Annotated in this window: 54 protein-coding genes (2 of these 54 cut by a window edge); 24 read left to right on the top strand and 30 right to left on the bottom strand. The window is 36.6% G+C overall.

Annotation, left to right across the window (positions count from 1 at the left end; genetic code table 11):
* Positions 1-809, bottom strand: the 5' portion of a protein-coding gene (locus WH267_RS06145) for a helix-turn-helix domain-containing protein (RefSeq protein ID WP_340006560.1). It extends 76 nt beyond the left edge of the window; the window shows 809 of its 885 coding nt (coding positions 1-809); its start codon is at positions 807-809; its stop codon lies beyond the left edge, outside the window.
* Between the two features lie 278 nt (positions 810-1087).
* Here WH267_RS06145 and WH267_RS06140 point away from each other — a divergent pair, with 278 nt between their 5' ends.
* The 7 genes from WH267_RS06140 (at position 1088) to WH267_RS06110 (ending at position 12086) form a co-directional block, all read left to right on the top strand.
* Complete coding sequence (locus WH267_RS06140; RefSeq protein ID WP_340006559.1) at positions 1088-1663, top strand: DUF4840 domain-containing protein; 576 nt, start codon at positions 1088-1090, stop codon at positions 1661-1663.
* Between the two features lie 92 nt (positions 1664-1755).
* A complete protein-coding gene (locus WH267_RS06135) occupies positions 1756-2322 on the top strand; it encodes an RNA polymerase sigma factor (RefSeq protein ID WP_115968439.1) in 567 nt (188 codons plus the stop codon).
* A complete protein-coding gene (locus WH267_RS06130; RefSeq protein WP_340006556.1) occupies positions 2315-3706 on the top strand; it encodes an outer membrane beta-barrel protein in 1392 nt (463 codons plus the stop codon). The genes WH267_RS06135 and WH267_RS06130 overlap by 8 nt, the downstream gene beginning before the upstream one ends.
* A gap of 46 nt (positions 3707-3752) precedes the next feature.
* The gene (locus tag WH267_RS06125; RefSeq protein WP_340006554.1) at positions 3753-4715 is read left to right on the top strand and encodes a T9SS type A sorting domain-containing protein; all 963 of its coding nucleotides are present in this window, start codon (positions 3753-3755) and stop codon (positions 4713-4715) included.
* A gap of 970 nt (positions 4716-5685) precedes the next feature.
* The gene (locus WH267_RS06120; RefSeq protein ID WP_340006553.1) at positions 5686-6603 is read left to right on the top strand and encodes a hypothetical protein; all 918 of its coding nucleotides are present in this window, start codon (positions 5686-5688) and stop codon (positions 6601-6603) included.
* 132 nt (positions 6604-6735) lie between these two features.
* Complete coding sequence (locus WH267_RS06115) at positions 6736-8271, top strand: YifB family Mg chelatase-like AAA ATPase (protein ID WP_340006551.1); 1536 nt, start codon at positions 6736-6738, stop codon at positions 8269-8271.
* Between the two features lie 707 nt (positions 8272-8978).
* The gene (locus WH267_RS06110) at positions 8979-12086 is read left to right on the top strand and encodes a non-ribosomal peptide synthetase family protein (RefSeq protein WP_340006549.1); all 3108 of its coding nucleotides are present in this window, start codon (positions 8979-8981) and stop codon (positions 12084-12086) included.
* A gap of 67 nt (positions 12087-12153) precedes the next feature.
* Here the strand turns inward: WH267_RS06110 and WH267_RS06105 are convergent, their stop codons facing one another.
* On the bottom strand, positions 12154-13377 hold the full coding sequence (locus WH267_RS06105; RefSeq protein ID WP_340006547.1) for a spondin domain-containing protein: 1224 nt from the start codon (positions 13375-13377) through the stop codon (positions 12154-12156).
* 196 nt (positions 13378-13573) lie between these two features.
* Here WH267_RS06105 and WH267_RS06100 point away from each other — a divergent pair, with 196 nt between their 5' ends.
* Positions 13574-13855 carry a hypothetical protein gene (locus WH267_RS06100; protein WP_340006545.1) on the top strand — a complete coding sequence of 94 codons (282 nt, stop codon included), beginning with the start codon at positions 13574-13576 and terminating at the stop codon, positions 13853-13855.
* Between the two features lie 18 nt (positions 13856-13873).
* Here the strand turns inward: WH267_RS06100 and WH267_RS06095 are convergent, their stop codons facing one another.
* Both WH267_RS06095 and WH267_RS06090 read right to left on the bottom strand, forming a co-directional pair.
* Positions 13874-14350 carry a YdeI/OmpD-associated family protein gene (locus tag WH267_RS06095; RefSeq protein WP_340006543.1) on the bottom strand — a complete coding sequence of 159 codons (477 nt, stop codon included), beginning with the start codon at positions 14348-14350 and terminating at the stop codon, positions 13874-13876.
* A 76-nt stretch (positions 14351-14426) separates the two neighbouring features.
* Positions 14427-16634, bottom strand: coding sequence for a S46 family peptidase (locus WH267_RS06090; RefSeq protein WP_340006542.1), 2208 nt, complete (start codon positions 16632-16634; stop codon positions 14427-14429).
* 86 nt (positions 16635-16720) lie between these two features.
* Between WH267_RS06090 and WH267_RS06085 the strand changes: the two genes are divergently transcribed.
* Entirely contained in the window at positions 16721-17155 is a 435-nt protein-coding gene (locus WH267_RS06085) for an META domain-containing protein (protein ID WP_340006539.1), read from the top strand.
* A 109-nt stretch (positions 17156-17264) separates the two neighbouring features.
* Here WH267_RS06085 and WH267_RS06080 read toward each other — a convergent pair whose 3' ends face one another.
* From WH267_RS06080 to WH267_RS06065, 4 genes are all read right to left on the bottom strand, one after another.
* Positions 17265-17675: a hypothetical protein gene (locus WH267_RS06080; protein WP_340006537.1), complete on the bottom strand. Its 411-nt coding sequence runs from the start codon at positions 17673-17675 to the stop codon at positions 17265-17267.
* Positions 17676-17681: 6 nt separating this feature from the next.
* Positions 17682-20231: a beta strand repeat-containing protein gene (locus WH267_RS06075; RefSeq protein WP_340006534.1), complete on the bottom strand. Its 2550-nt coding sequence runs from the start codon at positions 20229-20231 to the stop codon at positions 17682-17684.
* A gap of 5 nt (positions 20232-20236) precedes the next feature.
* Positions 20237-20716: a T9SS type A sorting domain-containing protein gene (locus WH267_RS06070; protein WP_340006532.1), complete on the bottom strand. Its 480-nt coding sequence runs from the start codon at positions 20714-20716 to the stop codon at positions 20237-20239.
* A 159-nt stretch (positions 20717-20875) separates the two neighbouring features.
* Positions 20876-21583, bottom strand: a complete 708-nt coding sequence (locus tag WH267_RS06065; protein WP_340006530.1) for a LytR/AlgR family response regulator transcription factor — start codon at positions 21581-21583, stop codon at positions 20876-20878.
* 195 nt (positions 21584-21778) lie between these two features.
* On the opposite strand from WH267_RS06065, the gene hflX reads away from it, so the two are divergent.
* The 9 genes from hflX (at position 21779) to WH267_RS06020 (ending at position 31223) form a co-directional block, all read left to right on the top strand.
* A complete protein-coding gene (gene hflX / locus WH267_RS06060) occupies positions 21779-23002 on the top strand; it encodes a GTPase HflX (protein ID WP_340006528.1) in 1224 nt (407 codons plus the stop codon).
* Positions 23002-23631, top strand: a complete 630-nt coding sequence (locus tag WH267_RS06055) for a DUF4919 domain-containing protein (RefSeq protein ID WP_123320353.1) — start codon at positions 23002-23004, stop codon at positions 23629-23631. Before hflX ends, WH267_RS06055 begins: the two co-directional genes overlap by 1 nt.
* A gap of 23 nt (positions 23632-23654) precedes the next feature.
* Entirely contained in the window at positions 23655-24941 is a 1287-nt protein-coding gene (locus tag WH267_RS06050) for a cation:proton antiporter (RefSeq protein WP_115968380.1), read from the top strand.
* Positions 24942-24962: 21 nt separating this feature from the next.
* Positions 24963-25685 (top strand): DNA alkylation repair protein, encoded by a 723-nt coding sequence (locus tag WH267_RS06045; RefSeq protein ID WP_115968379.1) that lies wholly within the window; start codon positions 24963-24965, stop codon positions 25683-25685.
* Between the two features lie 108 nt (positions 25686-25793).
* The gene (locus WH267_RS06040; RefSeq protein ID WP_340006522.1) at positions 25794-26462 is read left to right on the top strand and encodes a hypothetical protein; all 669 of its coding nucleotides are present in this window, start codon (positions 25794-25796) and stop codon (positions 26460-26462) included.
* A gap of 95 nt (positions 26463-26557) precedes the next feature.
* Positions 26558-28489: a hypothetical protein gene (locus WH267_RS06035; RefSeq protein ID WP_340006520.1), complete on the top strand. Its 1932-nt coding sequence runs from the start codon at positions 26558-26560 to the stop codon at positions 28487-28489.
* The gene (locus WH267_RS06030) at positions 28490-29728 is read left to right on the top strand and encodes a hypothetical protein (protein WP_340006519.1); all 1239 of its coding nucleotides are present in this window, start codon (positions 28490-28492) and stop codon (positions 29726-29728) included.
* A gap of 19 nt (positions 29729-29747) precedes the next feature.
* Complete coding sequence (locus WH267_RS06025) at positions 29748-30086, top strand: DUF6122 family protein (protein ID WP_340006517.1); 339 nt, start codon at positions 29748-29750, stop codon at positions 30084-30086.
* Between the two features lie 66 nt (positions 30087-30152).
* Complete coding sequence (locus WH267_RS06020) at positions 30153-31223, top strand: calcium:proton antiporter (RefSeq protein WP_068940846.1); 1071 nt, start codon at positions 30153-30155, stop codon at positions 31221-31223.
* Positions 31224-31286: 63 nt separating this feature from the next.
* Here WH267_RS06020 and WH267_RS06015 read toward each other — a convergent pair whose 3' ends face one another.
* Complete coding sequence (locus WH267_RS06015) at positions 31287-31667, bottom strand: group III truncated hemoglobin (protein ID WP_340006514.1); 381 nt, start codon at positions 31665-31667, stop codon at positions 31287-31289.
* Between the two features lie 142 nt (positions 31668-31809).
* On the opposite strand from WH267_RS06015, the gene WH267_RS06010 reads away from it, so the two are divergent.
* The 3 genes from WH267_RS06010 to WH267_RS06000 all read left to right on the top strand — a co-directional run bounded on the left by WH267_RS06010 (position 31810) and on the right by WH267_RS06000 (position 33826).
* The gene (locus WH267_RS06010) at positions 31810-32781 is read left to right on the top strand and encodes an ion channel (protein WP_340006512.1); all 972 of its coding nucleotides are present in this window, start codon (positions 31810-31812) and stop codon (positions 32779-32781) included.
* Positions 32782-33270, top strand: a complete 489-nt coding sequence (locus WH267_RS06005; protein WP_340006509.1) for a YkgJ family cysteine cluster protein — start codon at positions 32782-32784, stop codon at positions 33268-33270.
* A 238-nt stretch (positions 33271-33508) separates the two neighbouring features.
* On the top strand, positions 33509-33826 hold the full coding sequence (locus tag WH267_RS06000; protein WP_115968366.1) for a hypothetical protein: 318 nt from the start codon (positions 33509-33511) through the stop codon (positions 33824-33826).
* A 44-nt stretch (positions 33827-33870) separates the two neighbouring features.
* On the opposite strand, the gene WH267_RS05995 is transcribed toward WH267_RS06000, so the two are convergent.
* From WH267_RS05995 to WH267_RS05980, 4 genes are all read right to left on the bottom strand, one after another.
* A complete protein-coding gene (locus WH267_RS05995) occupies positions 33871-34239 on the bottom strand; it encodes an iron chaperone (RefSeq protein WP_340006507.1) in 369 nt (122 codons plus the stop codon).
* 131 nt (positions 34240-34370) lie between these two features.
* Complete coding sequence (gene gdhA, locus WH267_RS05990) at positions 34371-35729, bottom strand: NADP-specific glutamate dehydrogenase (protein ID WP_115968363.1); 1359 nt, start codon at positions 35727-35729, stop codon at positions 34371-34373.
* A gap of 190 nt (positions 35730-35919) precedes the next feature.
* Complete coding sequence (gene dprA / locus WH267_RS05985) at positions 35920-37029, bottom strand: DNA-processing protein DprA (protein ID WP_340006503.1); 1110 nt, start codon at positions 37027-37029, stop codon at positions 35920-35922.
* Between the two features lie 33 nt (positions 37030-37062).
* Entirely contained in the window at positions 37063-37830 is a 768-nt protein-coding gene (locus WH267_RS05980) for a rhomboid family intramembrane serine protease (protein ID WP_340006501.1), read from the bottom strand.
* A gap of 249 nt (positions 37831-38079) precedes the next feature.
* Between WH267_RS05980 and WH267_RS05975 the strand changes: the two genes are divergently transcribed.
* Together WH267_RS05975 and WH267_RS05970 are read left to right on the top strand one after the other, a co-directional pair.
* Complete coding sequence (locus tag WH267_RS05975) at positions 38080-39006, top strand: DUF3078 domain-containing protein (protein ID WP_115968357.1); 927 nt, start codon at positions 38080-38082, stop codon at positions 39004-39006.
* Between the two features lie 225 nt (positions 39007-39231).
* Complete coding sequence (locus WH267_RS05970) at positions 39232-40155, top strand: DUF3078 domain-containing protein (protein ID WP_340006498.1); 924 nt, start codon at positions 39232-39234, stop codon at positions 40153-40155.
* Positions 40156-40230: 75 nt separating this feature from the next.
* Here the strand turns inward: WH267_RS05970 and sufD are convergent, their stop codons facing one another.
* From sufD to WH267_RS05945, 5 genes are all read right to left on the bottom strand, one after another.
* Complete coding sequence (gene sufD / locus WH267_RS05965) at positions 40231-41538, bottom strand: Fe-S cluster assembly protein SufD (protein WP_340006496.1); 1308 nt, start codon at positions 41536-41538, stop codon at positions 40231-40233.
* A gap of 163 nt (positions 41539-41701) precedes the next feature.
* Positions 41702-42445 (bottom strand): Fe-S cluster assembly ATPase SufC, encoded by a 744-nt coding sequence (gene sufC / locus WH267_RS05960; protein ID WP_340006494.1) that lies wholly within the window; start codon positions 42443-42445, stop codon positions 41702-41704.
* An 18-nt stretch (positions 42446-42463) separates the two neighbouring features.
* Positions 42464-42970 carry a GNAT family N-acetyltransferase gene (locus WH267_RS05955; protein WP_340006493.1) on the bottom strand — a complete coding sequence of 169 codons (507 nt, stop codon included), beginning with the start codon at positions 42968-42970 and terminating at the stop codon, positions 42464-42466.
* A 6-nt stretch (positions 42971-42976) separates the two neighbouring features.
* Positions 42977-44425 carry a Fe-S cluster assembly protein SufB gene (gene sufB / locus WH267_RS05950; protein ID WP_340006491.1) on the bottom strand — a complete coding sequence of 483 codons (1449 nt, stop codon included), beginning with the start codon at positions 44423-44425 and terminating at the stop codon, positions 42977-42979.
* 67 nt (positions 44426-44492) lie between these two features.
* On the bottom strand, positions 44493-44822 hold the full coding sequence (locus WH267_RS05945; RefSeq protein WP_027372006.1) for a HesB/IscA family protein: 330 nt from the start codon (positions 44820-44822) through the stop codon (positions 44493-44495).
* 145 nt (positions 44823-44967) lie between these two features.
* Between WH267_RS05945 and WH267_RS05940 the strand changes: the two genes are divergently transcribed.
* Complete coding sequence (locus tag WH267_RS05940; protein ID WP_115968349.1) at positions 44968-45822, top strand: GLPGLI family protein; 855 nt, start codon at positions 44968-44970, stop codon at positions 45820-45822.
* Between the two features lie 56 nt (positions 45823-45878).
* Here the strand turns inward: WH267_RS05940 and ypfJ are convergent, their stop codons facing one another.
* The 12 genes from ypfJ to WH267_RS05880 all read right to left on the bottom strand — a co-directional run.
* Positions 45879-46742, bottom strand: coding sequence for a KPN_02809 family neutral zinc metallopeptidase (gene ypfJ / locus WH267_RS05935; protein WP_115968347.1), 864 nt, complete (start codon positions 46740-46742; stop codon positions 45879-45881).
* A gap of 81 nt (positions 46743-46823) precedes the next feature.
* Positions 46824-48902, bottom strand: a complete 2079-nt coding sequence (locus WH267_RS05930; protein ID WP_340006487.1) for an LTA synthase family protein — start codon at positions 48900-48902, stop codon at positions 46824-46826.
* 214 nt (positions 48903-49116) lie between these two features.
* Positions 49117-49635, bottom strand: coding sequence for a 6,7-dimethyl-8-ribityllumazine synthase (gene ribH, locus WH267_RS05925; protein WP_065395674.1), 519 nt, complete (start codon positions 49633-49635; stop codon positions 49117-49119).
* A gap of 4 nt (positions 49636-49639) precedes the next feature.
* Positions 49640-50347: a tetratricopeptide repeat protein gene (locus tag WH267_RS05920; protein ID WP_123320372.1), complete on the bottom strand. Its 708-nt coding sequence runs from the start codon at positions 50345-50347 to the stop codon at positions 49640-49642.
* Between the two features lie 158 nt (positions 50348-50505).
* Complete coding sequence (locus WH267_RS05915) at positions 50506-51042, bottom strand: adenine phosphoribosyltransferase (RefSeq protein WP_115968340.1); 537 nt, start codon at positions 51040-51042, stop codon at positions 50506-50508.
* Positions 51043-52248 carry a hypothetical protein gene (locus WH267_RS05910; RefSeq protein WP_340006482.1) on the bottom strand — a complete coding sequence of 402 codons (1206 nt, stop codon included), beginning with the start codon at positions 52246-52248 and terminating at the stop codon, positions 51043-51045.
* A 50-nt stretch (positions 52249-52298) separates the two neighbouring features.
* Positions 52299-53315: a hypothetical protein gene (locus WH267_RS05905; protein ID WP_340006480.1), complete on the bottom strand. Its 1017-nt coding sequence runs from the start codon at positions 53313-53315 to the stop codon at positions 52299-52301.
* A gap of 121 nt (positions 53316-53436) precedes the next feature.
* Positions 53437-54768, bottom strand: a complete 1332-nt coding sequence (locus tag WH267_RS05900) for a quinol:cytochrome C oxidoreductase (protein ID WP_115968335.1) — start codon at positions 54766-54768, stop codon at positions 53437-53439.
* Positions 54769-54776: 8 nt separating this feature from the next.
* Positions 54777-55454 carry a c-type cytochrome gene (locus WH267_RS05895; RefSeq protein WP_123320374.1) on the bottom strand — a complete coding sequence of 226 codons (678 nt, stop codon included), beginning with the start codon at positions 55452-55454 and terminating at the stop codon, positions 54777-54779.
* A 1-nt stretch (position 55455) separates the two neighbouring features.
* Positions 55456-55977 carry a DUF3341 domain-containing protein gene (locus WH267_RS05890; RefSeq protein ID WP_047376185.1) on the bottom strand — a complete coding sequence of 174 codons (522 nt, stop codon included), beginning with the start codon at positions 55975-55977 and terminating at the stop codon, positions 55456-55458.
* On the bottom strand, positions 55964-57361 hold the full coding sequence (nrfD, locus tag WH267_RS05885; RefSeq protein ID WP_089735129.1) for an NrfD/PsrC family molybdoenzyme membrane anchor subunit: 1398 nt from the start codon (positions 57359-57361) through the stop codon (positions 55964-55966). Before nrfD ends, WH267_RS05890 begins: the two co-directional genes overlap by 14 nt.
* A gap of 25 nt (positions 57362-57386) precedes the next feature.
* Positions 57387-57671 carry the 3' portion of a TAT-variant-translocated molybdopterin oxidoreductase gene (locus WH267_RS05880; protein WP_340006476.1) on the bottom strand. 2775 nt of this gene lie beyond the right edge of the window, so only the last 285 of its 3060 coding nucleotides appear in the window; the start codon falls outside the window, past its right edge — the gene reads right to left on this strand; it ends in the stop codon at positions 57387-57389.

The raw sequence follows: 57671 nt of genomic DNA, 5'->3' as shown, positions 1-57671 counted from the left end.
TTTCCAAATGTACTCGGGTCAGGAAAATTTAAATGTTCGGCAATGGTTCCGATACTCATTTCTTCCTTTTGAAGCAGGATTTTGGCTTCCAAGATAATTTGGTGTTGTATCCATTTCCCTGGGGTACGTCCGGTTTCTTTACGGATAATCTGGCTGAGATATTTAGGATGAATATTCAGGAGATCTGCATAGAACTGCAATTCTCTTTGCTGGGTCGCATACTCGGTTACTGCTTTTCTGAATTGCATACTAAGGCTGTTTGTAGATGGAGTGATATCTCCCTGTTCAGTACGGATGCTAGCCGTAATATTAACCAGAGAATACACAGCACCATGTACAATCTCTTTATGGAAAACAGATCTGGGTGGCGTATAGGAGCTTATTATTTTGAATATAGATTTGATATGCCCAGCCTCTTTTTTCCTGAGTTGAACAATAAAAGTTCCGTTTCCAGACAGATCCGAAAATCCCTTAAGAATATTATTTTCGATGATCTTTTCCTGTAAGAAGTCTTCAGAAATCAGAATACTTTCCGCTTTGTAGGGAAGTTCCGGCGTTTCCCAGTTTTTGATGGAAACCGGGTCCGCAAACACTATTGCAGGGGCTTTTACCTCATGACGGATGAGGTTGCTGTGAATCACAAGTTCTCCCTCTTTTAAAAATCCTATACAATAATAATTGGAACGGTAGGGCTCAGTAAGACTTTCTGAAATTCTGAAATCCGGGACATGTATATACCCTTCCTGAAGAGTAAGGTCTTTGAAATTATCGGTTAAATTCTGTAGAGAAATCTGTTTAATACTTTCCATAAACTAAACATCTTAGAAGAAAGATCTGATGATATTAAAGATACAAATTTTAGGTTAAAAATGATTGTTATTTGAACGACTTAAAAATATGAATTTCCGAACAATCATCATTTTTTTATAGAAAAAACATTTATTTGAATTGAATTTTTAAATCACTAAATCAGTTAGTTATGAAAAATGTTTGTTTTTTTTGAAAAAAGCATGCAAGATTTCCGGAAAAGGAGATTTATATCAATGAGTACTCAAAATAATTAATGTTTAATGAAAAAAATAATGCAATGAAAAAATTTACAGTATCTCAATTTTTAACAGCTATCTTAATTGTATTGACAGGTTTCACTTTGTATTCATGCACCGTTGATGGTCCGGAAATTCGTCCGGTAAAACAGGAGGATGTGATAGGAAACTACAAAGGGAGACTCATTACTGTACAGGGAGAGAGCAAAACAGAAAAAATAAAGAATTTTAAAGTCAAAAAAGATACGGTCATGTTTGCAGAATTTCCAGTAGATGAAATTGTGAAAACAGTAGTAAAAGACCCGGTAAAAGCAGAGATGGCCATCAAGGCACTGGGAAAGGTGAAATATGATATACAATATACCTCTTCGGTAAATGTAGCCAGTAATGTGATAGAATTGTCTTTGGTTCCAAAACCGATGGAAATCAGAATACCAGTAGATGGAACAACAAAAAAAACAGAAGTGGTATTAACGGCTAAGCAGAAAGGATTTTATGTAGGGATGGATGGCTCTATGCGATTTGTTTTGAATGCAGAGAAAATTACCGTAGACGGTACAGTACTTGCCCCTTATGAAGCGATTAATTATAATTTTCCATTCTGTGTAAAATATTAATTAATGGTTATTACTATAAATAGATTGTATTTATACGATGCAATCTATTTTTGCTTTGAAATTTAAATCAATATCGTATACTGGAGCAGTACATGGGAGAAAGTAAAGAACAGATTTTGATAGGCCGCCTTCTGCAGAAGGAGGAAGCCGCCTGGAAAGAGCTTTTTGGAGCTTATTCAGGTAATCTGACCTATGTATGCTCACGGTATATTTCTGAAAAGGAAGATGTGCATGATGTACTTCAGAACAGCTTTATCAAGATGTTCCATTCAATAGAGTCGTTCGAATATAGGGGAGAAGGTTCTCTTAGGGCATGGATCACCAGGATTACAGTGAATGAGTCACTTAAGCATATCAGACAAAACGGAGATTTTAAATCTTCTGTTGAGGTGGAAGATCTTCCCGATCTTCCTGATGATGATGAACCGGATTTTGAAGAAATTCCGAAAGATGATATTATGGGATTGATCAGATCTCTTCCTGACGGATACAGAACCGTTTTCAACCTTTATGTGTTTGAACAGAAAAGCCATAAAGAAATTGCATCCCTGCTGGGAATCGCCGAAAATTCTTCTGCATCACAGTTTCACCGTGCAAAAGGGTTGCTGGTTCAGAAAATAAAGGAATTTAAAATGTCAAAAAAAGCACAATATGAATAACGAGTGGCTCAATACCCTGCGAAGCAGAATGGAGAACCATGAAGAAGAGGTTCCGGAAGGATTGTGGGATGACATCAGCGATGAACTGTTCTCGGGAGAAGAGGAGAATAAATTGATGCCAGGCTTTATTCCTGCAACAGATGCTGAAAATAAAGGAGAAAAGATAGCTAAAACGAAACCGGATATAAAGAGCTCATGGTTGTATCGTATCGGAGGTATTGCAGCAGCAGTTCTGATCTTTATGATGATGAAAATGCTGCCGGAGGAGAATCAGAAGAAAATCTTGCAGAATCCATCAGATTCGAACAAAAAAACAGGGGCTGGTCTGTCTTTGAATAATGCAGGGAATCAGGAGAATATAGAGGTTGGAGAGAAATCAAAGACGGAGAAGGCTTTAACTCAGAATAATGTTAATACAAGACATGCTTCTGTTCAAAAGATTACATCTAAAGAATCTGGAAAAAAAGAAGAAGGATATTATGAAAATACTCAGGACATCATAAAAATACCTGAGGTGATGAAGCCAATAGTTTCTAAGGAAGAGAATAAAATGACGGAAATGCCTTTAGCTGATAATAAAGTAAAAGATGAAGGTGTCGAAAAAGAGATTGATAGGGTAGAGCAGGGATTGCCTGAAAAATATGCAGATAATACCACAACTAAAGTAATAAAATCCCGGTCTGAAAAGAAATGGATGCTGAGTATGCTTACTGGAAACGCATCCTCCAACTCTTCAGAACAGCAGTTTCATGGGTATGCCTCCATGGATGGAGCGCCAATGAATATTGAAGAAGTTTGGAGCGCCTCCGAATATGTAGATGATCCTATGACCCAAATATTACTGGCCAATCAAAGTAAACCGGTAGAAGCGAGGATCAGGCATAAGATTCCGGTAACCTTCGGAATGTCTGTGTATTATAGTTTGGGAAAAAAATGGGGAATAGGAACAGGATTGAATTATACCAAACTGTCTTCTGAGCTCCATTCAGGCAGTAATGACAATTATATTAAAGGAGAGCAGACCGTTCACTATATCGGAATTCCTGTTCAGATCAATTACAATGTATTTCAGAAAGGAAGATTTACAGGATATATCACAGGAGGAGCTATGGTGGAGAAGCCTATATCAGGAAACGTTACCACCAGTTATGTAGTACACGATAAGGTAAAGGAAACTTTCAGAGAGGATATAGATCATAAGCCACTGTCGCTTTCAGTAAATACTGCAGCAGGAGTTCAGGTAAAGCTGGTTAATCGATTGGGAATCTACGCAGAACCGGGGATCGGATATCATTTCAGGGATGAGAAGTCTCCCAACACCATTTATAAGGAAAAGCCCCTGCATTTTAATTTGAAATTCGGGATCAGATTGTTGATTGATTAATGCTGATGACTTTTAAAACAGAAATCAACCTTAAATGTCAATATATATGAAAACAAAACTGACTTTTTTAACATTTTTATTATTCGGTTTTCTGAATATGAAAGCACAGTGCGAACCTACCATCACCAGCCCGAGATTAGGGGCTATATTTGCGGATAAGATATTGTTCTGTGAAAGTGAAGATGAAATACTTTCCACTACACAAACATACTCATCTTACCAATGGTACAAACAGGAATGGACCTGGCAGACACCCAATAACAATCCATGGGAAGCTATTCCGGGAGCTACCTCACAACAGTTAACGATCAATGGTGGCGACCAGCTTTATTATTTTAAGGTACAAGTGACACAGGGAGCCTGTACGGCAGAAAGTGCAGCAGTAATGGCAGACGGATATGTGTATGGACTTCCGGCAATGATGTCCACTTTTGTTCCGGGAACTTATGAAATTGTAGATGGTGGAGTCGCTCATGTATGTGAAGGTGCTCCCGTGAAATTTGATGATATATTTCCTGTAGTCTATGGCCCTCATACATGGTTTAAATGTATTCCGACCACTGTTGCTCCTTTTACAGGAGACCCTTGTGTGATTCCAAATGTGACAGGAGATACCTATACCACTTCTGAGCCGGGAGAATATGGATTCTACGCCTGTACAGAATATTGCCCCAATCAGTGCCAGATGCTGGACCCTTTTACCTTCGTAAAACTTGAATACGGAAACTGGGAGTTCTGTGGAAATCTGGGGACAGGAGAAGTAAAAGTCAAAGAAAATAAATTAAGTATATATCCAAACCCTACTGCACAGTTCCTGTATATCGGAAAAGAATCAGAAGAGTATAAGGAAGTTACCATTATAGATATGTCCGGAAAACTGGTGCTTAAGAAAAATGATCACCAGTACAGACAAGCCATTGATGTAAGCCATCTGGCAGCCGGAAGTTATATCATTGTTTCTAAAAATGGCAAAGGAGAAGTCTATAGAAATAAATTTATAAAGAAATAAAGGATTAAATAATCTTTTCGTTAGTTTTTAATAGTGGTTAAATCGGTACATGAATTTGTGCCGATTTTATTTTGCTGATATAGAAACCCTCCCTGAACCTATTTTGCTTATTATCCGAATTCAACTTTATATTACAGATTAATTCTGCCTGACTATTATTGATCTTGAAAATAGCTATATAAAAGGGGTAGAATAAATCTCTTATGTTTCACATGAAACACTGAGAGCATTTTTTTGTTTCAATTAAGCTTATTATTGATTTAGGTTTTGTTGTAAAGTATTTATATTTAATGAGTTATATTAATAAAAGAGGTATGGAGATGGAGATGTTTTCTATGGTGAATCGATTAAATCATATAACAAAATCTATAGAAATCGGAGTATAGACTTAATTATTCATTATATAAAAGCACTGATTTAGACCAGAATTAGAACTAAGTCTATTATTTTATAATCTGATATTTCCATTTTATGATGAAATAATAGAATTAAAGATTTAATTTTCAATGATTTTTGTAGGTTATTTCAAGTAAATATTCATTTTAGTGGTGGTTTTTTTTCAAGCTCTGTTTTTGATAGAGGCAGGAAATGTAGACTTACAAAAGACGGTTCTCTTATTTTGAGAAATTTAAACTAAAACTGGAAAAATTGATTTTTAGTGACAGGGAGAAAAATAAAGTTCAATAAATTTATAATACGTAATGTTTTGGCGTTGTGTGCCTGTACTTTTGGAAATAATTAATCAACCAATTAAATCATAAAGTACAATGGCAATTATTAAAAATTCAATGAATGAGCTACAAAGTCTAAGTGTAGCTGGACTTTGAAAGAATATTTTCAGATGATCTCAAAAAGCATATTGTGTAGACTAAAATTCGGATTCTTTATAACTTTTTACGATATTTATCAAAATTATTTAATGATGAAAATGAAATTTAACAAAATACTCCTGCCTTTAATGATATTCTGTATGATACTGATACAGGCTCAAAAAAACACTGAAAATATCGATGGAGTGTATAAAACAAACGGAGCTGTTTTCGTTATCAATAAAAATAAGACGTTTCTGATCATTGCTTATGCAACGCTGATAAAAGGAACATGGAGCGTTGAAAAAGATCTTCTTTATCTGAAACCTAAAAATCCTGAATCTAAATTCTATGTATATGCCCGTAAAAATACAGATATTAAAACTGGAATGCGTATTAATTTTGCGGGAGATGGTATTGGAAACAGTAATATTGTTGTAGGCGAGTTCCCAAATAAAATGCAGTCTCTTTTTAATGATGAAGCCAACTGTCTTGACTATCCTAATGTTCATGTTTTCAAAGAAAAATGGCCAGTCATTACCCTGTTAGAAGAAAAGAAATATGAAAATGGATTAGAGGTTGATATCCCAAAACTGATCTATAATTTTCCGACTGGTGATTATAATGATTTTATTGTTCAGCATATGCAGGATAGTTTGTATCACCATGATTTCATTTTAAAAATCACAAAAAAAGGATTGTCGGAACTGAATAGCGAGTCAGGTGAGGTGATTAAAAAATCTACTGTAAAAGAAGTGTTTTCCAATGAAAAAGAGCTGGAATTCATGAATCAATCATTCGATATGGCTTTTGATGCGGAATATAAATTGGTGAACAATGCGTATAACACCAATGATGATATGAACGAAAAAATAGATTTGAATAACTATAAATACAACAAAATCAAGAATGTATATGTAAGCCTTGGTGTACCGGAAAAACAGGTGGATTATAAAAGTAAAGACTATCATGATAACAATGTATTGATGAAGTTTGATAAGGTTACAGGAACTACTCAACCGCAGGTTGCTGTTAAAACATTTGGGAAACCGGTCTTTGTGGCGAATTGTGATCACTAAAAACTAATTGATGTTTGAATCTTTACTTTTCTTAAAATCATTTTAAGAATTCTTTTTTCTATAGAAAATTATCAGCATAAGTGTCATATTTTCAAAACAGTATATTAATTATATTTACTTCAAAAACACACCATGCTGATCAAAATTTATGGCAGTGCCATTCATGGCGTTGCTGCCCAGACGATAATCATTGAAGTAAATGTAGATACCGGCGGAGTGGGGTACCATTTGGTAGGCCTTCCTGATAATGCGATCAAAGAAAGCAGTTATAGAATTTCTGCAGCTTTAAAAAATGTAGGCTATAAAATTCCCGGTAAGAAAATTACCATTAATATGGCTCCTGCAGACCTTAGAAAAGAAGGCTCTGCTTATGATCTGAGTATTGCTGTTGGAATTCTAGCGGCATCAGATCAGATTCTGGCCGAAGAGGTTCAGAACTATATCATTATGGGAGAGCTTTCGTTAGACGGAAGTCTGCAGCCTATTAAAGGCGTTTTGCCCATAGCAATTCAAGCCAGAGAGGAAGGATTTAAAGGAATTATTCTTCCCATTCAGAATGCCAGAGAAGCAGCCATAGTCAGTGACCTTGAAGTATATGGAGTAGAAAATATAAAGGAAGTTATCGACTTTTTTAATGAAGGAAAACCTATTGAGAGGGTCATATTGGATACCAAAAAAGAGTTCCATGAAAGAATCAATAATTTTCCGTTTGATTTCTCTGAAGTGAAGGGCCAGGAATCTGCTAAAAGAGCAATGGAAGTAGCGGCTGCCGGCGGGCATAATATCATTTTGATCGGTCCTCCCGGAAGCGGAAAGACAATGCTGGCAAAAAGAGTTCCAAGTATTTTACCTCCATTAACATTGAAAGAGGCACTGGAAACCACAAAAATACATTCTGTCGCAGGAAAAATAGGAACAGAAGCTTCATTAATGACAGTAAGGCCATTTCGTTCACCACATCATACGATTTCAGATGTGGCACTTGTAGGTGGTGGAAGCTATCCCCAGCCGGGAGAAATTTCACTGGCCCACAACGGAGTTTTGTTTCTGGATGAAATGCCGGAGTTTAAGCGGACAGTACTGGAAGTTATGAGACAGCCTTTGGAAGATAGGGAAGTGACAATTTCCCGAGCCAGATTCACTGTCAATTATCCTGCAAGTTTTATGCTGGTTGCTTCGATGAACCCAAGCCCGAGCGGTTTTTTTCCGGATGATCCTAACAATACCTCTTCGGTATATGAAATGCAACGGTATATGAATAAACTTTCCGGGCCGCTTTTAGACAGGATTGATATTCATATTGAGGTTCAGAAAGTAGAATTTGAGCAGCTTTCAGAAAAAAGAAAAGGAGAAAACAGTAAAGACATCAGGGAGCGGGTCTTGATCGCAAGAGAGATTCAGAACGAACGGTATAAAAATCTTAATATCAGCAGTAATGCCCAGATTGGCCCAAAAGAAATTGAAGCATTCTGTGATCTGGACGAAACATCTTTTAATCTTATAAAGCTGGCAATGGAAAAGCTGAACCTTTCAGCAAGAGCCTACGACAGAATTCTGAAAGTTGCCCGTACTATTGCTGATCTTGAGGAATCTGAAAAAATTCTTTCCCATCATATTTCCGAAGCCATTCAGTATAGAAGTTTAGACCGGGAATTCTGGAATGCTTAGGAATCATGTAAATTGAAAAACAATCTTTAAAATTACCTTATTTACCAGTATTTTCAACGTTGCAATCAAAATGTCATTGTTTTTTTGAACTAAAACCATGGTTATAATATTTATTATCACAATAATACTGATCGTTTTGCAGGTTACAAACCGAAATATTTTATAAAATAATACTTGCTGAGCATTATTTATTTTTAAGATAAATTCTTAGTGGTTGTTATTTTTTTTTAATCTATTCTATTGTCAGTCAGGGTGTTTTTTGTATGGGTTAAATCTCTTATGTGGGATTATGTTGTAATTATGTAACAATTTATCCGTTTTATTATGTTAAATTTGATTATTGAATTATTAAAAATATCACATTATGACATTAGAATTGTTAAAAAGAAAAACGAATTTCTATTAAAGCCAAACATGGAAGAATAAAATATTCTTTCCATTCTTTTCTGAGAGTAATAAGTAAAGAGCATCTTTATTTATAGTTCTGTTCACTGAACAGATCACCTGAACTTCTCTACACCTACCATTTACAGGCTTTTTATATAAAATACACATTGAATTCTTCAGTTGTGCTTATACTGTATACTCTGTTCTTCTCTAGGCTTATTGGATAGTGGAAGAAGTTCACTGTCAGATCATTAGCTGTAAAATGAGGCTTAATGGAGAAGTGATAAAAACTAAACTTTTAACCAAATTACATCATTACAATGTCAAACTCAACACCAACTTTAGAAACCCAATCATTGGGAACCTCCGTCTTGTTGTCTCCTGGAGACAAAGAAAAACTTTTAAATGACTTTAATAAAACAGGGTGGGATTACAAACAGGAAGAAACCCTGGTATCCCTTTTCAGAAAGCAGGTGGAGCTTCGCCCTGATCATATTGCTGCAATATTTCAGGAGCAGTCTATTACTTATAAAGAACTGGACGTGGAAAGTAACCGGCTGGCTAATAAATTATTAGCTGAAGGAATTAAAGAAAAGATGTTTGTTCCTATATGGCTTGACCGTTCTATTGAGTGGCTAATAGCGGTTCTTGGAGTTGTAAAAACGGGTGCAGCTTATGTTCCGATAGATCCGGCATATCCCGCAAAAAGGGTAGAATATATAATTTCAGATACCAACTCTGAGATTATAATTACGAATTCTCATCTTGGCTTACAGCTGTCGGAAAATAATAATAGAGAAGTCTTTCATCTTGATGGCGTGGCGGACCTGGAGTCCTTTTCTTCAGAACAGCTGGAAGTTGAAATTCATCAGGACGCTCTTGCATATACAATTTATACCTCTGGGTCTACTGGAAAACCTAAAGGAGTAATGATTACCCATCAGGCCATTCAACATTTGGTAACATGGCACAACCATCACTTTCATGTAGATCATACCTCACATCTCACTATTGTTGCAGGTTTGGCATTTGATATCTCAGTGTGGGAAACATGGTCGGCACTCACTGCTGGGGCTACACTTTTTATGGCAGAGAACGAAGAAAGAGCAGAAGCTTCTGCTTTGGTAGATTATTATTACAGAAATCATATTACCCATGGCTTTGTACCGGCAGTACTGGCTCCTGCTGTGGTGGAACATACCAGAAACTTTCCTGATTTGAAACTGAAATATCTTTTTACAGGTGGAGAGAAACTGAAGCCGGTATTAACTGCAGAGTTAAGTTATGAATTGATTGATTATTATGGACCAACCGAGTGTACAGTATTTGCAACATTCAAAAAAATTAAAGATGTTGGTGGAAAGTATGTATCTTCAATAGGCAGGCCTATAGCAAATGCCAAAGCTTATATTTTAACAGAGAATATGGAACTGTTACCCGTAGGAGCTATCGGTGAGTTATATATAGGAGGAGACCTTTTGGCTAAAGGTTATCTTAATAATGAAGAGCTCACTACTGAAAAGTTTATGACTAATCCATTTAGAAAAGAAGAAAAATTATACCGAACTGGAGATCTGGCCAAGTGGCTTCCCGATGGAGATATTGAATTTTTAGGAAGAATAGATAATCAGATAAAAATCCGTGGATTTCGGGTAGAGCTGGGAGAGATAGAAAGGACTCTGAGCCAGCAGGAGAATGTACAGGAAGCTACTGTGATCACAAAAGAAACAACGGGAAGCAATAAATACCTTATCGCTTTTATTGTTGCAAAACAAAGTTCTGAGAAAGATGTTAACTCTGTCAGAAACTTACTGAAAGAAGAATTACCAGGATATATGATTCCTGCCCAGATTATTTTTATAGATAAAATTCCACTTACAGCCAATGGGAAGACAGATTCCGATGCTTTAAAGGATCTGGCAGATAAGGAGGCAAAAGATCTGGTTTCCTTTGAGCCACCAACTAATGAAACAGAAAGAATAATATCAGATATATGGTCTACAGAGCTGGAACGTCCTGTGATTAATATTACAGATAACTTCTTTGACATCGGAGGAAACTCATTGTTGGTCGCTGTAGTGGCAGTAGCACTGGAAAGAAGACTTGATACAAAAGTATACCTTCGAGATATTTATCAGTATCCCGTATTGCAGCAACTTTCGGAAATTTTAATTGTCAGGTCTAAAGAAGCGAGAGAATCAGTGCCGGTGGAAGATGTAGAGCCTTATATAGAGCTGCAGCAGGATGTTTATCTTGCTCCAGGAACAGTATTTGAAGGCGATTTTAACCCCAAACAACTGGAAAATCCGTCAGTAATATTTTTAACCGGAGTTACGGGATTTGTAGGAATTCATCTTGTACAGGAACTTTTAGATACAACAAGTGCTGATATCTATTGTCTGGTAAGAGCTCAGGATGATTTTCAGGCTAAAGAAAAAATAGCTCGTTGTTATAAAGAATTTGCCATTCCTCAAAAAGAAGAGCAGCAATCAAGAATTATTCCTGTGATTGGTGATCTCTCACAACCATCATTGGGTCTTTCTGAAGAAACATATACAATGCTGGCAGAAAAGACAGACCTGATTTATCATTCAGGAAGTTCCGTAAATTTCATAGAACCATATTCTTATATGAAAGCACCGAATGTAGAAGGGCTGAGAGAAATTATAAAACTCGCAGGGGCGGAAAGAATAAAATGTTTGGCACTGCTATCCACAATATCAGTGTATAGCTGGGGACATCTGTTTACCGGTAAAACCGTGATGCTGGAATCTGATGATATTGCTCAGAACCTGATGTCAGTAAGCAAAGATATCGGATATGTAAGAAGCAAATGGGTGATGGAAGCTATTGCAGATCTGGCCGCTAAAGAAGGGTTACCGCTCATTACCTACAGATTAGGATATGCGATGTGCCATAGTGAAACGGGGGCAAGTGCACCATATCAATGGTGGTCGGGATTAGTGAAAAACTGTGTGGAATTCCAGTCTTATCCGGCATTGACGGAATTGAGAGAAGGTTTGATTACTGTTGATTATATGACCAGATCTATGGCTTATATTACAAAAAATAAAGAAGCTATAGGCAAGAAATTCAATCTAATTGCCAGCCCGGAAACGAATCTTACCTTAGAAGGCTTCTTCGGACTCATGAAAAAGCATTATCCGTTTATACTCAAAGATCTCCCTTACAAAGAATGGCGAAAACAATGGGAAGATGACAGTAAAAACAGGCTGTATCCGCTGACTAGTCTTTTCAGGGATAATATGCATGAAGGTTTATCCACTGTTGAGTTATACCAGAATACCTATGTGTGGGATTGTTCCAATGTGATTCAATTCCTGGAAGGATCAGAGATTAAAGAACCTGTATTTGATAAAAAGCTATTAGATGCTTATTTAAAGTATCTCGGAATCTCAGTTTTGTAAGTTTTAAGCTTTGGAAATAAAATACCAGACAGAAACTGTCTGGTATTTTTAAATTCATACAATGAATTTAATTCACTGTTACTTTAATCACATTTTGTACAGCGGGAACAGGATATTGGGTTCCAACCTTTGAAATTACCATATTTTCACTTTGTGGAGTGCCCCCGAATAAAGCCTGGCGGTTTCCTGCTCCTGGATATTGATCTACACCTGTTCCGGAATCAAATAATGTAGTTTTTGAACTAAGATCTCCCTTTACAGTAGCATCAATGCTTGCCTCATTAGCATAGAACCAGTCATTGGAAAAACCAAACATGGTAGCATAGGCAATTTTATCACCCTGATCTGCTGTGAATTTAGTCATGATCTTATTTCCCGGAGGAACAGGAGCATTCCCGGCAACGTAGATCCCTTTAATACCAGGGAAAGATTTTAAACTGTTTTGCAGTTTGCTTACATTTCCGGTTTGCGCAATTTCTTTTAGTCCCATTCCTTTATCCATTTTTCCCAATTCATAGATGGGGTTTTTATCTCCACGATAAATGACCACCAAAGCAGGAGAAAGGCCTGTCATGATTCCTGTATTTGCGTTAAGCTTTGCTTTCATCTTATCAATATTTCCCATTTGAGCAATATCCGTAATTTCAGGATTAGATAAAGAGTTGGGAGTGAAAAACGGAACAGAGTTCAATAATTGAGTTCCATTGTAATTGGAAACAGCCCAGACTCCAGGAGAAAAAGGCGTTTCATTAACCGTTCCACCTGAAGTATTGTTGATGGTTAAAGTAAATTCGGACGTTGTCTCATTATAGGAAAGGTTAAGTTTCATCAGTTGTGAGGCATTCACATTGGGAACCTGAGTGATAGGTTTATTTTCCGCTTGTCCGGTCACGTTATCTTTCGTTCCGTTATCCCATAGCAATACACTTGAAGAAACATCTCCGGTGATGGCCGTTCCATTGTCGGTAAACAGTTTTATACCTGGTTGTTTCGAAGCAAAAAACCAATCTTTAGAGGCTCCGTACATAGTAGCCAACATAAGAGCCTGCGCTTTTCCCGCGCTGAATGTAATAGATGCAGACTGTCCTGGTAAAATAATTGGAGGTGTACCAGTTCCCTGAAAACTTCCACTTTCCACAAAATCTTTAGGAGTAACAATATTTTCAAAAGTAATGGTCCTTTGAGAGGGGATGTCCATCATGTTATTGTCTGAATCATTACAGGCTGAAAGTGCAAATGCAGTCATAATTGCTGCTACAGATGCTGTAATTTTTAAAAAGGTCTTTTTCATAACAGTGATTTTTTATAGTTACGATCATAGTCGGGCCCTTTTTAAAATCCTGACAGAAAAAGGTTATATTTTTTTGATGATACAGGATCAGATTGTTTTGAGAGACTTTTATATTGGAAATAATACGTCGAGTTTTGTCGCTGTAGATAAGAATCTTTGCACCAGAATAACAAATATTATAATTAAAAGAAAAATAATGGATAATTATATAATAATGGCTAAAGACTTTGTCGCTAATGAGAGTATGGTGGTAGATCTTACATCTGCCGGATTTGAAAATAGAATAGGTTCATTGGTGTTTCAAAATGAAAGTGGGCAATCAGCACGATTTCTATGGCAGTCCCATAGTTTGGAAAAGGCAGGCTATTTTAAAGAAGTCATCAATGATCTTGGAGTGAAGATTGCCCATTATGAAGGCTTCCTGACAGTAACCAATGGAGGAGGGAGACAATATCTGAAAGCAGAATTAAAAGAGTAATATCTTAAGGAAATGAGGTTAAATTCCTCTTTTTCCGTTCAAAATCATCTGAATCATTTTGATCTTTCTGTTTTCTCTTGTCTCTGGCTTTTTAGCATCATCAATCCAGCGGATATATTCTTTTTTGTGAGTATAGCTCATTGTATCGAATAATGCTTTGGCTTCAGGGTTTTCTTTAAAAGCAAGAGCAATGTCATCGGCTATTTCAAGAGTCCGTTCTTCTTTATCTTCAAGGAGAGAGACGGTAACCTCATCCCGAAAAGTTTTCCCCAACTGTTTTCTTACCTCTTGTGTCAGTCCTAAAATATGGCAGTCAGATTTCATTTTAGCGAGACTTCCACGATATTCAACTTTATCGTCAAATATGGCTTTAATTTTTACCTGTCCTTTTTTGTTAAATAACTCTTCTGTTGAAAAGGGAAACTCCACAAAAGCAGCATTCATTTCTCCGTTTTGCTTAATGATGGCTGTGAATAATATAGGTTGAATACTCATGGGTAATATTTTAATATTCAAAAATAAAAAAACCGTGAAAATTACTTTCACGGTTTCAAAAATATATCAGATAAGATTATTTTTTCTTTGTTTTCTTAGGCATTGCTGTAGTACCTGAGTTTTTAGTTTTTGTATCAGCCGGAGTGTTTGCATCTCTTACAAGCTTTAATTCATCAACTAATCTTCTTGCACCTGCAAATTTATCGATTGTCCAAAGAACGAAACGAACGTCTACGTTGATTGTTTTTTGCCATTCTTGTTCAAATACAATATCACCGCTTAATGCTTCGCTGTTTCCGTCAAATGCAATACCGATAAGGTTTCCATCCCCGTCAATTACCGGAGAACCAGAGTTACCTCCTGTAATGTCATTGTTAGAAAGGAAGTTTACAGGCATATATCCTTTTGCATCAGCATACTGTCCGAAATCTTTAAGGTTATAAAGATCGATAACTCTTTGAGGAAGATCGAATTCTTCATCACCTTTCTTGTATTTTCCAACAAGACCAGACATATCTGTATAGTAGTTATCAGTAACACCGAAATAGTTTCTGTCTTCTCTGATAGGAAGTTTATCTACAGTACCGTAAGTTAATCTCATAGTAGAGTTAGCGTCCGGATAGAATTTCTTCTCAGGCATAGCTTTTACTAAGCCAGCTAAGAATAGACGGCTGTTTTTAGCAAAGTTATCATCAATCTTTACATATCTTTCAGCGCTCATTTTCTGATCAGCAACAATACCATTTGCTGCTTTCCAAAGTTGATCAGCATCAAGTTTTAATGCATCAGGGTTTAATAAGAAGTTGGTAGCAGATGTCTTGTTTGCAAAAATAGAAGAATAAGCAAGGTTAGAAACTGTTTTAGCGTCTAATCCCAGGATAGTAGCAGAAGCTACTTCTTTATTTTTTACTCTAGCCTGATAAAGACTGGTCATTGCAGCAAGCATTTCACCTTCTAGAGAAGGGCTGAAATTTTCATAAGCAGCTTTAATAGCAGCTTCAGTTTTAGGCTTCATCGCTAATCTTCCCTGCATATCCTGAGCAGCATAAGCTTTAAGCACAGATCCTACCTGTAAAGCAAGAGAAATATATTTAGCATTTCTTGTGAACTGAGAAGCATAGTTTCTTTCAACATTTCTGTCAGAAGCTTGCTTGTAATAAGCCTCAATATCAAGTAAGATACCATCATAAGCCTCATTTCCTGGCATTGCAGACCATTTTTTGTAAATGTCTTCAATTTTTTGTTTGTCAGTGATTGTACCGTTTTTCTCTACAGCATCAATCGTTCCCTGTCTGTTTTTCCAGTAGTTAGCTACAGAAGCATACTGAGAAGCATAGTTAAGCTGAGTTGCTTTATCCTTATCCATGTACTTCTTCATAACATCCATCGCAGTTTTGGAAGCTTCAACCCAAGCCGGGTAGTCTTTACCTACCATCTGCTGAATTCCGTAAGAAGTCAAATAACGGTTTGTTCTACCTGGATATCCTAAGATCATTGAGAAATCTCCTGGCTTAATTCCTTTAAGAGAAACTGGTAAGAAGTGCTTAGGCTTCATAGGAACGTTGCTTGGAGAATATTCAGCAGGATTTCCTGCAGCATCAGCATACACTCTGAAAACAGTAAAGTCTGCAGTGTGTCTTGGCCACTCCCAGTTATCAGTATCACCACCGAATTTCCCTAATGATGAAGGTGGAGCACCTACTAATCTTACGTCTTTATAATCCTGGTATACGAAATAGTAGAATTCATTTCCGTTAAAGAAATCTTTTACAACTACAGTGTATTTTCCGTTTTCAGAGTTTTCTGTTTGAATGGCTTTAGTTTCAGCATCAATTACAGCTTTTCTCTCTGCTCCGGTCATATTGTTGTTTAGCTTGGATGTGATTCTCTGAGTAGCATCATCCATTCTCACTAAAAATCTTACATAAAGATCCTTTGCATTGAACTCGTCTTTCTGTTTCATTGCCCAGAAACCGTTTTTCAAATAATCTTTTTCCGGAGTAGAAGCAGCAGCTACTGCTCCGTAACCGCAGTGGTGGTTCGTGAATAAAAGTCCTTTATCAGAAACAATCTCCCCAGTACAGAAACCACCGAAACTTACGATAGCATCCTTTAAGCTGGAATTGTTAACTGAATAAATTTCCTCAGGCGTTAGATGTAGACCTTCTTTTTGCATATCAACACCGTTAAGTCTTTTGATGAGCATTAGCAGCCACATCCCCTCATCCGCCCTCATCTGAGCAAAGCCCAGCAAGAAAGTGAATAGTAGAAATAGTCTTTTCATTTTATAAAATAATTTTTGTGTTGCTAATTTACTAATTTTTACGATATTCTGTCCCGGATTGGTATGAAAATGGGATGATAATCCACATGAAAAAAATACTATTCCCCCTTTTTGCAGTATTATTTCTGGGACTTGTTTTAAATTGCTCTGCTGTTCCGGATAAAAATCCTTACCTCCAAAGACAATGGATGCTGGTTTCTTTTGCTGGTTTTTCTAAAGATCAGCTGATTGCCCATAAAGCTGAAATGAATCTGACAGGGAAGCTGGACAACAGTAAAATTCAGGGAAATGCATACATGGGTTGCAACCAGATGTCCTTTACTTTCGAATTTAAAAAAGGTGGGATAGTGAAGATTTCCCAGGGAATAAGTACAATGAAAGCATGCCAGGATATGAACCTGGAAAGCTCATTTCAGAAAAAAATTGAAACCATGACGAAATATTCTGTAGAAGGACATTTCCTTACATTGTCAGACAATCAAGGGAACACAATGAAATTTGTTGCTGCTGATTGGGATTGATACTCTCAGTTTCTTCAATATAAAAGTCCGCCATTGAGCGGACTTCTTTTTGTTTGAAAAATCTAGTTTGGTTATCAGTTTTTGTGGGCTATTAGTTTTAAGAGGGTTACTAGTTTTTAGGAATAGTTTTTTTTATTTCTTCCAAAGTTGCTGTGTTGGGTAGCCCGATAATTGTTTTTGTGTTCCTAGAATTGATGGAGTTGTGAGATGCCTGTCTGTTGGGAATAGTTCTTTTTATTTCTTCGAGTGTTGCTGTATTGGGAAGAGTCTTTCCTGAGTCATGAGAAGCTTTAGGCTTTTGTTCCTGTTTTTTCACCTCCAGTCCATGATCTGAAGTAAGTCCTGTATGAGCCGTTTGCTTTTCTGTATTTTCTTTGGCCTCCTGCATCAGTTTTGACTCCTGTTCCTTAATCTGTTTCAAAGCCTGTGTCTGATCTTCCCCAGAAGAGGTTTGCTTATTTTCCTGAGCGTAAATAATAGTGCTTAAGAATAATAATGGGATGATATATGCTGTTTTCATAATGGTTTATTTTATGTTGACTAATACTTGAATTTTTCCAATCCCTTTTTGGTCATAATCCTGAAGAGCTTTTCCTATAACCTGGCCTATTTTTACCTTTTTAGGATTTGCTTTCATAGCGATACCTTTTTTGGATGAGGTTACCAAAAGATCACCTCTTTTTATTTTTCCGTTTTCAAGACATACTTTGGTAGGGATAACTCCAATAACGCCCATTGGAACTTTATTGGAAATATCAGTATCAATATGTTCTTCTGTTAAAAGTACCCCAGGTTTGGTGGCATATACTCCGGCAACAAGATTGGAATAAGGAGCTGAAGATTTTTCTACCGTTCTGTCAGAGTTCGTGGAAATAACCAATATATCACCAGGTTCATATTCAGAAATAGTTCCTTCTACATCAAATGCTTCTGCCACGTCTGCGCCGCTATTCTGTGTCCCACCATTAAAGTAACCTGTTCCTGCTTTATTGATACGGGCTACATTGACTGAGGCATTTTGATAGGTGGCAATATTACCCGATGGCCCCTGATGGTTGATAAGTAGAGTAGAGCCTGTACCGTTAGTAGTTATATGAACCACTGCTTGGCCATTAGCACTGTTGAAGTTGGCAAATCTACCTGCCTTACCAGTACCAAAGTTGGGGATAAAACCAGAGATCGCATTACCAGGTCCGTCACAAGAAGCCTCAATACCATCTCCATTTCCACCTGCATTGGCAGTGATAGCATTTCCGTTTCCATCTGTTAAAGCTAGTACCGAAGGGCCATTTCCAGCCACATTTGATGCATGAAATAAGCCGGCATAGCCACCGGTTCCTGAAGAAATTCCATATATACCGGCTGTTCCGAAATTCGCAAACTGTGAGTTCACTTCACCTTTTACAGCAGCAGATGTTCCGGTAGTCCTGTCTACTTTGAAATTCCCTGCAATACCATTTCCAACCGTTTTTACTGTTATGACATCACTGGTGTTAGCATCATTGAAAATTTCAAACCTTCCGGCTCTTCCGGTAGAAAAAGTTGGGACCCAAGCATAGAGAGCATTTCCGGCTCCGTCAATATTGGTTTCTACACCGTTTCCGTCTTTACCTGCATTAGCAGTAATGGCATTTCCGTTTCCATCAGTTAAAGCAATAAGTGAAGCTCCGTTTCCTGCGGGATTTGATGCGTAGAATAAACCAGCACGTCCTCCGGTTCCGGATGAAACTCCAAAAACTGCAGCAGCCCCGAAGTTTCCAAAAATAGTGTTTACCTCTCCTCTTACAGCAGCGCCTACACTATTGTTATTATCGAGTACAAAAGAAGCTGCATTACCTTGGGTGTTATCAGGAATATTTCCGTTACCATTACTTTGTACTTCAAAAGTATTACCTGTTGTATTGGTTTGGTTAAAATTTTCAAATCTACCTGCACGTCCGGTACTGTTATTGATACCTACTTGCCCATAGACACCTATACCTGTTCCTGTTGTATTGGTTGCAACAAATCCTCTTACCCCATATCCACCACCATCATTACGGCCTACTACAGCTCCAGCAATATCACTGGTTGTAAGTCCAACAACTGCTTCTCCGTTTCCTGTGTTACTTCCTAGAACCCCTGCGGATGATTGAGCTGTAGTGATCCCATGAATAGCAAAACCTGCTCCTGTAGCACTTTTTACCCCAGCCCCATTTCCACTAGTGGTAACATTAACAGCAGTTCCGTTTCCTACAGTAGAAACACTGAGAGCATTATTATTATTAGCATTATTGAAGATAGATATACTTGCCGGGATTCCATTATTACTAGTGGCTGTAAGACCAGTTCCTGCATTACTGTTGGCGTATACACCTGTTCCATTAGCTGTTGCATTTCCATATACACCCAATCCATTAGGAGTTGTACCGTATACTCCCCATCCGCTTCCGGCATGGCTTCCGTATGCTCCTATACCAAGTCCTCCTGTTCCATTATTAATTCCTCGTACTGCAGATGAGAATCCTCCTGGAGCTGCACTGGTAACAATCCCTCTTACTGCAGCAATATTGGATGTGGTTGTGTTATTATTACCTTCTAAGGAAGTTCCGTCTCCATCATTTGTTAGCGAAAATAGAGTTCCTGCATTATTTACGGTGTTTGTATAAGGGATAGTGAAGCTACCACCACCGCCTCCGGCTGATTTTGCATACATGGCATACGGAACACTCAGTAACTGGCTGGTTCCTGCTATGGTATAGTTTGTTCCACCCGAAGGATCAGTTTCTGTTTTTAAATAATAGCTTCCTGAAGGCCAGTCGATAGTAGCAAATGTTCCTGAGAGAACAGTTCCGGTTCCTATTTCCATAGTGATTAGTCCATTGGCGTTGGTATTACCGGTAAGCCGTTCAGAATAAACCAGAGTACCTGCAGGTGATCCCTGTAATACACTTACTTTAATAGCAATTCCCTGATTGCTCAATAGCTGTCCTGATCCGTTTCTTACGACAGCCTGATAACTCATTTTTTCAGGAACCTGTGACAGTCCCATAAAGAGACCGGACAGAATCCAGAACAGTAATAATATTTTTTTCATGGTGATTATTTTTTGATTATTTTAAAAGTTTTTAGATTTTCTCCATGCAGATTAATTCTGATGATATACATGGCAGAAGGGATATCGGAGAAATTGAGCTCAGATTTTGACTGTAAGATCACATTTTTTCGGATTAATTTTCCTTGTGCATCGAATAGCTGGTATTCTGCATCTTTAAAATTATGGGTCGTAAAGTCCAGATACAGATAATCTTTAAAAGGATTTGGGTAAAGTAAAATACCTTCCAGGTTTGTTGATAATGCTTCATGAGTGGCAAGTGCTACAATCTCATAAGGCTGTTGAACACCTTCCGTAATTTGATCTCCAGCTCCTTTATAGAGGTAGGCTGCCAGACCAATACTGTAGGAAACAGAACCGTTGCCTCCTGAAATATCCGTTCCGGTAGGAAGAATGGCTGACTGGGCTTTCAGGTATGAGAGGGAGATGGCAAGCAGTAAGAGGCAATAAATAGATTTTTTTTTCATGGATAACAGTTTTTAAGGTTATGAATTCAAGTTGTTCCATAAGAAATTTGGGAAGACTAAATTACTACCTATCATGACCTGATCACCGAAAAATAGACTAACGGCAGAAATAATCGACCAATGGCGTTTTGTGAATTATGGTTGATGTTTAACAGCTTTCTAAGGTTCAAAGAAAGACAGATTATTTTTATAAGCTCTACCGATGGGAAGTTTGATGCGATGGATGAGTTCTATTTCATGACAGCTCTTTCCACGGATGAGGTGTTTGGGTACAGCATAGCTCCTGTGTATTCTGACAAAAGAATCAAAAAAACTTTTATGTAAAAGGTTACCTAAAGAATCAAGAATACAGTGTTTTTTTTCAAGAGTGATGATTCGGGTGTAATCTTTGAGCGCCTCCAGATAAAGAATATCTGCTTTTCTGATCTGAAAAATGTTTCCGCTTTCCTTGATTTTAATAAAATCGTGCCCCAGCATAACATCATAGCATTCACATTTATTCTTTACCTTGAAAAACTCGAAAAGTCTCTGCATAGAATAATGGAAACGTTCTGAAGTGAGAGGTTTGGTGATAAAGTCCAGGGTATTAAGCTCAAAAGCACAGGCAGCAAGTTCCGGATGGGAGCTCACAAAGATACAGGCAGGAATTCTATGGGCTAATTTGCGGAATTCCAGGCCGCTCATCCCTTTTAAATTGGTTTCAGTGATCAGAAGATCAATAGGAAGTTCGAGGTAAGGAATTGCTTTTTCAGCCGAATCAAATGATGCGACAATCTCTATATTCTCGTACTGTTTAATATAATGCTGAAGAACCAGCCTGTCCAGTTCATCATCATCAATAATCATACATCTAATATGGGTAATCATGATCTTCTGGAAATTAATTTTTAAGTTAAAAGTTTAAAAATCAGAAAATTATTATATAAAGTTATTGATTTTTTATAAAAGAATAAAGGGTTGGTCTTAAATTTATATTAAAAAATGTTATTAACTAAAAATTGATTTTGTTTTTTTTCTGAAAAATATTATCTTGTAAAAATCATAAACATAGACAGAACTTTAATGTTAGAAAAGAAAGAACATAATTATGAGAAAGCAGTCCTGGTGGGCATTATTACCCAAAATCAGGATGAAGAAAAACTGGTGGAATATATGGATGAACTGGAGTTTTTGGCTTTCACAGCGGGGGCAACCGTACAAAAACGTTTTACCCAAAAATTAACACAGCCTGACTCCAAAACCTTTATTGGAAGCGGAAAAGCACTCGAAATAAAAGAATATGTAAAGGAAAATGAAATAGGAACAGTAATTTTTGACGATGAACTTTCTCCTTCACAGCTTAAAAATCTGGAAAGAGAAATGGAGGTAAAAATCTTAGACCGTACCAATCTTATTCTCGATATTTTTGCACAAAGAGCACAGACTTCTTATGCAAGGACCCAGGTTGAATTAGCCCAATATCAATATCTTTTGCCTCGATTGACCAGAATGTGGACTCACCTGGAGCGTCAGAAGGGAGGTATCGGGATGAGAGGACCCGGGGAAACGGAAATTGAAACTGACCGTCGTATTATCCGTGACAGAATTACTTTATTGAAGGATAAACTGAAAATCATTGATAAGCAAATGGCTACTCAGCGTAACAATCGTGGAAAAGTAGTGCGTGCAGCTTTGGTAGGATACACAAACGTTGGAAAATCTACCTTGATGAATTCTATCTCAAAATCTGAGGTCTTTGCTGAAAATAAATTGTTTGCAACACTGGATACCACGGTGCGGAAAGTTGTAATCGGAAATCTTCCGTTTTTACTTACAGATACTGTAGGTTTTATCAGAAAATTGCCTACTCAGCTGGTAGAATCGTTTAAATCTACTCTGGATGAGGTTCGTGAAGCAGATCTTTTGATTCATGTGGTTGATATTTCTCACGAAAGTTTTGAAGATCACATCGACTCTGTTAATCAGATATTAATGGATATCAATGCCCATCAGAAACCGATGATTATGGTATTCAATAAAATTGATGGCTTTAGCTATGAGAAAAAAGATGATGATGATTTGACCCCTGGTTCAAAAAAGAATGTTTCCCTTGAAGAATGGAAAAAAACTTGGATGGCCAAATCAAAGCACCCAACGGTTTTCATTTCTGCTTTAACGAAGGAAAACTTCCCGGAAATGAAAAAAATGATCTATGATGAGGTAATGAAGATTCATATTTCCAGATTCCCATATAATGATTTCCTTTTCGAGTACTTTGATGACGAAGAGGAAGAAAACAACAATTAATGAAATATCATTTTTTCCTATTATTCATTCTGTTTTCGGTTTTTGGGTTCGGCCAGAAATCAAAAGTAGATTTTAAAGCCATTGAAAAAAGTCTTAAAAGTTCTGATTCTCCGTACAATTACGAGAAACTTATTTTTAAATACAAAGGATATCCGAAGTCTCTGGATAGTATAGAAGCGCAGTATCTTTACTATGGAAGGAGCTTTAGAGATAGTAAAATAAGTACTTCAGATGAAGGATTTAAAAGTCTGGCGGAAGCTTTTAAGCAAAACAATTTTGAGGAATGTATCAAGCAGGGAAAGGTTCTGTATGATAAAGATCCTACCAATCTGGACATTCTGCTAATTCTGCTCAGAGCGTATGATTCTATAAAAGATGGAAACAATTTTATGCACCATCTAAGCCAGTTTCGTGCATTGGCAGAGGGAATCAAGAGTTCAGGGGACGGAAAGTCTGAGAAAACTGCTTACCTCGTAAATTCGGTGGGAGATGAGTACATTTTGCTGAATATTCTGAATATAGGAAATGATTATACAAGAGGATCCAAGCCTTCGAAGGACGGAATGTTTGATATCTGGGAAAAAGGTGGTCAGAAAATATACATCAAGGTCCTTTACTTAGACTTATAAATTAATTTTAAAAAGAACATTTAGTGGAATTATATTATTCATTTTCAGCATTAATCGTATTAGCATCCATATTCGCCTATCTTAATTACAGATTTTTAAAACTTCCAAGTACCATCGGGATCATGGTGATTGCCATTGTGGTTTCCATTTTCCTGGTATTATTCGGAGAAGCGATACTTCCAAGAACTTTCGGGCACCTTAACAATTTGATGGAAAGCATTGACTTTACAGAAATTCTGATGGGGGCCATGCTTAATTTCCTTCTTTTTGCAGGGGGAATTCACATTAATATAAATGATCTTAAAGAACAATTCAGGCCCGTACTGATATTTTCTACTGTGGGAGTCGTAATTTCCACATTTGTAGTAGGTTTTGGGATGTTCTATTTACTTCCGTATGTAGGTGTTCAGCTTCCGTTTATTTATTGTCTTGTTTTTGGAGCCCTGATTTCACCTACCGATCCTGTGGCCGTTCTGAGTGTCCTGAAGCAGGCTAAAGTTTCCAAATCACTGGAAACAAAGGTTGCGGGGGAATCTCTTTTCAATGATGGTATGGCCGTTGTGGTCTTTACAGTAGTATTACAGCTTGCCGTTGGAAAAGAAGTAGATCTTGGAGTGGAAAGTATTGGACTCCTATTGCTTCATGAAGCAGGTGGAGGTCTTTTATTGGGAGTTCTGTTAGGTTGGATTACTTCAAGACTGATGCGTGAAGTAGATGATTATATTATTTCCGTACTGGTAACACTTTCTGTGGTGATGGGAGGTTATCTTATTGCAAGACAGATGCATATTTCAGGACCATTAACGATGGTAGCCGCAGGGTTATTTATGGGGAACTTTAATATGAATTTTAAAATGAAATCCGTTACTCAGGATTACTTAATTAAATTCTGGGAGCTTATTGACGAAATTCTGAATGCCGTATTATTCCTTTTTATCGGATTTGAGCTTTTAATGATTAAAGATCTGAAGCATTTTATGATTCCAGGTTTACTGGCAATTTTTGTAGTGTTGTTTGCTAGATTTATTTCCATTTGGGGCCCCACCAAGTTTACTTCTCTGAGAAGAAGTTTTAGCCCACAAACAGTGAAAGTATTGGTTTGGGGAGGAATTCGTGGTGGTGTTTCCATTGCATTGGCGATGTCTATTCCTAAAAGTGAGTATAGTGAAACCATCTTAAGTATTACGTACTGTGTAGTGGTATTCTCTATCATTGTTCAGGGGCTTACCATCGCGAAAGTGGCTAATCCTAATCAGATTGTAAAAGAAGAAGAGGAGCAGGAAAATAGTGCTTTAGAGGATAAAGTTTAGTTTTTTAAAAATTAGATAGTAATGAGTACTGGTGTCGTTAAAGAAATACAGGAAGCTCTGGCAGTTTTATCCATTCCTGAAAAAGCTGAATTCTTTCCAAGGTTTTTCAAAACGGGAAAAGGAGAATATGGTGAGGGAGATCTTTTTCTGGGTGTGAAGGTTCCGGATCAGAGGACTGTAGCTAAGGAGTACTATTCAAAAATCAGTTTAAAAGAACTCAGTGAAATACTTTCTTCAGGATATCATGAACATCGGCTGACAGCTCTTTTTATGCTGATCTCAAAGTTTGAAAAAACAAAAGATAAAGCGGTAAAAGATGAAATCATAGTATTTTATCTTAATCATCTGCCCTATGTTAATAATTGGGATCTGGTAGACTCCAGTTGTTATAAAATTCTGGGCAGATATGCTTATGAAAACAAGAAGGAAAACCTGTTGAGGGATCTTTCGGAAGCAGAGGAGATGTGGCATAAAAGAATTGCTGTTGTAGGAACCATGCATTACATCAAAAAAGGCTCTTATGATCTTACAAAAGAATTTGTAACCAGAAACCTGAAACATTCCCATGACCTGATGCATAAAGCCAATGGCTGGCTGCTGCGTGAAATGGGAAATAAGAACGAACAGGAGCTGCTTGGCTATCTGAATCAGTATTATAAAGAAATGCCGAGAACCTGTCTTCGTTATGCCATTGAAAAGCTGGACGAAGATCTCCGTCAGGATTATCTGAAAGGGCGTATTTAAAAAATAAACCCAGAAGTAGCGGAAAACAGCTATATTATATACAAAAAGCCAAAGGTTGTAAGGGTTTAAGGCCAGAATTGAGTAATTTTGTGGTTTTTAAACCCAATCATGAAAAATTTTCTTAAATTATTTCTTCTATTTACCCCTTTGTTATTCCTGACAAGCTGTTTCGATATTCTTGATAAAGTGAATATAAAAGGTGATGGTACAGGAGAATATACCATTATTCTTAACGGTAGTAAGAGTAAAACAAGACTGGCATCCATCTCTAAAATGGAAACCATCAATGGGAAAAAAGTTCCAAAAAAAGCTGAAATTGAAAGCAAGATCAATGAAGCTGCAAAAATTTTTAAAGGAACTCCTGGAATCAGCAATGTAAAAACATCAATTGATTTAGATAATTATATCATTAAACTGAGCTGTAATTTCAAAAAAATTGAAAACATTAATGCAGGCCTCGAAAAGCTGAAAGCTCAGAAAATATTGGGTAAAATGATTCCCACACAAGTCTACAGCCATAATCTTGAGAAAAAGACATTGACAAGAAACAAAGTCAATACCTTCAAAGAAGATTACGATAAGATGAGTAAAGCGGATAAGGAAGTCTTTAATGATGCACGATATACTTCAATCATGCAGTTTGAAAACGCTGTAAAATCACAAACAAACAGCTCTTATGTGCTGTCTCCAAATAAAAAAGCACTTAAACTGGAAGCTGACATTCTGGATCTTATCCTTCAGAAAAAACAAATACAAAACACAATTCTTTTTCAATAAATTTCTAAACTATAGTCATGAAATCTATCTTATTAAAAATACAAAAAATTATTCTCGTACTCTTTGGCTTTACATTGGTTTTTGCCCAAAATAGTATGAAAATACCGTCTGATGCCGTATTCTATATGGAAGTCAACGGAAAGCAGCTTAATAATAAAATCAATTGGGATAAGCTGAATCCTTTGTTACATGAACTTAGCAAAAAAAGTAAAGAAAAACCAACATGGACAGACTATTCCAAAACAGGAATCAAATACGATGCTGTTCAGTATCATTATGCAAGCTTTAATGACTCCATAAAGACCTACAATACCCATTTTATCATTGATAATAAAGAAAAGTTCCAGCAGTTTGTTAATTCTATGAAGAAAAAAGGGCAGGAAGTTTTCAACAGAAAAAACTATTCTTATGTAGATATTGATGATGATATTTTTGTAGCCTGGAATGGAAGCCGTGCAGTTCTAAGCCTGATCAGTTATACCAAACCATATAAAGATCTTTGGACTGAAGAGGCTGTTACAGATAGTACAGCTGTTGCCGTTGCTGATTCAGCTGCTGTTGCAGTAGATGCTTATGCTGATGAACCGGAAAAGCCTTTCAACTATAAAGATGAAATCAAAAGTCTGAAGGAAGATATTAAGTATCTGAAAGAAAGCATTAAAGATAATAACAACGAGATTGCAAGAATTCAGAAAGAGATCAAATACCTGCAAAAACATCACAAATATCCTGCAGAAAAAGAAAATGCAGAGAATCCTGAATACGAGGGAGAAATGCCGGAAGAAGGTGATGAAGAGTATGAAAAAGCCTACAAGAAAGAACAGGATTCTATCCGCAGAGAAGAATTCAAAGTTGTTCAGAAGAACGCAGAAGACAGGTTTGACCAATACTTCAGTTCAAATTTAGACATTGAAGTTCCTAAAGAAATGCTGTCATTCAGAGATGCCAATTCCGATGTTTTTGTTTATACAGACTACGGCAGAATTGTAAATGAAGGAATCTATGGCAAGATGACAAAGTATTATGCCTATGGACAGCTTTTCAAAAATATGTATAATTCTAACTATTCCTACAACCTGTATTTTGATAAAGATAAAGTAAGATTGGTTAACAATTATCAGCACAAAAATACAGACATTCAAAAGAATATTTCAGCGATCTATAAAGGAAAGAAAAACAAAAAACTGCTGGAACTTATCAATGAAAAAAGCGTTGGCTATTATGCGATGAATGTAAATGGAGCAAAATGTTTCGACATGATGTACAGCCTTCTTCAGAATTCCGGAGAAAATGATTACAAAAAAGAAATGGAGCTCATCATGGAAACCATGAAAATTATTCTCGATGAAGAAGCCATTACCAAAATTGCTCCAGGAAACGGAATTTTTGTTTTGAATGAATTAAAATCCAAAAAAGTAGAATACACAGATTACGAATACGATGCTGATTTCAATGAAAAGGAAGTAAAGAAAACCAAAGATATTGCTGTTCCTAACTTTACTTTCGCTTTTGCAACAGAGAACGAGGGCTATTGGAAACGTATTTTTGATTTACTGACTACCAATAAAAAACTGTCTAAAAGATTCTCTAAAAAAGGAAACCTATACACTTTTAAACAAGAAAAAGACGGAGGATATATTGATCAGTTATTCTTTACTGTAAAAGATGGAGTGGTATATCTGATGAGCTCTGCAGACAATATCCTACCGGTAAACCAATCTGATATTTCCAGAAAATGGGCAAAAGATTCCGCTAAATATCCTTTATCCGGAAGGCTCGATATTCAGAAGCTTTTAACCGGTTTAGATAAAGAATTCAAAAGCCCTAAAGAAAGAAAAGCGTTAGATGCCATCAAAAAAAATGTAGGGGAACTGTATTATAAAACTGAAGTAAAAGGAGAAAGCATCCAGACTGAAATGAATTATAATATTAAAGATACTTCAGAGAACAGCTTGATGTATTTCTTTGATGTATTCGACCAGGTTTTTAAAACAAAAGAAACAGAAAAGCAGCCTCAAATCTTATAGATGAAAAAGAAGAAGATTATTGTCCCGTTACTTTTATTATTCGCTGTTGCGGTATATTTTGTGGTTTTTCATAAAGATAAAACCCTCAGATATATTCCGGAGAACGCAGATGCAGTTATTTTAATTGATAGTAAGAAACTAATGGGACAATACCTCTTCAGTCTAGCCACACACCCTTCAAGCTGGTCCGGAAGCGATACGAAAAGTAAAAGTTCCTCTTCATTCAAAGATTCAGGAATCAGAATTCCGGATTTTTTGCAGGTATTCCATATTAAAGATACTAAGTTCTCAGAATGGTATAGCATTTTAGAACTTAAAGATCCTCAAAAATTCATTGTTTTTTTAAAGAAACAGAAGTTTGCAGATAAAGGAAATAGCCGCTTTCAGAAGGATCAGGTTTTCTTGATGATAAAAGGAGATCATTGCATTGCAGGAACTTCTGAGCTTGCTTTTGAAACTGTTCAAAAACAACTTTTCCATACTTCTACAGCTCCTGTCTGGAATGCAGATCAGTTTATTCAAAATACATTGGGAAGCCTTTCTTTTATCTCAGGACAGAAAACTCAAAATTTTTCTATTGAATTACTTGATGACGAAATTGAAATCAAAAATAATTCAAATCAGGAAGTTTTTAATTCAATTTCTTCAAAACTTCAGAAAGGAAACAACTTTCTGGAAATGGAATTAGACCAGAAGAACCTCAGAAAATTCTCATATTTTTTGGATAAATGGATAGCAGATTCTTTACAGGCTACTTCTTTTAAAGCTACTGCAAATCTCGAACAGGTCAATGATACCATCATCAGTTATGAATATGATGACAACTTTAATGAAGTTGAAAAAAAGACCTTTCAAAAGATTATACAACCTAATTATAGTATTGAAATTCAAAGTAAGGATCCTGAAAGAGCATGGGGATATTTCCAATCTAAAAAATGGATTAATGGAGAAAACCAATTCACTCAAATTCCTTTTCAACCTAATAAAATTAGCCAAAATAGTGAAGGTGTTTTTATAAAATCGACCCGAAAATCTGTATTACCATCACCTCAATTACAAGAAAACTATATCATACTCAGAAACAGTATGCTGTTGTATTCTTCTTTAAAAACACTGAGTAACAAAGAGAAAAAAATCATTTCTGATATTGATTATGTGCTGTATGGGAATAAATCAAAGGATTATTGGGTAAAAATAAAAGCGAAAAAAGGAGATTTACCCTTAATTTTACGGTGGTAAATGATAAATATATCCATTAATGGCTCCATCAGAAATTGCTTTGCTCAAAACGTGTACACATTATTTTTTACATCTAGTGTTTCCTGTCTTTATAGCACTGGTATTTTATCCTAAAAACTGGAAGAAAGTATATCTTATTTTGTTGGCTACAATGCTGGTAGATCTGGACCATCTTTTTGCGAATCCTATTTTTGACCCATCAAGAGAAAGCATCGGTTTTCATTTTTTACATTCTTATTATGCCATTGCGTTGTATTTTTTGCTGTTATTTTTTAAAGGAAATGTCAGAATTGTTGCCATTGGGTTGTTGCTTCATATGTTGACAGATTATCAGGACTTTAACTTCTGGCCTCATTAAAATATTATTAATATTTTCTTTTGATATTGAAAATATTATAGATTTTTTGTATTTTGTAGTCACTATATGAGACTTAAAGAACTTTTACATTACACCTATATTTTTCCTGTCCTTGCGGTAGGTTACTACTTTTCCGGACTGATGGGGAATGGCGTTATTTATGATATTATTGCAGGTATTTTACTCATTGGGAGTGTTTTATCGGCAGTTCACCACGCAGAAATGGTGGCTCATAAAGTAGGAGAGCCTTTCGGTACCATTATCCTTGCCCTTTGTATTACCATTATTGAAGTTGCGCTTATCATCTCACTGATGGTTGCCGGCGGAGATCAGGCGATCACGCTGGCCAGAGATACCGTTTTTGCTGCTGTTATGCTTATTCTTAATGGTATTTTGGGAATCTGTATATTGGTGGGCGGCGTTAAATATCATGAACAGTTCTTTGCCAGAACTTCTGCTACCACCTATTTGGTGAGTACGGTTTCAATTCTTATTCTTACCCTGGTTCTTCCTAACTTTACTTCAAGTGTTAATGGACCATTCTACAACCAGGCACAACTTATTTTCGTATCTATTGCCTGTCTGGTCATTTATGGTGTTTTCCTGATGGTACAGACGGTAAGACATAGAAGTTATTTTATAGTTCCCGATGAACATCCTGAAGAACATTATATTCCTACATTAACTAAAACACTGATCAGTTTTGGCTTTTTAGTTGTTTGCCTGGTCATCGTTGTTTTAATGGCAAAAGGACTTTCTGACACTATTGAAGGAATGGTACAGAGTGTAGGGGCTCCTAAATCTTTAGTGGGAGTAATCATTGCTGCTGTTGTTCTTCTTCCCGAAGGCGTTGCAGCCATACGTGCCGCAAGAGCCAATCAAATCCAATCCAGTTTAAATCTGGCATTAGGTTCAGCACTGGCAAGTATCGGATTGACGATTCCTGCGGTTTCGGTAGTATGTATTATGTATGATATACCATTGGTACTGGGATTAGATAAGAAGGATATTATTCTGCTTTCCCTTTCCGTATTTATCGTAATGCTTTCATTGAGCCGTGGAAAGACCAATATCCTATATGGAACTGTACTATTAGTGAACTTGGCGGCGTATATCTTTACCGTAATTGTTCCTTAAGAGAGAGAGACCTTAGTATGAATTTCATATCCTGGAACTCGAATTCCGAAAACCCGGAACTCGCTAAAGTCTTCTAGCCAGCTCCATTTTAAAAGCCATCAGTTTGGCAATATTCTCAGATTTGTAAATCGCCATATCAGCGTTTTCACCTACAAAATTCTCCTCAATGGTTGTTCTCCATAGCTCAAGCCATCTGTCGAAGTGCTTTTGCTCCATAGCCTGTATTTCATTAATCGGAAAATGTACACCCATTGGATTTCCTTTGTAGGACATCTGCCCAAAAAGAATAGACTCCCAAAACGAATACATTTTTGGAAGGTGTTTGTCCCAGTCAACTTTCGCAATATCATTGAAGAAGAAACTGATAGTTTCATCCTTTACTACTTTGGTGTAAAATGAATTAACCAGGTGTTCAATGTCTTCTCTTGATTCAAGCTTTTTCATATCCCAAATTTACTGTAAAATCAAATTGGATAAGTAATGAATCGATTGATAAAATTCATGAAAACAATATTTTATCTTTGTATCCGGAAACTGAGTAAGATTAATGTTGAGTAATTAAGCGATTCAAAACAAATGATATAAAATGACAAGAGGATTCAGAAAAAAGATCCGCCAGAAAAACACTGAGAACAGTGGTTTCGGAAGCAATGCCTCAGGAAGATTCATCAATAAAGACGGTCTCCCGAATGTAAAAAGAACAGGTGTGAATGTTTTCAACAGCCTGAGCTGGTATCATACCATGCTGAATTTGTCTTCATTTCGTTTTATTTCATACCTCGTCGTAGCATATATTCTGATCAACCTCATATTTGCAATGATTTATTACCTGATAGGAGTGGAGCATCTTACAGGGATAGATAAAAGTGATCCGTTGAATGAATTTATTGATGTTTTCTTTTTCAGTTCTCAGACATTTACTACAGTAGGGTATGGAAGAATAGCTCCTGTAGGCTTTTTGGCCAGTTTAGTGGCTACTTTTGAAGCTTTTCTGGGATTGCTTACCTTTGCCATTGCAACGGGGCTTTTCTATGGGAGATTTTCAAGACCCAGGGCTTATTTAAGATTTTCTGATATTGCAGTGATTGCACCTTTTGAAGAAGGAACAGCTTTAATGTTTAGATTAGCACCTTATAAAAACAATGCGCTGACAGACGCTGATGTTATTGTATCTACAGCCATTGAAGTGATTGAAAATGATGTTCCCAAAAACAATTTTTATAGATTGGAAACACAGTTAAGTAAGATCAATACATTAGCTCTGAACTGGACTGTTGTTCATAAAATAAATGAAAGTTCGCCGTTTTACGGCTTCTCTGAAGCTGATTTTAAAAGTACGGATATTGAGATTATTGTTCAGGTGCGGGCATTTGATGAAGTATTCTCCAATACAGTGGTTCAGAGATCTTCGTTTGTGACAGGAGAAATTGTATACGGAGCGAAATTTGTCACGATGTATTATCCTGATAAAAAGAACCTTGCTACCATTTTGGATCTGGATAAGATCAATGAATATCAAAAAGCTGAACTTCCGGAACAGCCAGGAAATAAAGAATAAATGAATTTAGATTTTTATAGAAAACAAGCTTTACAAAAGCAGAAAGAACATAGGAAATTTCTGGACGGATTAAAGAAAAAACCGCCCAAAAATCTTGATTATATCGTACAGGAAACTCATGATGAAGTTTTTGATGAAATAGACTGCTTACAATGCGCCAACTGCTGTAAAACCACGGGGCCGCTATATACTGAAAAGGATATTGAGCGTATTGCAAAGCATCTGCGCATGAAACAAGCTGATTTTGAAGCTAAGTTTTTAAGAGTGGATGAAGACAATGATAAAGTGCTTCAGAATCTTCCATGCTTTTTCCTGAATAGTGACAATACCTGTTCTATTTATGAAGTAAGGCCAAAAGCCTGCAGAGAATACCCTCATACAGACCGTAAAAAGATTTACCAGATCAATAACCTGATGTTGAAAAATACAGTGATTTGCCCAGCTGCTTTTGAGTTTGTAGAAAAGATGATGAAGAGTATAGCGAAGTAATCCTGAGGGTAGAAAGGGAATCCTTGTCAAGGTTTTAAACCTTGATAAGGATGAAGAAAAAATCTCCTCAAACCAACAAATATTCCCATATCCAGCTTCGGTTTTCCTATAAAATCATCCGAATTATTTTTTGTAAATTCTTCTTAAAAAATGATAAAGTACGTTAAATAAGAAACTTACGTATAATTTTTTTAAATGATACCCCGTTTAGGTTAAACAATCATTTAAATATTACATTATGAAAAAGTTATTTTTAACGGCCGCGTTTACATTAGTCGGAGTAATCGCAGTATCGGCTCAAACACAAACTCAGAAGCCTGCCGAAAGTACGACTAATAATCAAACAACAACTCAGACACAACCGCAGACATCAGAAACCAAAAGTGATTGGAATTCTACCACCACTACAAATGGACAGAATCAAAGTACCACTACAGCAGAAGCTTCAACAGCTACACCAGCAGCAGAAGCCACTGTAAGTACAGGGACTACGATGGAAGCTACAAAACCTGCGGAAGCAACAAAAGAAGGAAAGAAATCTAAAAAGAAAAAGTGATAATACTTTAGCAAACACTAGTCAGAATCCTGGAATCTTGTATTTCAGGATTTTTTTTGTTCAATTTCTGTGATTCTGAATGTTACAATCTTCTGAATCAAATCCAATGGAATATCTTCCTCTATCGGAAATTGTACTGCCCCTTTGGAAAACTTGTAATTTCTCTCTTCAAACTCTTTTTCAAAATTTTTGATTCCTTCAGCTCCGGGATAGAATCCGATATGTTTTTTATATCCCGCAAAATAAACAAGAGGTTTTCCTTTATGCTTAAAGGCCGGCATCTGATAACCAATGTACTCTTCAAGATCCGGAACCTGGGAATGGATAGCCTTTCTCAGCTCAATAAGTTTGCCCTGAACGGTAATGGGAAATAAAAGGATGTAATCATCAATATTTTTAAAGGTGTCTTTCATACCTATAAAAATAAAAAAAGCGCTGCATATAGCAGCGCTTTCTCCTTTCACTTTTTACTTTTTTCCCATTATCCCGGGAACAGGCTATATCAAAAAAGGTCGGGATTTTTCCCAACCTTTATTATTTTATGTTACACAACTCCTTGAGCCAACATTGCTTCTGCTACCTTTACGAAGCCGGCAATATTTGCACCTTTTACGTAGTTTACATAACCGTCTTCGTCTTTTCCGTAGTCTCTACAAGCTTTGTGGATACCGATCATGATTTCCTTTAATCTTGCGTCAACTTCTTCAGAAGTCCAGTTAAGACGGATAGAGTTCTGAGTCATTTCTAATCCTGAAGTTGCAACACCTCCAGCGTTGGAAGCCTTACCAGGAGAGAATAATACTTTATTGTCTAAGAAGTAATTGATTGCATCAAGTGTAGAAGGCATGTTAGCAGCTTCAGTTACACAAAGACATCCATTTTCAACTAATTTTCTTGCATCATCTAAATCTAATTCGTTTTGAGTTGCAGAAGGGAATGCTACATCACACTTCACTTCCCAAGGACGTTTTCCAGCATGGAATTCAGCAGATGGATATTTTTTAGCATAGTCTTCAGCTCTGTTGTTTCCAGAAGCTCTAAGTTCTAATAAATAATCAATTTTTTCTCCGCTGATACCGTCTTTATCATAGATATATCCATCAGGACCAGAAAGCGTTACCACTTTTGCTCCAAGCTCAGTTGCTTTTTTGATAACTCCCCAAGCTACGTTTCCGAAACCTGATACCGTTACTGTTTTTCCTTGGAAATTCTGTCCGATAGTCTTAAGCATTTGCTCAGCAAAGTATACTACTCCGTATCCTGTAGCTTCAGGACGGATTAATGAACCTCCGTAAGCAAGACCTTTACCTGTAAGAACTCCGGTAAATTCGTTTCTGATTTTCTTGTATTGTCCGAATAGGTAACCGATTTCTCTAGCTCCTACACCGATATCTCCTGCAGGTACGTCTGTTTCAGGACCGATGTGCTTACATAATTCTGTCATGAAAGCCTGGCAGAAACGCATTACTTCCATATCAGATTTACCTTGCGGATCGAAATCTGAACCTCCTTTACCACCACCCATTGGAAGAGTAGTCAAAGAGTTTTTAAACACTTGTTCGAAAGCTAAGAACTTAAGAACTGATAAGTTTACAGTAGGGTGGAAACGGATTCCTCCTTTGTATGGACCAATAGCAGAGTTCATTTGGATTCTGAAACCTCTGTTAACCTGAATCTCTCCTTTATCGTCAACCCATGGAACTCTGAAGATAATAATTCTTTCAGCTTCAGCCATTCTTTCAAGCAGCTTCATTCCGGTATATTCTTTTCTCGTAGCAATGAATGGAATTACAGTTACGGCAACTTCTTTTACAGCCTGTAAAAATTCCGGTTCGTTAGGATTTTTTGCTTCAATTTTTGCAATAAACTCTTGGATTTTCTGGTCAATATTATATTGTTCCATATATTAAGGTTGAATATTATTGTCAACAAATTTAATTTTTTTTTCAAGATTCACAACACTCTATTTCAACATTGTTAAAAATTAAATAATAATGTTTTGAAATATTATTAAATTAATAATTTATGATTAAAATTTATTAAAAATGAAATGTTATGTATGAAATAATGCAGTATTAAGAAATCGTTAATTCTTAAATTGCGATAAATTGCCTCCCGGAAAATGATTTTACTTTCCCTAAAAGCTCCAATTCTAAAATTATCGGTAGGATTTTGTGTGAAGAAACTACAATTTTCTGTACCAGATCGTCCAAGGATATCTGTGGATTCTGTTTGATGAATTCATAGACTATATTTTGATTATCAGTTAATTGTATTGTCTCTTCACTGTAAGGAAAAAGCTCTTCAATTTTTTCTTTGGGATTGTTCAGTCCCAGCATACTGATAAGATCTTTTAAATTTGAAATAGCCGTTGCTTTGTTCTGTAAAATCAATTGATTACAACCCTGGCTATAAATATCAGTGATCTTTCCCGGAAGGGCAAATACTTCTCTATTGTAATCGTTGGCAAACGTTGCTGTACTTACAGATCCGCCTCCAAATGCTGTTTCCACTACGATAGTGGAAGGAGATAAACCCGCTACAATTCTGTTCCTCTGAATAAAGTTTTCCCGATCCGGCTTTCTTGCCGAATTAAATTCTGTTAACAAAATGCCACCGTCCTGAAGAATTTTCTCTGACAATTTTCTGTTTTTGGAAGGGTATAAAAACTCAAAACCATGCGCAAGAACAGCAATAGTAGGTTTATGGGTCCGAATGGAATGTTCATGAACTTCTTTATCCACTCCCAAAGCAAGGCCACTTACAGAGACATATTTTGAAGATTGAGTGGCATCAAAAAAGTCTCCAATGAATTGTTTTCCATATGGAGTCATGTTACGGGTTCCTACAATGCTTACCTTCTGAAGAGAATCATCAATGTTTCCCTTCTGATATAGAATCGAAGGAGAATCAATACATTCATTAAGTAAGGTGGGGATTTCTTTAAGATGTCTTAGCCTGATACGGATATTGTTCTTTTTACAGAATTCAAGCTCCTTTTCGGCAAATTTGAGATGCTCTGTATTCCCGATATCAGAAACTGTTTTTTGTCCTATTCCCTCCAGTTTTTTGTACTCTTTTCTTGCTTTTTTCCATGCATTTTCTGCATTTCCGAAGGTTTTTACAAGTTTATGGAAATTGATATCACCAATCTGGCTGCATTCGCGGAGAGCGATGGCATATAAATATTCTTCAGAGATCATGTGTGTTTTTTTCCAAATGTAGTGAAATAAGTTTTACTTTTTCCTTAATTCATCCAGATGATCCCAAATATCATCTCTTTTTTTGTACGGCAATTCAAGAAAATCTTCCGGGTGATTTTCTCTGTATTCCTGCCAGAGTTTATCATCTTTTTCACTATAATAGTTGGGGAATTCCCAGATGAATTTTTTCTTTTTTTCTCCTATATTTTTAAAAGCAAAAGCTATGATACTTCCTACAACAGCTCCGGAAAGGTGGGCCTGCCATGAGATTTTGCTGGGTTCCTGCATATTATAAAACAGTTCTTCAGGAAGCATTCCCCATACTAAACTGCCATAATATAATACAACGAGTAAGGAGATGGTCAGAAGCTTTGTATTCCATTTAAAAACTCCGCTGAAGAATAAGAAAAAGGCCAATACATATACGACACCACTGGCTCCGATGGTACAGGTGTACATATACTCACCCGTCATAATGTCTATAGGAGGAAGGATCCATACCAAAAGCCCGGTTGCAATCCATCCAATGAAGAAAACTTTATTGGCCACCAATGGATAAAACTGAAAGAGAAGAAACATCAGTGCAGCAATGGGAATAGAGTTTCCTATGATATGCTCAGTATTTCCATGTAAAAGAGGAGAGGTAATAATTCCTAATAGTCCTTCAGGAACAAGAGGAATAATAGCTCCGAAGCAACTTCCAAAAAAGCCCTGCATCTGTAAAAAAAATCCGAACCACATTGCGGAAAGCATCAGCAAAGGGTATAAAACCGCTCTTTTGGAAATTACATTTTTAAACATAATGATTGTACGTCAAATCAAAAGCCAATGATAAATTTCGGAAAATTTGTCGATGAATCCATTTCTATTAAACTGATTTTAAGACAAAAGGTATCAAATTTAACTTTTGAACCGATTATTTTGGCATCAATTTTATTGAAGTATTTTGTTGTCAGCGAATTGAAACTAGAAAAAATATATTGTTTAAGGCTAAATTTACCTTTAAAAAAAATTATATTAATATTTTTGCATTGAAAATTATTTAGAGTAATGAAGAAGTTTTTATTGATTCTTTCCATATTTATGGGGATTTATGCAAGTGCACAAGAAGAATTGAAAAAAGATTCAGTAGTGGTAGACACTGTGAAATACTGGTCAGTATTAGGAAAAAATACTGTAATGATTAATCAGGCAGCCTTTTCAAATTGGGTAGGAGGAGGAGCCAATAATGTAGGTTGGCTTGCCGGTGCCAATTATAATATCACCTATGAAAAAGACAATGATCTTTGGGAAAATATTATTATCCTTGGCTATGGTCAGAATGATACGAAAGGATTGGGCATAAGAAAAACTCAGGATGTTATCAATCTCTCTACAAATTACGGGCGAAAATTTTCCAAGAGCTGGTACTTTTCTTTAGGGGCAGGTTTTCAGTCTCAGTTTGCACCAGGATATGAGGATGGAAATAATCCTGAAGCAAAGAAAATTTCAAACTTTATGGCTCCTGGTTATATGAACGTCGGGATGGGTATCACTTACAGGCCCAATGACAATCTTACAGTGACCTTACGTCCTACCAACGCCAGATGGACCTTTGTTCAGGATAAAGAGCTTCAGTTTGCAGGAAGCTATGGTTTGAAAAATGATGGTGATTCTTCTCTTTTCCAGTTCGGTTTCTTGGGAACAGCAATATATAAGATAAAAATTATGGAAGATGTTCATTTAACCAATACAGCTTCGGTCTTTTCAAATTACCTGGATCGTCCGGACAGGCTAGTACTGGCTTATGGAGCACTTCTGAATCTAAAGGTTAACAAATATATTTCATCAAATATCTCACTAGACTTACTGTATGATCATAACCAGATTGAAAAAACACAGTTAAAGCAAACGTTGGGAATTGGCTTTGCTTATACGCTGGATAATGGTGTGAAGCGTTCTGACCGTAAAGACAGCCAGTGGTGGATCAAAAAATAAATAAACAATATTCATATCATAAAAGCACTTCAGTCATGAAGTGTTTTTTTTGTTTTTTAAGTTTCCGGTTTTAAGTTGCTTTAAGTTTGGTATGTGCAGGTGATTGGTTAAATGGTTTGTTTCCATGATATTGTCTTGATAATTTTGACGTGATTCAATTCATTTTAAAGTGAATTTTATTTTGGCGTAAATTATTATTTATACATTTGTAGGAAATCGTTAATTATGAAAAAAGTTTTATTAATCGCTTCCATTTCTTGTGGGGCTATAGCCATGGCTCAGGAAACAAAAACAGATGCTCCTGCTGTGGATACTATTAAAGCCTGGTCTATTCAGGGACAAAATACATTAATGCTTAATCAGGCAGCCTTTTCGAATTGGGTAGGTGGTGGAGCCAACAACGTAGGGTGGCTTGCCGGGGTTAATTACAACCTTACTTACGAAAAAGGCAAAGATCTTTGGGAAAACATTATTATTCTAGGGTATGGACAAAATAATACCCAAGGTACTGGAGTAAGAAAGACTCAGGATGTGATTAATCTGTCTACCAATTATGGGCGGGAGTTTGCTAAGCACTGGTATATCTCCGGAGGTGTTGGGTTTCAGACCCAGTTTGCTCCAGGTTATGAAGATGGTAACAATCCTGATGCAAAGAAAATTTCAAACTTTATGGCACCAGGTTACTTGAGCGTTGGGGCAGGGGTTACCTATCGTCCCGATGATAATCTTACGGTAACGCTACGTCCTGCGAATGCCAGATGGACCTTTGTTTTGGATAAAGATCTTCAGAAAGCAGGAACTTACGGACTTAAAAATGATGGAGATTCTTCTCTATTCCAGTTCGGTTTCCTTGGAACAGCTATGTATAAGCTGAAAATTATGGATAATATTACTTTGCTTAACACAGCTTCAGTATTTTCAAACTACCTTGATCATCCGGAAAGACTTGTTCTTGGATATAGTGGAGTTTTAAGTATGAAAATCAATAAATATATTTCTACAAATGTAACCCTGGATCTGCTATATGACCACAATCAGATATGGAAAACCCAGTTAAAACAGACACTAGGTGTTGGTTTGGCTTATAATTTTGATAACGGAAAGAAACGTTCAGATAATAAAGACAACCAAAGCTGGTTAAAGAAATAAAACGGGATTAAACCATTTTAAAATAAAAAAGCACTTCAATTTGAAGTGCTTTTTATGTATCAATATATATAACGTTTAAAACTCTATATCTACTTCTAATTTCTCAGCCAAAAGCTTTGAAATCTTCTCTTTTAGAGGCTCAATATCAATATTTTGCATCGCATCATTAGCAAATGCATATAGAAGCAATGCCTGAGCTTCTTTTTTAGAGATTCCTCTTGCTCTCAGATAGAACAAGGCATCTTCATTAAGCTGGCCTACTGTACACCCGTGAGAACATTTTACGTCATCTGCAAAAATTTCTAACTGAGGTTTAGTATCAATGCTTGCACCTTCACTTAGCAATACGTTATTGTTCTGTTGGTACGCATTGGTTTTCTGAGCAATTTTATCAACAAAAACTTTCCCGTTGAAAACTCCGTGGGCATTACCATCGTAGATCCCTTTGTAGTTCTGATAACTTTCACAGTTCGGGAAATTGTGGTGAACCGCCGTGTGGTGGTCAACCAGCTGATCTTTTCCGATAATAGTAATACCATTCATGAATGAATTGATATTTGATCCATTTTGGATAAAGTCAAGGTTGTTTCTTATAAGCTTTCCTCCGAAAGAGAATGTATTTACAGTCGTTAAACTGTCTTTTTCCTGTTTTGCAAACGTGTGGTCTACAAGGTAAGACGTATTGTTATCGTTTTGAAGCTTGTGCCAGTCTGCTTTTGCATTTGGATAGGTGAAGATCTCTGTCACAGAATTGGTTAACACATAAGTGTCATCAAAATTGTGGTGACTTTCAATAACCTCAACTTTTGCTCCTTCTTCAACGATCAATAAGTTTCTTGTATTGTAGAATGTATTTTCTTCCTGGTTTTGAGAAATGTAGAAAACATGAATTGGCTTTTCAATCACTACATTTTTAGGAACTTTCAAAAAGAAACCATATTTGCAGTACGCAAGATTTAAATTTGTGAAAGCTAAATCCTTAGAAGCAATTGTGTTAAAGTACTTTTCAAATACTTCTTTATGTTTTTCATCATTCAATGCGTAATTGAATGAAAGGAATTCTACATTTTCGATAGAAACTTTTGAAAGTTCTTTGTGAAGTTTACCGTTTACAAAAACAATCCAATCAAAATTTTCTTCTCCAAGATGCAATTCATCAAACTGCTCTTTAGTGATATTGTGGTTTTCTTTCGGGAAGAAGTTGTAGCTTTTTTCCGTGATCTCCTTTAGATTGGTATATTTATATTCTTCGTCTTTTTTGGTCGGAAAACCCATGGTTTCAAACTTCTGAAGAGCAGCTTTTCTATTGTCATCCAGAAATCTGTGACGAAGGCTCTCCAAAAACTCATGATGGTTTTCGATGATTTGTTCTTTTAATGCCATTACTGGTATATCTGTGGTTTGCACCATTTTTTCTTTTTATTTTGAACTAAAAATATTGCTATTCCGAGGAACAGGGAATCCAATTTTTAATATTAGAGATTCTTCTTTTTGCTACGTTTAATGAATATCCGTAAAAATTTAATCTCTGAAATAATACTTCTTCTTAGTTAAGAAGCCAGTCGTACCCTTTTTCTTCCAATTCTAATGCTAAAGATTTATCACCTGTTTTGATGATTTTTCCGTTAGCTAAAACGTGAACGAAATCAGGTTGAATATAGTTAAGCAATCTTTGATAGTGAGTAATCAAAAGAACTGCGTTTCCTTCGTTTTTAAAAGCATTTACCCCATCAGCAACAATTCTTAGCGCGTCAATGTCTAGTCCTGAATCTGTTTCATCAAGGATAGCCAATTTAGGGTTAAGCATCATCATCTGGAAGATCTCGTTTCTTTTCTTTTCACCTCCGGAGAAACCTTCGTTCAGTGATCTTGAAAGGAAATCTTTTTTGATTCCTAATTTTTCAGATTTTTCACGGATTAATGCAAGCATTTCTTTTGCCGGCATTTCTGATAATCCGTTTGCTTTTCTTGTTTCGTTTAAAGCAGCTTTGATGAAGTTGGTTACAGAAACTCCCGGAATTTCCACTGGATACTGGAAAGATAGGAAGATTCCTTTGTGTGCTCTGTCTTCCGGAGCATCTTCAATGATATCCTCTCCCTGGAACAAAATTTCTCCACCTGTCACTTCGTAATCTTCTTTTCCTGCGATTACAGAAGAAAGGGTAGACTTACCAGCTCCGTTTGGCCCCATAATAGCGTGAACTTCTCCTGGTTTTATTTCAAGGTTAATCCCTTTTAATATTTCTGCGCCATCTTCAATTTTGGCGTGAAGGTTTTTAATTTCTAACATTTTATTTGCTTAAACAAATTATTTTTGAATTCTATATACTAAACTTTCAGGTTGACCAGGAACATCATTTAGGGTTCCGATTTTGATCATACCTGCCTTTTCCAATACTTTGACAGAAGCTAGATTACTAGGACGGACAATGGCGAATACTTCGTCTTTATTATCCTCATTCAACCCAAAATCTATAGCTTTCTTTGTGAATTCTGTGGCGTATCCCTTCCCCCATGCCTGGGAAGCAAAACGATAGCCTAAATTCAATTTTTCTTCTTCTCCGTAGAGTTTGTAGCTCAGGCCGCCAAAACCTATTATATTCTCAGGGCTGTCCTTTTCAGCAATCACCCAGCTTCCAAAATGATACGTTTCCCAATGATCAAGCATTCTTGTAAATGTACTTTCTGCTTTTTCAAAACTCATGGGTCCGCCTGGATTATGAATATTGGTTTCAGGGTCATGATTAATTTCAAAGAATCTTTCAAAATCTTCTTTTGCAGGTTTTCTTAAAATTAATCTTTCTGTGGCTACCATATCTTTTTATCCTACTGATCCTTCTAATGAAATTTCAAGGAGTTTTTGTGCCTCGATTGCAAATTCCATTGGCAGTTTATTTAAAACTTCTTTACTGAAACCGTTTACGATCAATGCAATGGCTCTTTCTGTATCAATTCCTCTCTGGTTACAGTAGAAAATCTGATCTTCTCCAATTTTCGAAGTGGTTGCTTCGTGTTCCAATTGTGCAGTAGGGTCCTTAATTTCAATATAAGGGAAAGTGTGCGCCCCACACTCATTACCCATCAATAAAGAGTCACACTGAGAGAAGTTTCTTGCTCCTTTTGCAGAAGGCATTACTTTTACTTGTCCTCTGTATGAGTTTTGAGATTTTCCTGCTGATATTCCTTTAGAAATGATCGTTGACTTGGTGTTTTTCCCAATGTGGATCATTTTTGTTCCGGTATCTGCGTATTGGTGATTGTTTGTTACTGCAATAGAGTAGAACTCACCGATAGAGTTGTCACCTTTCAAGATACAAGATGGATATTTCCATGTTACAGCAGAACCTGTTTCAACCTGCGTCCAAGAGATTTTTGCACTTCTTTCGCAAAGACCTCTTTTCGTTACAAAGTTGAATACCCCTCCTTTTCCTTCTTCATTTCCTGGATACCAGTTCTGTACCGTAGAATATTTAATTTCAGCATTGTCTAATGCAATCAGTTCCACAACTGCTGCGTGAAGCTGGTTTTCGTCTCTTGACGGAGCAGTACATCCTTCAAGGTAAGAAACATAACTTCCTTCATCTGCAATCACAAGTGTTCTTTCAAACTGTCCTGTTCCTGCCTGGTTGATACGGAAGTAAGTGGATAATTCCATTGGGCATTTTACGCCTTTAGGAATATAGCAGAAACTTCCGTCAGAGAATACTGCGGAATTCAGTGCTGCATAGAAGTTATCTCCTCTTGGAACTACTTTTCCAAGATATTTTCTTACTAAATCAGGATGGTTTTTAATAGCTTCAGAGATGGAACAGAAAATAATTCCTTTTTCTGCCAATGTATCCTGGAAAGTGGTTTTCACAGAAACTGAATCTATTACAATATCTACAGCAACTCCTGAAAGTCTTTTTTGCTCTTCAATATTAATCCCTAGCTTTTCGAAAGTTTTCAATAATTCAGGATCTACCTGATCAAGGCTTTCCAATTCAGGTTTTGCTTTTGGAGCTGCGTAGTAACGGATTGCTTGAAAATCCGGTTTTTCATATTTGATATTGGCCCAATTAGGCTCTACCATTTTTAACCAGATTTTGAAAGATTCCAAACGCCATTCAGTCATCCATTCAGGCTCCTCTTTTTTAGCGGAGATAGCACGGACGATATCCTCATTTAAACCAATCGGGAAATCTTCATAATCAATTTTGGTTTCCCAACCGAATTCATATTTTTTATTTTCTAGATCGACTCTTAAATCGTCTTCAGTATATTTACTCATTATAATTTTTTAGATTTCAGATTTAGACCTCATATTTTTCTGAGGTCTAGTATCTTATGTCTTTTCTCTAAAGACTAAATGATTCTCCACATCCACATGTTCTGGATGCATTCGGATTGTTGAAAACAAACCCTTTTCCGTTCAATCCTCCTGAATATTCAAGAGTAGTTCCTGCTAAATAGAGAATGGATTTTTTGTCGATGATAATTTTAATGTTATTATCTTCAAAAATCTGATCTGTGTCTGTTTTTTGGTTGTCAAACTTTAAAACATACTCTAAACCAGAGCATCCGCCGCTTTTTACCCCAACTCTTATATAATCTTCAGCAGGGTTAAAACCATCTTCAGTCATTAACTGGATAGCTTTCTCCTTTGCATAGTCTGATACCTTTATCATTGTATTTATTTAGAATGATTTAATTACGCAAAAATACGAACAAAAATCAGGATATAAAAATCAGCATTTTTATTTTATCGATTTTTATCATTGATGAGTTTAACCTTGGTAATCTTTTGAAATCCAAAACATAAATTGACTCACAATGAAAAAAATAGGTATTATTGCTCTGGCACTGTTTATACAGCAGGTTTCTGCGCAGGCAAATCGATTTGTATATCAGGTAACGATGAAGCCGGATACTGAAAATAAAGCAGATATAAAAACTGAAAATACATATCTTGATATTTCTCAGGATAAATCTATTTTTTATTCTGAAAACAGAATCAAAAGGGATTCTATCATGCAAAAAGCATTTCAGGGCGGCGGTGGCAGAGCGGGTATCAACAGAGATCAGATGGAAGGTCTTAGAACAAATATCAACTACACGGTAGAAAAAGATAAAGCGAATCAAAAGACTTATTTTAAAGACAGGATCGGCAGGGATATATATTCCTATGAAGAAGACAGGCCTTTAAACTGGAAAATGTCTTCAGAAACAAGAAAAATTGGAGAGTACAAAGTGCAGAAAGCTGAAACGGATTTTGCCGGAAGAAAATGGACTGCCTGGTTTACTACAGATCTTCCCTATCAGGATGGACCATATAAATTTGGTGGACTTCCGGGATTAATTGTAAAAGTTGAGGATGATAAAGGGGATTATTCTTTTGATCTGATGAAAAATTATAAGATTGCAGAACTTCCAACTTTAAACCAGTTTGGAAATACTTTAAAAGTAAAAAGATCTGATTTTGTAAAGCAACAGCAAAAGTTTAAGACTGATCCGATGTCTTTCATGAATCAGGGAACAGGAGGAGGCAGTACTGCACCAATGAGAATCGGCGGAGGACGGGGATCTGGAGGTGGCGGAAACCAAAATCCTGCTGATATGAGAAAGCGTATGGAGGAAAGAGTGAAAGAAGAAGCTAAGAAAAATACAAATCCGATTGAATTGCAATAAAACAAAGTGCCAGTGAATCCGTTCACTGGCACTTTTATTTTATACTGTAAGTTTATTTATTTTAAAAGCTGGTTGAAAGTATCACCCTGTCTGATATCACCAGTGTTGTATCCTTTCATAAACCACTCTTTACGCTGTGCAGATGATCCGTGGGTAAAGCTTTCCTGATTCACATAACCTTGACCTCTTTTCTGGATATTATCATCGCCTACAGCTTCTGCAGCATCTATAGCAGACTGAATGTCTCCAGGCTCAAGAATTTTCTTAGAATCATCTGTACGTTTAGCCCAAACTCCGGCATAAAAGTCTGCCTGTAGTTCTGTAGCTACAGATACCTTGTTCATTTCAGCTTCAGAATATCTTCCACTTCTTCTTAAGGCATCTACTTTTTGGGTGGTTCCCAGAAGAGTTTGTATGTGATGTCCCATTTCATGAGCAAGAACATAGGCAACGGTAAATTCAGTTACTTTGGCTCCAAACCTCTGTTGAAGCTCACCGAAAAACTCCATGTCCATATAAATTTTCTGATCGGCAGGACAATAAAAAGGACCCATAGCAGACTGTGCTGTGCCACATCCGGAGTCAGTTGTACTTTCGAAAAGAACAATTCTAGGTTCAGAAAAATTCATTCCATTTTCTTTAAAGATCTGACTCCAGGTTTGGGTATTCCATCCGGACATCATATCAACCATTTCCCCAATCTGTTTTTCCTGTACAGTAAGCTCTCTTTTTTCTCCTGTATTTCCTGAAGATTGTATGCTGCCGGAATTCAATATCCCAGAAGGATCACCTCCTAAAAAGAAAACAATGGCTGCTATAATTAAGGTTCCGAGGCCACCGCCTACAATCATACCGCCACCTCCGCCTCCGGAGCCACGGCGATCATCAACGTTACCGCCTCTGTCGTCTGTCCATCTCATAATAATATGTTTTTTTGTGTCGTAAATTTATAAAATTAAAGTTTACAACCGCTTATTAAGTTACTTTATGAAAGAAATATCTTATCGGTTAAGCTGCTTGGTCTTCAGCCAATAAGATGTTGACTGGTAGGCTGAAATAGCATCATTTACCAGTTTCTGATCTGTGTTTTTCAACAGTTTTTCATCATAATACAGTTTAAACTCCGGAGCAAGCTCACTTTTTTCCAGTTCCAGAGAGTATTGTTTTGCTTTCTTCACTGGTGAAATGATGGTTAAACGATTGTCTTTTACAAACCCAAGGTCCTGATAGGTGGCAATATAAGCCTTAGGCTGAAATTCTTTTTTGAAAACATCCTGGCCTAAGAATTTGGATTGATAATTGAAATTTAATAATCCGAATAGAGTAGGCATCACATCGATCTGAGACATCAAAGCATCAAATTTCTGTGGCTGGATGAATCCTTCTGAAAAGATCATTGCAGGAATTCTGTACTTATCCATAGGAAGTTCTGTTTTTCCGGCACTGGATGCGCAATGGTCTGCGATAATAACAAAGACTGTATTTTTATACCAATCCTGTTTCTTTGCCATATCAAAGAATAGTTTCAGTGAATAGTCTGTATATTTTACCCCTCCTTCACGGGATTTTGATGTTCCGGGAATATCAATTCTTCCATCCGGGTAGGTAAAAGGTCTGTGGTTGGAAACTGTCATCCAATGGTTGAAGAAAGGTTTTCCTGATTTTGCTTCAGCATTCATTACCTGGATAGCTTTCCTTGCCATATCTTCATCTGCAACACCCCAAACATTGGCAAAAGTAATTTCTTCCGGTTTAAAGTTGTTTCTGTCTACAATATCATATCCGTTTCCACCAAAAAAGTCCTGCATATTATCAAAATAACTGTATCCACCATATAGGAATTTAACATCATATCCTTTTGATTTGAATACACTTCCTGTGGTGAATTTATTTTTATTGTCATTTCTCTTGATAATACTTTCCCCTGCTGTAGGAGGAATACAAAGCGTCAGGGCTTCCAGTCCGCGAACGGTTCTGTTCCCTGTAGCATAAAGATTGGTGAACATCAAAGATTTATCTGCAAGACTGTCCAGGAATGGCGTAATCTTTTGGGTATTTCCATAATGTTCAAGGAAATCTGCAGAAAGGCTTTCAATAGAGATCAGAACTACATTCTTCTTTGCTTCCGGCTGTTCAGCAACAATATTTCTTGCTAAGGTATGCTGTGGATATTGGCTTAGGAAATTCTTTTCTGCCTGCTGTTGATTAAGCTGTGAATAAAACTGGAAATAATCAAGTTCGTTATGGGTGAAAGCCCAGTAAAACTTTGGAAGTCCGTTGGCTTCAATCTCATCTGCAAAAACATTGTCAGATTTGATTTGCATTAATGATGGGAGAGTTAACAAGCTGATAGCACAAAGTACAGCAAAGGAACCTAGTAAAATCAATTTCTGCTTAAAATTAGGGAGTTCCAGTAATTCGTCTTTAGTCTTTTTGTAAATGAACCATGTAATGGTTACTGTAACCAACATTATCCCTGAAAATAGAGGAATAACAGGATAACTTTCCATGATATTCCCAATGACTTCATTTGTATATATTAAGTAATCTACCGCAATAAAATTGTAGCGTACTCCAAATTCATTATAAAAGAAATACTCACTTACTCCATTGAATATAATCAGTAGAACATACAACAACAAGGTAATAAAATATAAAATGTTACGAATTCTGATTCTTTGGGTAGGAAGGAAAAGCATTAATCCGAACAGGAATGCCTTGACTCCCACAAAGGAAAGAGCAATTTCTGTTACAGAGCCTCCGTATTGCTTGAAAATATTATTTGGAATAAGCCAGATATACAGGAAAAATGCAACCAAAGCTCCAAAAATAATATATCCATAAGGTTTTTTATATTTCGAATTGGAAAGGAATAAAAAGTAGAGGGCAAGAATGGAGCTTGCGAGGACAAAAACAAAAATATCGTTGATAAGACCTACAAACAGTACTTTAATGATCTCAAAGAATCCAAAACTGGCTGTAGTGATAGGATGAATGAAGAATACTGTCCTTACGATCAAGGAAATAATCAGATAAAAGATTCCTAAATATAGGAAAGGTTTTATTTTTTTTAGAAACATGGATTTATGGTCTATACGATTTTCACAAAGATAGTTCGTTGTATCTAACTTTTATGTCAAAAAAAGCAAAACCTGATATTTATTAATAAGAATTTAAGAGTTCATGGGTATAATTTAAACCTTAGTTTAATTAATCCATGAACATTTTGATATTTGCCAATAAAAAAAGGACTATTAAAAAATAGTCCTCTGTATTGTTAAAGTATATCAACGGTTAAGAATGTCCAAAACCGATGTTTCCCTTTTTATCAGATAAGTTCTTTTTGAAATCAATCATTCTTAAAGCGGTTACTGCTGCTTCTACACCTTTGTTTCCAAGGTCTCCACCGCTTCTTGCAATAGACTGTTCCTTAGTGTCATCTGTCAAAACACAGAAGATTGTGGGAGTGTCTGTCATGATATTACAATCCTTGATTCCCTGTGCTACAGCAGAACATACATAGTCGAAGTGAGGCGTTTCTCCACGGATCACACATCCGATTGAGATGACAGCATCATATTTTCTTTCTTTGCAAAGCTGCATGCTTGCATAGCTTAATTCAAAAGCTCCGGGAACAGGGAAAAGCTTAATGTTTTCAGGTTTTACGCCTTCTTTTTCAAGGATTTCCAAAGCTGCGTCACGAAGATTGTACGTTACAAAATCATTCCACTCAGAAAAAACAATGCCGATAGAAAAATCTTCGGCATTAGTTATATGAAGTGGCTTGTAATCGGAAAGATTAACTGTTGCCATTTTTTTAGTAATATTTAGTCATTTCAATATAAGAATCAGACATTCCGTTGTCATAATCCTGGTATTTCTCATCAATTGCTGAGAAGTATTTTTTAGCATCTGCATTTTTCTTTAATCCTAATGCTACGATACCTGCTTTTCTTGTGAAGAAATAGGTAGTATAAGGATCATCAGAAGCAGTAGCTGCTTTGTCTAATAATGATAGCGCTTCATCATTTTTGTTCAATCCTGATTTTGCGTCAGCCATAGCACCATATTTCATTGCCATCAGCGTTTTGTTGTCAGAAGAGAATTTATCTAAAAGATCATAAGCTTCTTGGAATTTTCCCTCTTTGAATTTCAATAAACCAGCATTGTAAGCAGATAGCTGACCGATGCTTGTTCCTGAATATTCGTTAGAAGTTCCGATGAAACCTGGATTTGCAGCAGATTTTCCACCTAAAGCTTCAGCGTTTTTATTTTCAGTAAGGTTTTTCTGAGCAGCAAGGAAGCTTTTTACAGCCTCAGCGTTTTTAGGAGCAACTACAAATTGCTTATATCCGAAGAATCCTAAAACTCCTAAAACTAAAACTCCAAATACAATCCCTAAAGGTTTTGAATATTTTTCAAGAAATCTCTCAGTGTTTAAGGCCTCTCTGTCAAGGTCTTTGAAGAACTCAACCGTTTCTTTACCTTCTTGCTCGTTCTGAGCATTCTTTCCCAATTTTGCCATAAGTTTTTAAAAATTGAATTGCAAATTTAATTGTTTCTTAGAGATTTACAAAATACTTTTAGAGCATTATTCTATAAATGTTATGAATTATCAATCGTTAATAATAAAAATGCCTCGAAAACATAGTTTACGAAGCATTTATTTTTTATTGGTATAGATTAATATTCTAAGACGTGATACACCTCTGCGCCAAATTTTTTCAGTTTTTCATCACCATTCAAACCTTTTAATCCAATCAGGAAACTGAATTGGGAAACAGTGGCACCCTGTTTTTCTACTAGTTTAGCTGCCGCTTCTGTAGTTCCTCCTGTTGCTAAAAGATCGTCGTGGATTAAAACTCTCTGTCCTGGTTTTATCTGCCCTTCACGGGTTTCGATAATCGCGCTTCCATATTCCAGGTCATATTTTTCCGAAATGATTGGTGGGGGGAGTTTTCCTGCTTTTCTGATTAAGATAAAAGGAACCTCTAGGGCTACTGCAATGGCGATTCCAAAAAGATATCCACGGCTTTCTATTCCGCATACTGCATCTATCTTTCCTTTACTGTTGGCAGCAAGGTCTGCAATTACATCTTCATAAAGTTTTGGATCTAAAAAGATGGGTGAAATATCCTTAAACTGGATTCCTGGAATAGGAAAGTCCGGAATATTTTCAATTGTTTCTTCTAGTTTTTTAATCAGTTCTGCTGAAGCCATTTATGGGTTGATTTTATAGCTGGAAATTTTCCAGTCTCCGTTTACATTTTTAAGTCCGAAAGTTACCTTTAATGAGGTTGTTTTTCCGTTTTTATCGGTTACATCATAAGTAGCATTTACGCTCGCTCCGTTAGGATTAGATGCACTTGTTGTAATATTTTTAACGCTTACATTTTTTACTGCTCCAAAACCGGAATTAGGATTGGAGAAAGATTCATAGCTTCCCCAGCTTGGGTTGTTGGATGTTTCATAAGCAGCTTTTAAGTTCTGAGAGCTTACGCTGTTCAGGAACTTGCTTACTGTATTTTTTGGATCTGCAACTGGCTGTTTTGGAGCTGTTGGAGCTGCAGGAGTTGCTGTACCAGGTTCTGTAGTTGCAGGTGGAGTAGTTGTTGATGGATTATTCGGGTCTACTACTGCACTTGGCTGTTGAGGAACAGCTGTTGTATCTGTTTTTGGAACGGCAGGAACTTTTAGGGCTGCAGCATTTACATCCAATCCGATTTTAGACATTTTGAAAGTCTTTGCCGTTGTTTTTACAGAAACAGTGATATCAATTTTATTATCTACAACCTTAGAAGCAGGAATAGAAGAAAATTTAAGGTTAAATCCTTTAAAGTTGTTATCCTGCATCAGGTTTTTAGCGGTTGAGAGTCTTACTCCATTGCTGAAAACTTCTAATGTAGCTTCCAAACCGGCACCTGTAAACGCTACAGGGTTTCCTGCTGCATCTACTAATCTTGGAACGATCTGGATAGCTGTGGGTGAGCCATTTCCGTCATCTCCTGTTGGTCTTGTCACAAGGCTTAATGCTCCTGCTTTTACATCATTAGGATCGCTTTCTTTGGCTTTATCATCACCGAAGATATTCATTTCACCCAGTGATGGTGGGTTACTGCTTGCCCATTCTATTCCGTTTTTCTGTGCAACTTCGTCAGCTAAGGTCATGATCTCAGGAACTTTTTTCCCGTTGATCAGTTTTCCAAGAGCTTTTAGCTCATTCACATCTCCATCAGCTTCCACTCCAAATGTTTTAAGGATATAAAGAGCTTCATTAAACTTAATCTGTTTAATGGTTGGTAGGCTGGAAGTCATATCGTTAATACTTGACTGCAGCGTTTTAGTATTCGTAGCATCTACATGATCTTTCTTACATGCTGTAAAAAGCAACAGACTGAAAACAAGTAGAAAAGAAAACTTTTTCATTTTTATTTGGTTTGTTGCAAATTTACTAAAACCTTTATTAATAGTAGATTTTATTTTTTGTTTTGTTTTTCCTGAAGATCCCCCTTGAAATAACTGCTGAAAATGGTCTGCATATTTGGGAAAGACGGATCCTTCCAGTATTGAGTCTTATAATTACTGTATTCTTTATTGAATCTTACATCATCAATATTATTTTCATTGCTAAAACTGATTTCTGTGGTATAAAAATTTTCATAAGAGATAATCTGGTTGTAGCTGGCTTCACTCTTATGTTTGAGCTTTACAAAAAGAATTTCATTAAACTCCAGCAGGTCTTTCAGTGATTTCTGAGAATCTTTTTCGAAGGAAATATTCTGAATGCCTCTAAAGTCAAAGAACCGGAATCCAAATAATGCTAATTCTTTCTGCTGCAGATATTCTCCGGTAACTTCTATTTCATCTTTAAAGTTTCCTTTCAGCTCCTTGATTTTTGTATCCTTCTTTTTATAGTCATCTATATTTCCGACCTTTTTCATTTTCGGAACATCGAGTGAGTTTCCGTAATCCCAGCTTGCCGTGAGTTTCTTTTCTTGTTTAGGATCTATGAGTCTGTAAATTCGGTACTGCTGAACATTTGTACTTTTTAGCTTTTTGGTTTTATTATCAAAAACATAGGTGATAATTCCGTCTGCATACCCATTAAGTTTATTGTTAACGGTAACGTATGAATTAAAGTTTCCTTTAACCAGGATGTATTTGGCAGGCTTATTATTTTTAATAACAATGGTTTCAATTTCTTTTACCTGGTCGTTGATTTTAATGATGGACTGTTCAAAGTCAGAATAGGAGAGTGTCGCCACAGGGAAACTGTTATACACTAACTGGAATTTTTCCTGATCCGGGTTTAATGACTGTTTGTCGATTTTCCCATCAATATCAGAGTAAGCAAGGATACTTCCATCTTTCCCGAAAACAGAAACTTTAGGAAGCGGCTTGTTGTTTTTTTCTGAAACAAAAGTGATTGTCTGTGCATCCATGAAAACAGAGATGAGACTGAATACAAAGTAAAGCAGGTGAATTCTTTTCATAGGAGTATTTTATTTGATAGTGGTGATCATGTTGCTCAGGTCTCTATTGAAAATTAGAACATAAAAAAAGACTGATCGTTTAAACAATCAGTCTTTTAGAGTTTTATTTTGTTACAAGTCCTTAGAAAGGATACTCATAAATTTCAGATTCGTGTAGGTATGGGTTTCCTGTTGGAATCAACTTCAGTTTAGATAAAGCTGAAAGTACAGTAAACATAAATAATCCTGCTACAAATAAAACAGCTCCTGCTATTAATAGGAATACCTCAGGAGTGTTCCAGTAAGGTCCTACCGTTCCAGGCATTACCATATTGAAATAATCTAAAAGGTGACCTAAAATAACGACAACAGCCATTGTTGTTACTACTTTGTAGTTTCTCTTGATGCTGCTACTTACTAATACCAATAAAGGTAATAAGAAGTTGATGATTAGCATTGGCAAGAATGTAGTACCATAGTGCTGGAATCTTCCGAAGAAGTAGTTAACCTCTTCCGGTACGTTGGCATACCAGTAAAGCATGAACTGAGCGAACCATGTATATGTCCAAAGCATACTTGTAGCGAAAAGGAATACTCCTAGATCGTGTAAGTGGTTGTCATTGAACTGTGGTAAGAAACCATTTTTCTTAAGATAAACACTTAGTAAAATGATAACAGCAATACCACTTGAAAGGCAGCTAACCATTGAATACCAGATATACATTGTAGAATACCAGTGAGGGTCAATAGACATCAACCAGTCCCAAGCCCAAGCAGCAGATGCAAATCCGAAGAATGCAATATATCCTACTGCCCATCTGTAAAGCATTTGATACTCAACTTTAGATTTAGTATCGTCTACTTTTTTAGACTGAGCTTTAAGTTTCCATGCAAAGAATGAAGCACCTATCACATAAATAAGGGTTCTGATTGCATAGAAAGGAATATTTAAGAATCTTTTCTTTTCAAATAAAATCACATCGAAATGTGCAGAGTTTGGATCTGTTAAATCCGGATCCATCCAGTGGAATAGGTGACCTTGGTGGAAAATATTCAATAGCATTATGATTACTAGAATAGCACCTCCGTAAGGAATATAAGAAGCAATAGCCTCCATTACTCTTGTAATGATAATTGGCCATCCTGCATGCGCTGCATGTTGAATACAGTAGAAAAATAATACTGCACAACTTACTCCGAAGAAGAATACAGCTACGAAATGTATGGATGCTAAAGGCGAATTATGAATCTGCATTGTCGCATGCTCTAAATGAGCGTTGTGATCCTGCGGTCCAACCATTTCACTTGAGTGTGTAGGAGCATTATGACCAGAAGCATGAACAGCCTCCATCATGTGTTCTATTTTCTCAGTAGAAATTCCTTTGTTCAAAAAGAAACCAATACCGAAAAGAACTAAACCTACAACAAGAAGTATTATAGAAGTTGATTTTAATTTTGGTGAAAAACTATACATTTCTTTTCTTATTTTTTAGTTTCAGTAGTCGTTTCAGTTGCTGGTGCTGCGGCTGCCGGTGCTGCTGCGCCTTTTTTGAAAGCACTCATCACATACATTGCCACTCTCCATCTATCACCAGGGTTTAGCTGTCCAGCATAAGATCCCATCGCGTTTCTACCGTTTGTTAATACATAATGAACAGATCCTACAGTAATTTCTCTGTCAGCATAGTTTGGTACTCCAGAAAATGCTCCAGTCTGTACAATTGGTCCTTGTCCATCACCTCCTGTTCCGTGACATGCAGCACAAGTATGGTCGAACAATACTTTTCCTCTTTCAATATCCTTAGCAGCATTAGCTGGATTTAGAGGAGAAGCAGTCATTTTTTTAGAAGCATCATACCCTGCATTGTACTCGTCAACATTTTTTGGCTTTAACCCTTCTTCAAAAATACCATCTTTATTTTGCGCTACTGATCCTTCTACTGGAGAAAGACCTGTTGCACCACTATTTTTAACAAAAGCAGGAATTTCATTTTCATGATCTGAATACGCATCCTGAGCTTTCATCAATGGATCATAAGCTACCGGAAAATACATGTCCGGGAAGTATACCAACGGAGTGTTCTCCTTTGGCCCGCAAGAGTTAAGTAAAACTGTTGTTAAACCTAAAACTGCTGTAATTCTTAATACGTTCTTTTTCATTTTAAGCGTCTTTAACAGTTATTTCTTCAACTCCAGTTTCAATTAGCAACTGCTTTACAGATTCTACATCTTCAGTTACGAATTCCATCATGAATTTATCATCAGTAGTTCTTGGATCTGGATTCTGAGCTGGAGCTCCTGGATACATTTTGTTTCTAACTAAGAAAGTTAAAGACATCATGTGAGCAGCACAGAATACCATTAATTCGAACATTGGAACTACGAATGCCGGCATGTTGTGTGCCCAGTCAAATGCTGGTTTACCACCGATATTCTGAGGCCAGTCATGGTTCATCACATACCAAGTTACAGTAGCACCAATAGTAACACCGTAAAGAGCATATAAGAAAGCGGCATCAGAAATTCTAGTTTTCTTTAACCCTAAAGCCTTATCTAGTCCGTGAACCGGAAACGGAGTATATACTTCGTTTATAGCGATTCCTTTATCGTTGAATGCTTTAACGCCGTTCATTAAATCGTCGTCGTCAGCATAAAGTCCGTATACAATTTTAGTGGTGCTCATCTCCTTCTTTTGCTTTATAAGTTTCACCTGAGATTTTCAGAATCGATTTTAATTCAGCCTGTGCAATTACAGGGAATGTTCTTGCGTATAGTAAGAATAATACAGAGAAGAATCCGATTGTTCCTAAGTATACACCCACATCAATGATCGTTGGCTTAAACATAGTCCAAGATCCTGGTAAGTAGTCTCTAGAAAGGTTGATAACGATGATATCAAAACGCTCAAACCACATACCGATGTTAATGATTAATGCAACAATGAATGTCCAGATAATGTTCGTTCTAGCTTTTTTGAACCAGAATGATGCAGGAACAACAAGGTTACAGATAATCAATGACCAGAATGCCCACCAGTAAGGTCCTACTGCTGCACCCGGAGAAAGATATGTGAAATCTTCAAATCGAGATCCTGAGTACCATCCGATGAAATATTCAGTTGCATAAGCTACAGTCACCATACCACCTGTAAGAACGATTACGATGTTCATAATTTCGATATGATACATTGTGATATATTCTTCTAAGTGACAAACTTTTCTAGCGATCAACAATAGTGTCTGTACCATTGCAAATCCTGAGAAGATTGCTCCGGCAACGAAGTAAGGAGGATAGATCGTAGAGTGCCATCCTTTAATTACTGAAGTTGCGAAGTCAAAAGATACGGTAGTGTGTACCGAGAATACAAGTGGAGTTGCCAACCCTGCAAGAACCAAAGAAAGTTCTTCGAATCTTTGCCAGTGTTTTGCTTTACCACCCCAACCGAATGCTAGGAATGTATAAATCTTCTTAGTCCAAGGAGTTTTAGCTCTATCTCTGATCATTGCAAAGTCAGGGATTAATCCCATGAACCAGAATACAGTTGATACTGAGAAATACGTAGAGATCGCAAATACGTCCCAAAGTAGAGGAGAGTTAAAGTTCCCCCAAAGAGAACCGAATTGGTTTGGTAATGGGAATACCCAGTATCCAACCCAAACTCTACCCATGTGAATTACAGGGAAGATTGCTGCCTGTACAACCGCAAAGATCGTCATCGCCTCTGCAGATCTGTTTACAGACATTCTCCATCTCTGTCTAAATAATAATAATACTGCTGAGATTAGGGTTCCGGCGTGACCGATACCTACCCACCATACGAAGTTGGTAATATCCCAACCCCAGTTAATAGTTCTGTTAAGCCCCCATGATCCAATACCTGTCCCGATCGTATAAGCGATACATCCGAATCCATAGATGAATAGAACTAAGGCTGCATATAATGAGATCCACCATAATTTACCTGCTCTTTCTTCGATAGGTCGTGCAATATCTTCTGTGATATCGTGATAAGTTTTGTGACCAATAATTAGAGGTTCCCTTATCGGAGCTTCGTAATGTCCTGACATTTTTTACCTATTTATTATTTAAACTTTATTTTTCTACTCTGTTTCTTACTTTAGTATGATAGAACACATTTGGTTTTGTTCCGATCTCCTCTAGTAAATAATATCTTCTGTTAGAGGCATACACCTTTCTAATTGAAGAATCTTTATCATTCATGTCTCCAAATGTCATTGCACCAGTAGAACAAGCTTTAGAACAAGCTGTCTGGAATTCTCCATCCTTCACTCTTCTTCCCTCTTTCTTAGCCTCAAGAATAGTATTCTGAGTCATTTGGATACACATTGAACATTTCTCCATTACCCCTCTAGTTCT

Source organism: Chryseobacterium sp. MYb328 (assembly GCF_037572595.1).
Lineage (GTDB): Bacteria > Bacteroidota > Bacteroidia > Flavobacteriales > Weeksellaceae > Chryseobacterium > Chryseobacterium pennae.
This window is presented reverse-complemented; position numbering and strand designations above follow the sequence as displayed.

Bases quoted from the DNA above. Each gene is read 5' to 3' on its own strand.
- WH267_RS06140 (WP_340006559.1), top strand. From the start codon at position 1,088: ATGAAAAAATTTACAGTATCTCAATTTTTAACAGCTATCTTAATTGTA.
- WH267_RS06135 (WP_115968439.1), top strand. From the start codon at position 1,756: ATGGGAGAAAGTAAAGAACAGATTTTGATAGGCCGCCTTCTGCAGAAG.
- WH267_RS06130 (WP_340006556.1), top strand. From the start codon at position 2,315: ATGAATAACGAGTGGCTCAATACCCTGCGAAGCAGAATGGAGAACCAT.
- WH267_RS06125 (WP_340006554.1), top strand. From the start codon at position 3,753: ATGAAAACAAAACTGACTTTTTTAACATTTTTATTATTCGGTTTTCTG.
- WH267_RS06120 (WP_340006553.1), top strand. From the start codon at position 5,686: ATGATACTGATACAGGCTCAAAAAAACACTGAAAATATCGATGGAGTG.
- WH267_RS06115 (WP_340006551.1), top strand. From the start codon at position 6,736: ATGCTGATCAAAATTTATGGCAGTGCCATTCATGGCGTTGCTGCCCAG.
- WH267_RS06110 (WP_340006549.1), top strand. From the start codon at position 8,979: ATGTCAAACTCAACACCAACTTTAGAAACCCAATCATTGGGAACCTCC.
- WH267_RS06105 (WP_340006547.1), bottom strand. From the start codon at position 13,377: ATGAAAAAGACCTTTTTAAAAATTACAGCATCTGTAGCAGCAATTATG.
- WH267_RS06100 (WP_340006545.1), top strand. From the start codon at position 13,574: ATGGATAATTATATAATAATGGCTAAAGACTTTGTCGCTAATGAGAGT.
- WH267_RS06095 (WP_340006543.1), bottom strand. From the start codon at position 14,350: ATGAGTATTCAACCTATATTATTCACAGCCATCATTAAGCAAAACGGA.
- WH267_RS06090 (WP_340006542.1), bottom strand. From the start codon at position 16,634: ATGAAAAGACTATTTCTACTATTCACTTTCTTGCTGGGCTTTGCTCAG.
- WH267_RS06085 (WP_340006539.1), top strand. From the start codon at position 16,721: ATGAAAAAAATACTATTCCCCCTTTTTGCAGTATTATTTCTGGGACTT.
- WH267_RS06080 (WP_340006537.1), bottom strand. From the start codon at position 17,675: ATGAAAACAGCATATATCATCCCATTATTATTCTTAAGCACTATTATT.
- WH267_RS06075 (WP_340006534.1), bottom strand. From the start codon at position 20,231: ATGAAAAAAATATTATTACTGTTCTGGATTCTGTCCGGTCTCTTTATG.
- WH267_RS06070 (WP_340006532.1), bottom strand. From the start codon at position 20,716: ATGAAAAAAAAATCTATTTATTGCCTCTTACTGCTTGCCATCTCCCTC.
- WH267_RS06065 (WP_340006530.1), bottom strand. From the start codon at position 21,583: ATGATTACCCATATTAGATGTATGATTATTGATGATGATGAACTGGAC.
- hflX (WP_340006528.1), top strand. From the start codon at position 21,779: ATGTTAGAAAAGAAAGAACATAATTATGAGAAAGCAGTCCTGGTGGGC.
- WH267_RS06055 (WP_123320353.1), top strand. From the start codon at position 23,002: ATGAAATATCATTTTTTCCTATTATTCATTCTGTTTTCGGTTTTTGGG.
- WH267_RS06045 (WP_115968379.1), top strand. From the start codon at position 24,963: ATGAGTACTGGTGTCGTTAAAGAAATACAGGAAGCTCTGGCAGTTTTA.
- WH267_RS06040 (WP_340006522.1), top strand. From the start codon at position 25,794: ATGAAAAATTTTCTTAAATTATTTCTTCTATTTACCCCTTTGTTATTC.
- WH267_RS06035 (WP_340006520.1), top strand. From the start codon at position 26,558: ATGAAAATACCGTCTGATGCCGTATTCTATATGGAAGTCAACGGAAAG.
- WH267_RS06030 (WP_340006519.1), top strand. From the start codon at position 28,490: ATGAAAAAGAAGAAGATTATTGTCCCGTTACTTTTATTATTCGCTGTT.
- WH267_RS06025 (WP_340006517.1), top strand. From the start codon at position 29,748: ATGGCTCCATCAGAAATTGCTTTGCTCAAAACGTGTACACATTATTTT.
- WH267_RS06020 (WP_068940846.1), top strand. From the start codon at position 30,153: ATGAGACTTAAAGAACTTTTACATTACACCTATATTTTTCCTGTCCTT.
- WH267_RS06015 (WP_340006514.1), bottom strand. From the start codon at position 31,667: ATGAAAAAGCTTGAATCAAGAGAAGACATTGAACACCTGGTTAATTCA.
- WH267_RS06010 (WP_340006512.1), top strand. From the start codon at position 31,810: ATGACAAGAGGATTCAGAAAAAAGATCCGCCAGAAAAACACTGAGAAC.
- WH267_RS06005 (WP_340006509.1), top strand. From the start codon at position 32,782: ATGAATTTAGATTTTTATAGAAAACAAGCTTTACAAAAGCAGAAAGAA.
- WH267_RS06000 (WP_115968366.1), top strand. From the start codon at position 33,509: ATGAAAAAGTTATTTTTAACGGCCGCGTTTACATTAGTCGGAGTAATC.
- WH267_RS05995 (WP_340006507.1), bottom strand. From the start codon at position 34,239: ATGAAAGACACCTTTAAAAATATTGATGATTACATCCTTTTATTTCCC.
- gdhA (WP_115968363.1), bottom strand. From the start codon at position 35,729: ATGGAACAATATAATATTGACCAGAAAATCCAAGAGTTTATTGCAAAA.
- dprA (WP_340006503.1), bottom strand. From the start codon at position 37,029: ATGATCTCTGAAGAATATTTATATGCCATCGCTCTCCGCGAATGCAGC.
- WH267_RS05980 (WP_340006501.1), bottom strand. From the start codon at position 37,830: ATGTTTAAAAATGTAATTTCCAAAAGAGCGGTTTTATACCCTTTGCTG.
- WH267_RS05975 (WP_115968357.1), top strand. From the start codon at position 38,080: ATGAAGAAGTTTTTATTGATTCTTTCCATATTTATGGGGATTTATGCA.
- WH267_RS05970 (WP_340006498.1), top strand. From the start codon at position 39,232: ATGAAAAAAGTTTTATTAATCGCTTCCATTTCTTGTGGGGCTATAGCC.
- sufD (WP_340006496.1), bottom strand. From the start codon at position 41,538: ATGGCATTAAAAGAACAAATCATCGAAAACCATCATGAGTTTTTGGAG.
- sufC (WP_340006494.1), bottom strand. From the start codon at position 42,445: ATGTTAGAAATTAAAAACCTTCACGCCAAAATTGAAGATGGCGCAGAA.
- WH267_RS05955 (WP_340006493.1), bottom strand. From the start codon at position 42,970: ATGGTAGCCACAGAAAGATTAATTTTAAGAAAACCTGCAAAAGAAGAT.
- sufB (WP_340006491.1), bottom strand. From the start codon at position 44,425: ATGAGTAAATATACTGAAGACGATTTAAGAGTCGATCTAGAAAATAAA.
- WH267_RS05945 (WP_027372006.1), bottom strand. From the start codon at position 44,822: ATGATAAAGGTATCAGACTATGCAAAGGAGAAAGCTATCCAGTTAATG.
- WH267_RS05940 (WP_115968349.1), top strand. From the start codon at position 44,968: ATGAAAAAAATAGGTATTATTGCTCTGGCACTGTTTATACAGCAGGTT.
- ypfJ (WP_115968347.1), bottom strand. From the start codon at position 46,742: ATGAGATGGACAGACGACAGAGGCGGTAACGTTGATGATCGCCGTGGC.
- WH267_RS05930 (WP_340006487.1), bottom strand. From the start codon at position 48,902: ATGTTTCTAAAAAAAATAAAACCTTTCCTATATTTAGGAATCTTTTAT.
- ribH (WP_065395674.1), bottom strand. From the start codon at position 49,635: ATGGCAACAGTTAATCTTTCCGATTACAAGCCACTTCATATAACTAAT.
- WH267_RS05920 (WP_123320372.1), bottom strand. From the start codon at position 50,347: ATGGCAAAATTGGGAAAGAATGCTCAGAACGAGCAAGAAGGTAAAGAA.
- WH267_RS05915 (WP_115968340.1), bottom strand. From the start codon at position 51,042: ATGGCTTCAGCAGAACTGATTAAAAAACTAGAAGAAACAATTGAAAAT.
- WH267_RS05910 (WP_340006482.1), bottom strand. From the start codon at position 52,248: ATGAAAAAGTTTTCTTTTCTACTTGTTTTCAGTCTGTTGCTTTTTACA.
- WH267_RS05905 (WP_340006480.1), bottom strand. From the start codon at position 53,315: ATGAAAAGAATTCACCTGCTTTACTTTGTATTCAGTCTCATCTCTGTT.
- WH267_RS05900 (WP_115968335.1), bottom strand. From the start codon at position 54,768: ATGTATAGTTTTTCACCAAAATTAAAATCAACTTCTATAATACTTCTT.
- WH267_RS05895 (WP_123320374.1), bottom strand. From the start codon at position 55,454: ATGAAAAAGAACGTATTAAGAATTACAGCAGTTTTAGGTTTAACAACA.
- WH267_RS05890 (WP_047376185.1), bottom strand. From the start codon at position 55,977: ATGAGCACCACTAAAATTGTATACGGACTTTATGCTGACGACGACGAT.
- nrfD (WP_089735129.1), bottom strand. From the start codon at position 57,361: ATGTCAGGACATTACGAAGCTCCGATAAGGGAACCTCTAATTATTGGT.